Source organism: Sinomicrobium oceani (assembly GCF_900119185.1).
In the GTDB taxonomy this organism is placed as follows: Bacteria; Bacteroidota; Bacteroidia; order Flavobacteriales; family Flavobacteriaceae; genus Sinomicrobium; species Sinomicrobium oceani.
The window spans coordinates 57,672-115,342 of record NZ_FPJE01000010.1; the positions used below are offsets into that span (position 1 = coordinate 57,672).

Annotated in this window: 39 protein-coding genes (2 of these 39 cut by a window edge); 24 read left to right on the plus strand and 15 right to left on the minus strand. The window is 46.1% G+C overall.

All coding sequences use genetic code 11. The features are described from left to right. The 14 genes from BT112_RS10325 to BT112_RS10385 all read left to right on the plus strand — a co-directional run. A protein-coding gene (locus tag BT112_RS10325; protein WP_072317297.1) for a hypothetical protein crosses the window boundary here: on the plus strand, positions 1–488 show its 3' portion. 46 nt of this gene lie to the left of the window's left edge; 488 of the gene's 534 nt are visible here — the last part of the coding sequence; its start codon lies beyond the left edge, outside the window; its stop codon occupies positions 486–488. A gap of 266 nt (positions 489–754) precedes the next feature. Next, positions 755–1,318 (plus strand): RNA polymerase sigma factor, encoded by a 564-nt coding sequence (locus BT112_RS10330; protein ID WP_072317298.1) that lies wholly within the window; start codon positions 755–757, stop codon positions 1,316–1,318. A gap of 168 nt (positions 1,319–1,486) precedes the next feature. Beyond that, positions 1,487–2,599: a FecR family protein gene (locus tag BT112_RS10335; protein WP_072317299.1), complete on the plus strand. Its 1,113-nt coding sequence runs from the start codon at positions 1,487–1,489 to the stop codon at positions 2,597–2,599. A gap of 104 nt (positions 2,600–2,703) precedes the next feature. Further along, on the plus strand, positions 2,704–6,315 hold the full coding sequence (locus tag BT112_RS10340; protein WP_072317300.1) for a SusC/RagA family TonB-linked outer membrane protein: 3,612 nt from the start codon (positions 2,704–2,706) through the stop codon (positions 6,313–6,315). Positions 6,316–6,326: 11 nt separating this feature from the next. Continuing rightward, positions 6,327–7,673 carry a RagB/SusD family nutrient uptake outer membrane protein gene (locus tag BT112_RS10345; protein ID WP_072317301.1) on the plus strand — a complete coding sequence of 449 codons (1,347 nt, stop codon included), beginning with the start codon at positions 6,327–6,329 and terminating at the stop codon, positions 7,671–7,673. A gap of 10 nt (positions 7,674–7,683) precedes the next feature. After that, positions 7,684–10,032 carry a zinc-dependent metalloprotease gene (locus BT112_RS10350; protein ID WP_083564869.1) on the plus strand — a complete coding sequence of 783 codons (2,349 nt, stop codon included), beginning with the start codon at positions 7,684–7,686 and terminating at the stop codon, positions 10,030–10,032. 22 nt (positions 10,033–10,054) lie between these two features. After that, a complete protein-coding gene (locus tag BT112_RS21835) occupies positions 10,055–10,201 on the plus strand; it encodes a hypothetical protein (protein WP_175545778.1) in 147 nt (48 codons plus the stop codon). 370 nt (positions 10,202–10,571) lie between these two features. After that, positions 10,572–11,150, plus strand: coding sequence for an RNA polymerase sigma factor (locus BT112_RS10355; protein WP_083564870.1), 579 nt, complete (start codon positions 10,572–10,574; stop codon positions 11,148–11,150). Positions 11,151–11,250: 100 nt separating this feature from the next. Continuing rightward, positions 11,251–12,468, plus strand: a complete 1,218-nt coding sequence (locus BT112_RS10360) for a FecR family protein (protein WP_072317303.1) — start codon at positions 11,251–11,253, stop codon at positions 12,466–12,468. A gap of 167 nt (positions 12,469–12,635) precedes the next feature. After that, positions 12,636–16,196 carry a SusC/RagA family TonB-linked outer membrane protein gene (locus BT112_RS10365; RefSeq protein ID WP_072317304.1) on the plus strand — a complete coding sequence of 1,187 codons (3,561 nt, stop codon included), beginning with the start codon at positions 12,636–12,638 and terminating at the stop codon, positions 16,194–16,196. A gap of 11 nt (positions 16,197–16,207) precedes the next feature. Next, positions 16,208–17,725, plus strand: coding sequence for a RagB/SusD family nutrient uptake outer membrane protein (locus BT112_RS10370; RefSeq protein ID WP_072317305.1), 1,518 nt, complete (start codon positions 16,208–16,210; stop codon positions 17,723–17,725). An 18-nt stretch (positions 17,726–17,743) separates the two neighbouring features. After that, complete coding sequence (locus BT112_RS10375; RefSeq protein ID WP_072317306.1) at positions 17,744–18,631, plus strand: substrate import-associated zinc metallohydrolase lipoprotein; 888 nt, start codon at positions 17,744–17,746, stop codon at positions 18,629–18,631. Between the two features lie 29 nt (positions 18,632–18,660). Further along, the gene (locus BT112_RS10380; protein ID WP_072317307.1) at positions 18,661–19,989 is read left to right on the plus strand and encodes a DUF4302 domain-containing protein; all 1,329 of its coding nucleotides are present in this window, start codon (positions 18,661–18,663) and stop codon (positions 19,987–19,989) included. 226 nt (positions 19,990–20,215) lie between these two features. After that, positions 20,216–21,319 (plus strand): MBL fold metallo-hydrolase, encoded by a 1,104-nt coding sequence (locus BT112_RS10385; protein WP_175545779.1) that lies wholly within the window; start codon positions 20,216–20,218, stop codon positions 21,317–21,319. A 73-nt stretch (positions 21,320–21,392) separates the two neighbouring features. Here BT112_RS10385 and BT112_RS10390 read toward each other — a convergent pair whose 3' ends face one another. Continuing rightward, the gene (locus BT112_RS10390; protein WP_072317308.1) at positions 21,393–23,087 is read right to left on the minus strand and encodes a ribonucleoside-diphosphate reductase subunit alpha; all 1,695 of its coding nucleotides are present in this window, start codon (positions 23,085–23,087) and stop codon (positions 21,393–21,395) included. Positions 23,088–23,107: 20 nt separating this feature from the next. Beyond that, positions 23,108–24,082 carry a ribonucleotide-diphosphate reductase subunit beta gene (locus BT112_RS10395; protein ID WP_072317309.1) on the minus strand — a complete coding sequence of 325 codons (975 nt, stop codon included), beginning with the start codon at positions 24,080–24,082 and terminating at the stop codon, positions 23,108–23,110. Between the two features lie 390 nt (positions 24,083–24,472). Here BT112_RS10395 and BT112_RS10400 point away from each other — a divergent pair, with 390 nt between their 5' ends. Further along, entirely contained in the window at positions 24,473–25,402 is a 930-nt protein-coding gene (locus BT112_RS10400) for an NAD(P)/FAD-dependent oxidoreductase (RefSeq protein ID WP_072317310.1), read from the plus strand. 149 nt (positions 25,403–25,551) lie between these two features. Here BT112_RS10400 and BT112_RS10405 read toward each other — a convergent pair whose 3' ends face one another. From BT112_RS10405 to BT112_RS10465, 13 genes are all read right to left on the minus strand, one after another. Next, positions 25,552–26,535, minus strand: a complete 984-nt coding sequence (locus tag BT112_RS10405; RefSeq protein WP_072317311.1) for an alpha/beta hydrolase — start codon at positions 26,533–26,535, stop codon at positions 25,552–25,554. A 53-nt stretch (positions 26,536–26,588) separates the two neighbouring features. Then, positions 26,589–27,002 carry an OsmC family peroxiredoxin gene (locus tag BT112_RS10410; RefSeq protein ID WP_072317312.1) on the minus strand — a complete coding sequence of 138 codons (414 nt, stop codon included), beginning with the start codon at positions 27,000–27,002 and terminating at the stop codon, positions 26,589–26,591. A gap of 145 nt (positions 27,003–27,147) precedes the next feature. Further along, complete coding sequence (locus tag BT112_RS10415; protein WP_072317313.1) at positions 27,148–28,014, minus strand: helix-turn-helix domain-containing protein; 867 nt, start codon at positions 28,012–28,014, stop codon at positions 27,148–27,150. 247 nt (positions 28,015–28,261) lie between these two features. After that, entirely contained in the window at positions 28,262–29,554 is a 1,293-nt protein-coding gene (locus tag BT112_RS10420; protein WP_072317314.1) for a cryptochrome/photolyase family protein, read from the minus strand. Next, the gene (locus BT112_RS10425; RefSeq protein ID WP_072317315.1) at positions 29,547–30,245 is read right to left on the minus strand and encodes a lycopene cyclase domain-containing protein; all 699 of its coding nucleotides are present in this window, start codon (positions 30,243–30,245) and stop codon (positions 29,547–29,549) included. The genes BT112_RS10420 and BT112_RS10425 overlap by 8 nt, the downstream gene beginning before the upstream one ends. A 1-nt stretch (position 30,246) precedes the next feature. Beyond that, positions 30,247–30,699: a sterol desaturase family protein gene (locus BT112_RS10430; protein WP_072317316.1), complete on the minus strand. Its 453-nt coding sequence runs from the start codon at positions 30,697–30,699 to the stop codon at positions 30,247–30,249. Continuing rightward, a complete protein-coding gene (locus tag BT112_RS10435) occupies positions 30,696–31,175 on the minus strand; it encodes an SRPBCC family protein (RefSeq protein ID WP_072317317.1) in 480 nt (159 codons plus the stop codon). The genes BT112_RS10430 and BT112_RS10435 overlap by 4 nt, the downstream gene beginning before the upstream one ends. After that, positions 31,172–31,669 (minus strand): hypothetical protein, encoded by a 498-nt coding sequence (locus BT112_RS10440; RefSeq protein WP_072317318.1) that lies wholly within the window; start codon positions 31,667–31,669, stop codon positions 31,172–31,174. Before BT112_RS10440 ends, BT112_RS10435 begins: the two co-directional genes overlap by 4 nt. Then, positions 31,666–32,502, minus strand: a complete 837-nt coding sequence (locus BT112_RS10445; protein ID WP_072317319.1) for a phytoene/squalene synthase family protein — start codon at positions 32,500–32,502, stop codon at positions 31,666–31,668. The genes BT112_RS10440 and BT112_RS10445 overlap by 4 nt, the downstream gene beginning before the upstream one ends. After that, entirely contained in the window at positions 32,499–33,980 is a 1,482-nt protein-coding gene (locus tag BT112_RS10450) for a phytoene desaturase family protein (RefSeq protein ID WP_072317320.1), read from the minus strand. The genes BT112_RS10445 and BT112_RS10450 overlap by 4 nt, the downstream gene beginning before the upstream one ends. A 3-nt stretch (positions 33,981–33,983) precedes the next feature. Then, the gene (locus tag BT112_RS21645; protein WP_072317321.1) at positions 33,984–34,649 is read right to left on the minus strand and encodes a MarR family winged helix-turn-helix transcriptional regulator; all 666 of its coding nucleotides are present in this window, start codon (positions 34,647–34,649) and stop codon (positions 33,984–33,986) included. A gap of 214 nt (positions 34,650–34,863) precedes the next feature. Continuing rightward, positions 34,864–37,518 carry a beta-1,3-glucanase family protein gene (locus tag BT112_RS22000; RefSeq protein ID WP_217652366.1) on the minus strand — a complete coding sequence of 885 codons (2,655 nt, stop codon included), beginning with the start codon at positions 37,516–37,518 and terminating at the stop codon, positions 34,864–34,866. 35 nt (positions 37,519–37,553) lie between these two features. Further along, positions 37,554–40,985, minus strand: coding sequence for a glycosyl hydrolase family 18 protein (locus BT112_RS10465; RefSeq protein ID WP_083564871.1), 3,432 nt, complete (start codon positions 40,983–40,985; stop codon positions 37,554–37,556). Between the two features lie 476 nt (positions 40,986–41,461). On the opposite strand from BT112_RS10465, the gene BT112_RS10470 reads away from it, so the two are divergent. The 9 genes from BT112_RS10470 to BT112_RS10510 form a co-directional block, all read left to right on the plus strand. Continuing rightward, positions 41,462–44,449 (plus strand): SusC/RagA family TonB-linked outer membrane protein, encoded by a 2,988-nt coding sequence (locus BT112_RS10470; protein WP_217652367.1) that lies wholly within the window; start codon positions 41,462–41,464, stop codon positions 44,447–44,449. 17 nt (positions 44,450–44,466) lie between these two features. After that, a complete protein-coding gene (locus tag BT112_RS10475) occupies positions 44,467–46,095 on the plus strand; it encodes a RagB/SusD family nutrient uptake outer membrane protein (protein ID WP_083564872.1) in 1,629 nt (542 codons plus the stop codon). Between the two features lie 129 nt (positions 46,096–46,224). Continuing rightward, complete coding sequence (locus BT112_RS10480) at positions 46,225–48,105, plus strand: right-handed parallel beta-helix repeat-containing protein (protein ID WP_072317325.1); 1,881 nt, start codon at positions 46,225–46,227, stop codon at positions 48,103–48,105. Between the two features lie 110 nt (positions 48,106–48,215). Then, a complete protein-coding gene (locus BT112_RS10485) occupies positions 48,216–49,292 on the plus strand; it encodes a Gfo/Idh/MocA family protein (protein ID WP_072317326.1) in 1,077 nt (358 codons plus the stop codon). A 53-nt stretch (positions 49,293–49,345) separates the two neighbouring features. Further along, positions 49,346–50,926, plus strand: a complete 1,581-nt coding sequence (locus BT112_RS10490; RefSeq protein WP_072317327.1) for a sodium:solute symporter family transporter — start codon at positions 49,346–49,348, stop codon at positions 50,924–50,926. Positions 50,927–50,960: 34 nt separating this feature from the next. Next, positions 50,961–53,165 (plus strand): alpha-L-rhamnosidase-related protein, encoded by a 2,205-nt coding sequence (locus tag BT112_RS10495; protein WP_245777021.1) that lies wholly within the window; start codon positions 50,961–50,963, stop codon positions 53,163–53,165. A gap of 9 nt (positions 53,166–53,174) precedes the next feature. After that, positions 53,175–56,021: a glycoside hydrolase family 2 TIM barrel-domain containing protein gene (locus BT112_RS10500; RefSeq protein ID WP_072317328.1), complete on the plus strand. Its 2,847-nt coding sequence runs from the start codon at positions 53,175–53,177 to the stop codon at positions 56,019–56,021. 43 nt (positions 56,022–56,064) lie between these two features. Further along, complete coding sequence (locus tag BT112_RS10505) at positions 56,065–57,174, plus strand: glycoside hydrolase family protein (RefSeq protein ID WP_072317329.1); 1,110 nt, start codon at positions 56,065–56,067, stop codon at positions 57,172–57,174. Continuing rightward, positions 57,164–57,671, plus strand: partial view of a glycoside hydrolase family 2 TIM barrel-domain containing protein gene (locus BT112_RS10510; RefSeq protein ID WP_072317330.1) — the 5' portion only. 2,792 nt of this gene lie beyond the right edge of the window; the window shows 508 of its 3,300 coding nt (coding positions 1–508); its start codon is at positions 57,164–57,166; the stop codon falls past the right edge of the window. The genes BT112_RS10505 and BT112_RS10510 overlap by 11 nt, the downstream gene beginning before the upstream one ends.

A 57,671-nucleotide genomic window follows, 5' to 3' on the forward strand; every position in this document is an offset into this window, starting at 1 on the left:
CTTATAACCTGGAAGACACCCTGGAGTCACTCGACTTTGCGTTGTCCTATGATGAGAACAATACGATGGTATTGTGCCTGTACGGAAGAATGCATGCCGAACAGCTGCAACAGTACGAAGAAGCTAAAGCCTGTTTTCAGAAAGCCCTGAGCATCAATGTAAATGCCGTTGAGATCTATCCGTATTATATCGAAACCCTGTTGTTTAACGAGGATTTTGAAGAAGCGGAAAAACTGATCGCCTTTGCACTTTCCATAAAGGGGATACGTAAGATAGATATTAAACTTCGCGAGGTTTTGCTGTATGAAATGCGGATGGACATTGAAAAGGCCATGGAACTGGCAAAACAATTAAAATTGTACACTTTCGATTCCGAATGGAACAGTACCATCCGGGATACCGTGAAACGATTAAAAAAGAAAATCAGAATCCTTCACGGAAAACCGGAGAAACCCGGCAAGAGACCGTCCGAAGATGAGCAGTCATAATTTCGGGTAGAATATTCGGAAAGTACGCCGTACATACCGGGAATACCATAGATATGGCCATTCCCGGTTTTTTTATGACAATTACCTATGAATCTTCGTAAAGGGGGGATCATATTTTCCGGGAATTGTGTTTTTGTTATAAAGAAGAACCGGAGAGCTTATAATGTTTCTTTTTTAACCGTATAAATGTCATATCGGTAATAAAAGTATCGACGCGGTAATTTGTTTCCGTTTTTTTATAGTTTTGTCGCATCAGTTCGAATACTTTGGAAACCAACTTGCTCTTACATCAGATCCGGGAAGGGAAAACATCAGCTTATCAAAAGTTGTTTGACCACTTTTATGAAGATTTGGTTAATACGGCTTACAGGTACCTCTATGATGAAGCGGAAAGCGAAGACCTGGTCCAGGAAGTATTTATCTACCTTTGGGAGTATGCCGCCGATATCGAAATTCACACGACATTAAAAGGTTATCTCTTTCGTATGGTAAAGAACAGGTGCCTCAATAAACTCAAGGCTGTAAAAGTCATAGATAGCACCAACACCATCGCTATTCAGCAGTTGTTTGAAGATATTCCGGGAGAAGAAGAAGTACATGATACCGTGCAGAACGAACGCTATAACCAGCTGATGCGGGCCATCGAAGCGCTTCCGGATAAGATGAAGGAGATCCTCATGCTCAAAGTTCGTCATAACTACAAATATGAGGAGATCGCAGATCAGCTTGGAATTTCGGTCAACACCGTAAAAACCCAGCTAAAGAATGCCAGAAAACGAATTAATAAGATCATGCCCGTTGTCTTCCTGCTATGGTGGTTTTCCCGGTAATGTACGGCCTTTAATCTTATTCCATACTGCACAACCAAAAAAAGAACTGCTTTTGTTTTTCCTTTTTAGAGTGCATATTTTCAATCTTTTTGAAAAAACTTTTCTTTTTTATCACCCTTTTCCGGAAATATGTTGTCTTATAGTTAAACCAATGTACCCAAATTGTTAATGGATTTTAAGCTCATAGTAAAAAAAATAGAGAACACCCTGACTTCGGAAGAAGAAAAGGAGTTTCTGGACTGGTACCAGGCTTCTGCCCGGCACCGTCAGTATTTTGATAAGGTGGAAGAAAACCTATATCACGGCCGGATTAAGGTAAATAAGGAAAAAGCCTGGAAAACGATAAACCGCCGTCCGGAGTACAACAGTAAAAAACGCAGGGGATATCTCCGGTATGTATCTGCCGCAGCTGTAGTACTACTGGTCGCGCTCGGAATTATAACATACCGGAGTACCGGAGAACGTGCTGAAGTAAAAGTTGCCGATATCCGTCCCGGTACTTCCAGGGCTATTCTTACGCTGGAAAACGGTAATGAGGTAGCACTTCGTGAAGGCGAAGTATTTGCAACCGGAAAGGCAACGAGTAACGGCCGGCAGCTCGTTTATACCGCAGATACGGGAAGCCGGGACCAGTATAATGCACTGGAGGTACCCCGCGGCGGAGAATTTGTATTGCGGCTGCCTGACAGTTCCAGAATATGGATCAATGCGGGATCTAAAATAAAATATCCGGTGGCATTTTTACCGGGAGAGACAAGGACTGTGGAGTTGTTGTACGGAGAAGCCTATTTTCAGATAACCCCGGCAGCAAAGCATGAAGGAAGTGCTTTTGTCGTCAAGACCGGAAGCCAGGAAATCGAAGTGTTAGGTACGGAGTTCAACATCCGGGCTTATCCCGAAGATGAGGATATTACCAGTACACTGGTAGAAGGGAAGGTAGCATTGTCCGGAAGAACAAGCCGTGAACTTCTTATTCCCGGGGAACAGGTAGTATACACGGAACAGGACGGAACAATGAAAAAAAAGCGGGTAAATACCGAAGATTATACCTCCTGGAGGGCAGGGGTATTCCGGTTCCGGGATATCACGCTCGAAGAAATGGCCCTGACACTGTCCCGTTGGTATGATGTTAAGGTAAGCTTTACCGATGATGCGCTGCGGACAATGAAATTCAACGGTAGTTTCAGCAGGGAACTCGGACTCCGTAAAATACTGGATGTCCTGTCGGCTTCAAGTAATGTAACGTATAAAATAGATGAGAATGAAGTAAAACTGAAATAAATAAAAAAGGGAATAAAGTTAAGATCTCTCACCATACAAAACTTTATCCCTTTGACGCAATCGATTCATTAACTGAGTAACAAACCAATTAACATTACAAATTTATGGAAATTAATTTTACCACTTACCCATTATTTGGGGGTAAACGGGTATTGCTGTCCATTATGAGAGCACTTATTTGTTTGTGTTGTACGGTAGCCTTCGGATTTACGGTAAAAACCACCAAGGCACAAAATGCTGAAATATCGGTTCCGGAAACCGGTAATTTTGAAGTAGAAGAAGTATTCAGCCTGATCAAGGATCAGACCGACTATACTTTTATTTACCCGTCTTCTATGTTTTCCGGAGCACCTTCCGTAGCTTTAAAAAAGGGAAAAATAAAGGCGTATGACCTGTTGAACAAAAGCCTGGGAGCTACTTTCAGGTATGTGTATTCCAATGAGTCCAGAACTATAATTATCAAGGAAAATAAGGCTTTGCAACGTCTTACCGACATGCAGCAACAACAAGGGGTTTCCGGTTATATTTCCGATGAAGAGGGGAGGCCTATTATGGGAGTTTCCGTTTGGGTTGTCGGTACGGGACGCGGGATTTCCAGTGACGAAGAAGGACATTACTGGATCAAAGCCGCTCCCGGTGAAGTACTGAAATTTATGTATCTCGGTTTCCGGTCACAGGAGATCGAGGTAAAGGATGACAAGGTAATCAATGTCGTTCTGAAAGAGATGGTGAGTGAACTCAATGAGATTGTCCTGGTGTCCAACGGATATCAGACAATAGAAAAGGCAGTGGCTACAGGTTCGTATAGCTCCCTGGGAACCGAACAAATCTCCTTTAATCCTTCTATTGATCCGTTGAGCAGACTGGAAGGAATGACCCCGGGTTTGCAGGTAGATCCCAAAACCAAACAGATCACCATCCGGAGTACCAATACTTTTTTTAACAGTCAGGCCAGTACACCACTGATCGTTATCGATGGTTTTCCTGCGATGGACCAGAGCCTGGTGAATACTACCGGAACCTCTGTTCAGGGCATTTACGGAGATACCAACGATAATGTGCTCAGTAACTTCAACCTGAACGATATTGAGAGTATCACAGTGCTCAAAGATGCTGCGGCCACCTCTATCTGGGGGTCCCGTGCTGCTAACGGTGTGATTGTTATCGAGACGAAAAAAGGTCGCTCGAATGCCAAACCGGAATTCAGTTTTCAGGCTATTACCAGTATCTCATCTCCTGCGGACCTGGGAGATCTCAACGTCATGAACAGCCGGGAATATATAGATTTCGAAAAAGAACTTTTCGATTACGGATATTTTCCGGATCCGTATTCTTACTGGAGATACCAGAACCAGAGCCAGGCCGTGAATTATATGTTTGCTGCGCAGCGCGGAGAAATCTCCGGTCAGGAACTCGATCAGCAACTCGAAAGATTGGGCGGAACCAGTAATCACAAACAGATCAAGGATAATCTGTTGCGTTCGCAGGTGACACAACAGTACAATATGTCCGTTCGTGGTGGCGGAGAAAAAACAGGGTACTATATTTCCGGGAATTATTCCAATAATCAGCCTGTTTTTCAGAGTAACGGCTCCGAGCAATACGGGGTGACAGCAAATTTTGACACCAAACTTTTGAATGACCGGATCTCATTACAAACCGGGATCAACCATACTTTTTTCAGAGATAAGGTAAACAATGCCGCAATACAGGCTCTTTCCGGAGGAACATACGGTCTTCGTCCTTATGACATGCTGCTGGATGAAAACGGGGCATCCATAGACCGTTATCTGAAATTTACACCGGATGTTATCGATGACCTGGATGCCCGGGGCTATATGCCATGGACGTATAATACTATGGACGAACTGGGCCTGTCATACACGAAATATAACAAGAGTAAAACCCGTATTAATGCCAGGCTCAGCGGAGAGATAACTCCATGGGCAGAACTGGCCGTGTCCGGAATGCTGCAACGTGGCACGAACGATATGACGCAATACAAGGATCAGGACAGTTATGAAATGAGAGACCTGATCAATACCGGGACCACGGTGTCTGCGACCAACGGACAGCTTGTATACGGTGTTCCGGTAGGAGGAAGGTACAGAGCCGGAAACACCAGTAATGAAGATTATACCTTACGTGCCCAGCTTAATATAAACAAGGATTGGAACCGGCTACATCACATTAATTTGATGGGAGGCAGCGAGATCAGGCAGGCTTCATCCTCCGGGTATCAGGTTACCAAATTCGGTTTTAACAGGGATGCCCTTACTGCTGTTGTTGTAAACCCTACCGTGCCGTACAACACCATATACGGATATTCGACTACACTCGGAATTAACGATGGCGGGGTCATTAAAACCAGGTTCAGGTATTTGTCTTATTTCGGAAATGCTAACTATTCTTATCGGAATACGTATTTTCTTTCCGGAAGTATACGCTTTGACGACTCCAATATTATAGGTGTGTCTCGAAGAGACCGGGCCATACCATTATGGTCTGTCGGGGGGAAATGGAACATAAAAGGAGAACAGTTCATGCAGGGATGGCGCTGGTTGAGTGCTCTTAATGTAAGGACTACCTACGGTAGCGGAGGATCTGTTCCTTCATCCGGATCTGCGCTCACTACGGTATCCATAGGAGGAACGGATTTTTATACCGGCAAGACTTATGGTAGTATTATGTCTCCCGGAAACCAGCAACTCGGATGGGAAATTACCAAAACCCTCAATTTCGGGATAGATTTTGGCCTGTTCAGTTCCAGGGTTAATGTAAATCTTGATATCTTCAGAAAATGGTCTGACGGTATTCTTACCAATGTCGATTACAACGCTACGTACGGATGGAGTAGCTTATCGTACAACACCGGGGATTTGACGAGCAGAGGATATGAGATTGGGGTTACGGCGTATCCTTTACGCGGAACGGATTGGACATGGCAGAGTAATTTGAATTTTTCGTATAACAAGAACGAAGTTACCGACAGCCGTTTTCCGGGATCCGCGACGAACCCGCTAACCGGGGGGAATACCGTTATCACAGGATACCCTACCGATTATTTATTTGCTTACCAGTGGGCAGGTCTGGACGAAAACGGCCAGTCTCAGATTTACGGAGCGGATGGCAACATTATTCCATCCACCGAGTTTTTGTCCGAATTAACCCCGGCTGACCTGAAATATATGGGGCGGACCACGCCGACCACTTATGGAGGGTTTATGAATAGTATAAGGTATAAAAACCTGACATTAAATGTAAAGGCGACTTATGCTTTCGGACATAAATTGTTTAAAAACGATATTCAGACCTCTTTTTATCCTACCAGCGGTTATTACGAAGGATTCCTGGCATCGAGTAAAGCCCTGGTAGATCGGTGGAGAAATCCGGGAGATGAGGCTACTACGAATGTTCCGGGGGTACGATATACCAATTCCAACAGTATTACCCGTTATATCAACTCGGACATCAATGTAATCAGCGGGGACAATATACGTCTCGATCAGGTTACGCTGAATTATAATATGCCCTCTGAAATGCTGGAGAAGCTGGGCTTTATAAGGCGGATGAATATCGGGGCTTCCGTAACCAATCTCGGACCGATATGGGTAAAAAATGATGAAGGACTGGATCCGAATTATGTATTCCAGGGAAATTATCAGAGCCTGGCGCCACCCGTTACCTACACATTAAGTCTTAATGTATCATTCTAAAGTTGAAGTCCATGAAAAAGATTACATACGTTTTATTGATGACAGCAATGGTATTTTCTTCGTGCAGGGACTATGTAGAAGTAGACCAGCCGGGGAAAAGGACCTTGAAATATACCAGTGATTTTCAGTATATACTGAACAATACGACCAATCTGGAAAGTACGTTTTATTATCCGGAACTCGCTTCGGATGATATTGAGATCGTGGATGAGGAATTTATTTCCCGTATGTCCGATGTGGATAAATATGCCTATGCCTGGGCCGATTATATATTTATCGATGAGGAAGACCGGGACTGGGCCCGGTTATACAAGCAGGTTTATATCTGCAATGAGGTGATCACCAATGTAATGTCCAGTGCAGAAGGAACAGAAAGCGAAAAGAACAACATTATGGGGCAGGCCAAGGTACACCGGGCTTATGCTTATTATTGCCTGGTAAATATCTATGCCCGGCAATACGATGTTGCCACGGCATCTTCGGATCCCGGGGTTCCGCTGCTGACCACTCCCGACCTTTTTGCCTCACTCAAACGTGCTTCCGTCCGCGAAGTCTATGATCTCATTCTTCAGGACCTGGAAGATGCTACAGGGCTGTTACCGGATTTTCAGGATAACTCGTTTATGCCATCACTTGCAGGGACATACGGCTTCCTGGCCCGGGTCAGTCTTCAGATCGGCGATTACGATAATGCACTTTTGAACGCTGAGGACGCTTTGGGGCTCCGGAATACACTGAATAACCTCGAAGATTATGCGAACGGAAGTGCATATCCGGTAAAGTATGAAGATCCGGAAATATTAATGGCAAAAGGATTGGGGAGTACTGTACTCGACTACAGGCTTAGCGATGAGCTGACCGGTCTTTTTGACGAGAATGATTTGAGATATGAACTTTTTACCAGACCGGGAACCGATATTACGTGGAATCCTTTCAGCGGAAGGGTATACTGGAAACCCAAATTGGTATACCAGGGCATTTACAGTGGGCCAACCGTACCCGAAATGTTGCTGATTAAGGCCGAATGTCTCGCGCGGTCAGGAGATGCTGCCGCTGCGACCGAGGTACTGAATACGTTGAGGATCGCACGGTTTCGGGCCGGGGATTACGAGCCGCTTTCTGTCGTAGACGATGTTTTACCTACAGTACTGGACGAACGAAGAAGGGAACTGTTCGGTACCGGTATACGCTGGTTCGATCTGAAGCGCCTTAACAAAGAAGATCGCTTTGCAAAAACCATAAGCAGAGAGTTTCAGGGAGCAACGTATACCCTGGAACCCAATGCTAATAAATACGTATTCCCCATTGCGAATATTTACATCTCTCAAAATCCTGAAATAGAACAAAATCCGAGATAATATCATAAACATGTCAAACACTAAAATGCTATGGATGCTGGCTCTTTTGCTATGTATCCACACCGGATCCTATGCCCAGAAAAAAGGGAATAAGGACAAAGAGAAAGAAGAAAAGACGGAGAAAAAAGACTCTGTAGACAACAAGGAAAAGAATAAACTGAAAAAGTATGAGGATGTCATAAAAAAAGAAATGCAAAGTCAGAAAGGCTTTATTACTACTTTTTATGACAAAAAAGAAGACAAGTACTTTTTTGAGATTCCCAAAACCATTTACGGAAAGGATATTCTCGTGGTCAACAGGATATCGAAAGCCTCTGCTGATATGCGAAACGGTTCTTTCGGACTGGTAGGGGACGAAATAGGACAGGCGGTTTATCGCTTTGAAGAAGGACCGAGAAACAAGTTGTTTCTCCGTCGTATTTCCTTCACCGAATACCAGCCCGATACTACCGCAGCGATGTATAAGGGAATCCAGATGAACAATGTTCAGGCTATAGCCAAGGCTTTCGACGTATCGGCAATAAATAAGGACTCCACTGCCGTGGTTGTGGATGTCACCGAATTTCTGAACAGTGACAGTGATGTACTGTACTTTGCCAATCAGAAACTTAAGGAGCGTGCCGGAATGGGAGGACAGCAGAATGACCGGAGTTATGTGAAATTCGTACATGCTTACGATACCAATCTCGAAGTACGCGCGGTAAAAACTTATGACAAGGGGCTGAATCCTACCTGGAATAATTATACGATAGAACTCAATTCTTCTTTTGTATTGTTACCCGAAGAACCGATGCGCCCGAGACTGGCCGATAGAAGGGTAGGATACTTTGCGGTGGGCCATCGCGATTTCGATGTGAATCCCCAGGGTGTAGAGCCTCGTTTTTATGTAAAGCGCTGGCGTCTCGAACCCAAGCCCGGAGAGGAACAGAAATACCTGGACGGAGAGTTGGTAGAACCGCAGAAACCTATTGTATTTTACATCGATCCCGCAACACCTAAAAAATGGGTTCCATACCTTATAAAGGGTGTAAATGACTGGCAGAAGGCCTTTGAAAAAGTAGGATTTAAGAATGCCATATATGCCAGAGAAGCTCCTTCAAAAGAAGAAGACAGTACATGGAGTCTCGATAATGCAAAGTATTCTGCAATTATCTACCGCCCTTCGGAAATCGCCAATGCCATGGGACCGAGTACTTCGGATCCGCGTAGCGGAGAAATTATAGAAAGCCATATTTTCTGGTATCACAATGTGATGAAAACACTCCGTTACTGGTATATGGTACAGGCAGGTGCCATTGATGAAAGAGCCAGGAAACCTGTATTTGACGATGAACTGATGGGCGATCTTATCCGTTTCGTATCATCCCATGAAGTAGGTCATGCGCTCGGATTGATGCACAATTTCGGAGCCAGCCATGCTACACCGGTAGAGAAACTGAGAGATAAGGAATGGCTCACAAAGCATGGGCATACCGCTTCTATTATGGACTATGCCCGGTTCAATTATGTAGCACAGCCCGAAGATGGTATCGGAAAAGAAGGAATATATCCCCGTATCAATGATTACGACGAGTGGGCGCTGAGCTGGGGATATCGTTGGTTGCCACAGTATAAAGATGAATATGAAGAAGAAAAGGCCCTTATCCAGGTAGTTACCGATAGTGTGGCCAACAACAGGAGGTTGTGGTTTGGCAGCGAAGTGGAATATCAGGATCCGAGAAGCCAGAACGAAGACCTTGGAGACGATGCCATGCTGGCCGGTGAATACGGTATTAAAAACCTGAAGCGTATAGTGCCCGAGCTCCTCAAGTGGAATACCCAGCCACATAAAAGTTTCGAGGAGACCCAGGAAGCCTATGGCGCATTACTCGGACAATTCGGAATGTATATGGGGCACGCCCTCAAAAATATAGGAGGTGTTTATCATGAGGTAAGAATAGGCGCTACGGTAGGGCCACAGTACGAACCGGTGCCGTATGATAAGCAGAAAAGAGCTATGGCTTTTATCAGTAAGGAACTTTTCAAAACTCCCGAATGGTTGAATGAAACTACAGTGTATGATAAAATTCTTTACTCATTCGGTATAGAGATCGGTAAAGTACAGCGCAATATTATAGATGGTATCATCCGGAGATCACGTATGAGCACACTTTTAAACAGCGAGTACGAAAGTGATATCAAGGCTTATACCTTAACAGAAATGTTGGATGATATGGATAAAGCCATACTTACGGAACTCTATGAGAAGGAAAACATAGATTTTTACAGGAGAAACCTGCAGAAAATATATGTGAACAGGTTGTTGCAACAGACCACTATGGAGGATAAGCCGGGCCTTATTACCGGGCCATACGAATAAATATCCTTATTACCTGTCTGATATGCAAACTTTACTGAGGCGCCATCTCATAGAACAGAAAACATTGTTTGAAAAAGCAGCCAGACGCTCCGGAATAAATGAAGAAACCAAAATACATCTTAAAGATATAGCAGCCAAAATATCAAGACTTCTGGATCTTGAAGATTAATATTTGAATTAGCTTTTCGAAAAATAAAGATCCTTCAGTCCCCGCCCGGAACATTCCGGGCGGGTTTTTTATCGTTACAGATTGTTAATCATTCCATGGGTTATCGTTGGGTACACTCCGTGAGCGGATAAGTTGATTACGTCCGGGCTGTTTTAAAAAAGCAGATTCTTGTAGACGATGAAACACCAATAAGAATTCCTATTCCCTTTGCTGAAGATGCTGTTTTACCAGGACAGACGCCGTTGAAATTGCGGAAGAAATCCGCGACTGACAAACAGATTAAGGTAAAATCTTACGAAAATCGAAAACTGTGAGTTTCCGTACTTCGGTTAGTTTATTATATGTGGATTTAGACTATATTTGAGCACTTTTGAACTCTTTTAAAGGCCGAATTATTATTAATCCCGAAGATAAAAACACCACCCTTTCCCAACATTCTTTCAGGGAAATCTTTTATGAACTGTATCCGAGACTATATTCAAATAGCCTGAAACTTGTCCGGGATGAATTTGTAGCGGAGGAGATCGTAGAAGATGCTATGCTGGCCCTATGGGAAAGACGGGATAAGATCGGGGAAATTCAGGACATCAAATCTTATTTATATATCGTCGTTCGGAATGGGGCACTGGCTCATCTCCGCAAGCACAGGAAAGAGTCTTCTCAGGATATTACCGGCATCGATATCGAAGACCACGATATTTACGAGACCTATATCATAGAAGAAGAATTACATGCCCGCTTATTCGGTGCGCTAAAAGAACTGCCTGAAAAGTGCCGGGAAGTTTTTTTGTTATCCTGTATCTACCGGATGCCTTATAAAGAGATCGGTAAAGAGTTGAATATTTCGGTAAACACCGTAAAATCACAGCGCAGCCGGGCTATTGAGATCCTGAGGGGTAAACTCGGAAATTCCAGTGTTATCCTGTTTTTCTTGAATAATCTATGTTAAAATTAAGATAAATACAGTTTTTTTTCTATAATATTCCACCCATATATACAAAATCCTACTCTTTATAAGTGAAGGGAGATCTCAAATCCTCCCCATCACTATGAAAACATCAAATAGTAAAAACAAATTCGGGATTGCCGATTTGATCTATAAATCGGTAACGGAACAACTTCGTCCGGAAGAACGCGAAGCTTTGGATTTGTGGCTGCAAAAGTCGGAGAACAGGTTGCTTTACCGGGAACTTCTGAGTAAGGAAAAATTTCAGCGAAGTATGTCCGTATACGAATCGGTAAACCTGGACCGGATGTATACTCTTTTTCAGAAAAGACTAATGAAAAGGGGACGCGTAAAAAAGAGAGCGGTCCGGTCAATGATATACAAATACGCTGCTGTTTTTGCGATCGGTCTGCTCGCCACCGGATATTACCTGTGGAACAGGGGAAGTGAAGTATTCAAAGGAGAAGAATCCGGTGTGGAAATAGTGAACACCATTCAGCCGGGATATGAAAAGGCTACGTTAGTCCTGGCCGATGGCAGTGAGATCAACCTGGAGAAAAGCAAGGATAGTTTTGTAATGACCAATGCGGTGGTCGAAGTGGAAAATAAGGATAATCTTCTGGTTTATAAAAATAAGGAAGGAAAACAGAACCAGGAAATCCGCACTCCCGAATACAACACCTTACATGTTCCGGTAGGCGGAATATACAGTGTGGTATTACCCGATGGTTCGACGGTGTATCTCAACTCGGCCTCCTCCCTGAAATTTCCTGAATATTTTGCAGGGGGAGAAAGAGTGGTTGAGCTGGAAGGGGAAGGGTATTTTGATATCGTAAAAAATCCATCAAAACCTTTTACCGTAAAAACCCGGGTGAGAAATATCAAGGTGCTGGGAACCAGGTTTAATGTCAGTGCCTATACCGAAGATGAATTATTTTCAACAACACTTGTCGAAGGGAAGGTAATACTTGGTGATGAAGTTGTTCTCAGCCCCGGCGAGCAGGCTGTGATACCAAAATCCACAGGTGTTGCTATGGTACAGAAAGTGGAAACCGAACTCTATACCGTATGGAAGGACGGAAAGTTCTACTTTGACCAGGAACCGTTAGATAAAATACTCACTAAAGCCGGGAGGTGGTACGGGTTCGAATGTACTTTTGCCGATCCGGATTTAAAAGACAGGTTGTTTACAGGAGTAGCAAAGAAAACCTATTCCCTCAGCCAGTTACTCGATATGATCGCCCGGACCTCTAAAATAAATTATCAAATCAAGTATCACAAAAATGAAAATGCCTATGAAGTATTAATCACCACAAATTAGGCTGAAAAAATCGGGGAATGTTGGAGCATCCCCCGAAGAATATTTAGCCGTCAACCGTATGCCTAAATACAAAATTAACTAACTAAAGATGTAAAAGTATGGAAAAAAATATATCCACAAAAGTGTGTGGATTTTTGCGACGTCATAAGCTACTAATCTTTCGAATTATGAAAAGGTCTCAGTTTATCTTACTGATTCTGTTTAGCATTTCAACTTTTGGATTTTCCCAGAAGGTGACGATCAAAATGGGAAAAGTTACACTCTCCAATGCCCTGAAAAAAATCAGTAACCAGACCAATCTGGATTTCTTCTACAATGCAGAGATGTTCGATATGAAACGTGTGGTCGATGTAGATTTTGAAGATGTGGATGTCATAACTGTTGTCAGGCGTATTGTGGGTAACAAATATGTCGTGGAATTTCAGGGAGACGATGTCCTGCTTATTATCCCTAAAGAAGAAGCCGGGCAGCAGAAAATTGTGGTCCGGGGAGAAGTTGTGGATGAAAACGGGGTGGGATTACCCGGGGTAACTGTTGTTGAAGAACAGGCCAGAACAGGAGCCACGACAGATTTTGACGGAAATTACCAGATCCGGGTCTCTCCCGATGCCGTATTGACTTTCAGTTATATGGGATATATCACGCAGAAAATTCCTGTAGCGGGGAAAAGCGATATTTCCGTACAGATGAAGCCCGATATCTCCGAACTTTCGGAGGTTGTTGTTACGGGATATCAGAATATTCAGAAAAAACTGTTTACCGGGGCTTCTTCAACGGTAAAACCGGTAGATATTCAGCAGGCAGGAGTGCCTGAAGTTTCCCGGATGCTCGAAGGTAAAGTAGCGGGTGTTTCCGTACAAAACGTTTCCGGAACTTTCGGTACCGGTCCTAAAATTACCATTCGTGGGGCCTCTTCGATCTACGGAGAAACCCGGCCGCTATGGGTGGTAGACGGAGTGGTACTGGAAAACGTAGTTAATATTACAGCAGACCAGCTTTCTTCCGGAAATGCCAATACGGTGATAGCCTCCTCGATTGCAGGACTTAATGCAGAAGACATTGCATCGATAGAAGTGCTCAAAGATGCATCGGCCACTTCACTCTACGGTGCAAGGGCAATGAACGGGGTCGTTGTGGTAACGACAAAAAGCGGTAAAAGAGGAAAGCTTTCCGTTAATTATTCCGGACAGTTTGCTTTAAATCTAAAACCTACCTATAACAGCTATAATATCATGAACTCCCAGGATCAGGTCGCGGTGTTCAGAGAAATGGATACCAAGGGGAACCTGAATATAACCGATGTCGCCAACCGACGAAACGGGGGTATTTATAACCTGTATTACAATGCGCTCGGAACCTTGAACAGTGACGGATCTTTTGTCTATGAGAATACCCCGGAAGGGAAGGCTAAATTTTTACAGAAATACGAGTTGATCAATACCGACTGGTTCGATGAGCTTTTCAACCTTTCCCAGACACAGACCCATTCCCTCAGCCTCTCCAGTGGTAACGAGAAATCACAGGTGTATGCATCGACGAGTTATTACCATGACCCGGGCTGGAGTAAGGCGAACAATACGAGAAGGGTAACGGCAAATATCAATACCAATTTCAAGCTCAGTGATAAAGTCCAGTTCGGGGCACTTTCGAACCTCTCTCTCAGAAAGCAAAAGTTACCGGGAACATTTTCACGTACGACCGATGTCGTCAACGGCCAGTTCGAAAGGGATTTTGATATCAACCCTTTCAGTTACGCACTCAATACCAGCCGGGCATCGAGACCTTATAACGACCATGGGGAATATGAGAATTACAGGATGAACTGGACCGATTTTAATATTCTCAGGGAGCTGGATAACAACTACATCGATATGGATGTACTTGATGCCAAGTTACAGCTCAAATTTAATTACAAAATCATGGACGGCCTGGAGTGGACCTCTATAGGTAACATGCGGTATGTAAAAACTTCACAGAAGCATATTATCACTGAAGATTCCAATGCGGCCAATGCTTATCGGGCTGCTGATAATGCTACGGTAAGAGAGGCTAATGTATTCCTTTTTGACGATCCGGATTATCCCAATCAGATGCCTAAGGTCGTACTGCCTTACGGGGGCTTTTACAACAGGAACGATATCGATCTCGAAAGCTATTATTTCCGGAACACCCTCAATTACGAAAAGACTTTTGATAATATTCACGATCTGAATGTTTTCGGAGGGCAGGAACTGCGTTTCATTAATCGCGATTTCTCGGGTTTCGAAGGCGTGGGCATACAATACAACAAGGGTAACTCCGTATATGTTGATCCCGATTTTTATAAATTCCGTTCCCTGACCAGCTCCAAACCTTTCAGTGTCAGTGAAGAAAGGGAACGTTTTCTCTCATATTTCGCGAGGGTAAACTATGCTTACCACAGTAAATATATCGTAACACTTACCGGGCGGTACGATGGAAGTAACAAGCTGGGAAATTCGAGGGATGCCCGTTGGCTTCCTACCTGGAATGTTGGTGGTGCATGGGACCTTAAACAGGAAAATTTTCTTTCGGAAGCCGATTTTCTTTCCCGTTTAAAACTCAGGGCTACTTACGGTCTTACCGCCAACCTGGGAGTTGCGGAAAATGCACTGGCTATTTACATGTCCAGTACAACAACAAGGAGAGATGCCAACCGGGTAGAAAACCAGATCTATATAGATGCGCTCGAAAACAGTGAACTGACATGGGAAAAACAACATGAACTGAACCTCGGTCTCGATCTGGGCTTCCTCGATAATAAGATCACGCTTAATACCGATGTGTATTTCCGGAAAGGTTTTGATCTTATCGACTACGTACAAACTTCTGGGATAGGAGGACAATTTACAAAGGCGGCAAACTTTGCCGATATGTCTACGAAAGGTGTAGAACTCACCTTGAACTCCCAGAATATTTATACACAGGATTTTAAATGGACTACCAATTTTACACTGGGGTACTACGACCAGGAAATCACACGTCTGGAAAATTCTCCAAGGGTGGTAGACCTCGTACTCAGCGGAGGAGGTGCATACATAGGAGGACCCCAGAGAGGATTATATTCTATCCCTTTTGCCGGACTCAGCGAAGAGGGGATACCTACTTTCTATGATGAGAAAGGAGAAGTGACCAGTAGTGTTAATTTTCAGTCTACAGATGTGGATTTTCTTAAATATGAAGGGCGGGTAGATCCGAACCTTACTATGGGACTGACCAACCGTTTTCGCTACAAGAATTTCGAACTGGATTTTTTCCTGTCTTACCAGGGAGGTAACGTAATCCGTCTGGATCCTGCATTTTCGGCTTCCTACAGCGATCTGAGCGTATTTACCGAAGAGTTTAAGAACAGGTGGCTTATTCCCGGTGACGAAAACAAGACCAATGTTCCGGTAATCCTGTCACAAAGGCAACTAAATGAAGATTCCGGCCTTGGGGTAACCTACAACAACTATAACTATTCGACAGAACGGGTGGCCAAAGGGGATTTCCTTCGTTTAAAAACGGTAGGATTTACCTATTATTTCGAGGATAACCTTCTTAGTAATCTTGGGCTGTCCAACCTCTCCATGCAACTGCAGTCCGTGAATCCCTGGCTGATCTTTTCCGATAAAAAATTGCACGGACAGGATCCGGAATTCTTTCGTGCCGGTGGGGTAGCATACCCTATTACCAAGATAATTACGTATACCCTCAGAGTAGGATTTTAAAACTGGAAACGATGATGAAAAAAATATATAAAGTATTAAGTCTTTCGATAGTGCTGTCGGTATTCGGATGTGACGGCTATCTGGATGAAGTGCCCGATAACAGGACCACACTTGATTCTACGGAGAAAGTAAAGGAACTACTTGTCAATGCTTATCCGAGAGCCATGTATGTGTTCTTTACCGAATACATGAGCGATAATGCGGGAGACAAGGGAATAGTGCGTCCGGATGCCGTACAGATGTCACTGGACTCTTATTTCTGGGAAGAAAATTTTAATTATATCAACCAGGATAGTCCGCAGTATTTCTGGAACGGATGCTATTCGAACATTGCCGTAGCCAACCAGGCTCTGGAGGCGCTCGATGGGATCGAAGCAGACGAAGAAGAGGAGAAAGTTCTCCGCGCCGAGGCCAGACTTACAAGGGCTTATGCCCATTTTATGCTGGTTAGTTTATGGGGAAAAACCTATGATCCGGCTACATCCGGTTCCGATCCGGGAGTACCTCTTGTTACCGAACCCGAAACGGTAGTTTTTGCAGATTACGAACGTGCTTCTGTCCGGGAAATCTATGATTTCATAGAGAAGGAGATCGAGGAGTCAATTCCGGAAATCCGCGATGAAGCTTATGTGCCCGAGGCTATCAAATATCATTTCAATAAAGAGGCGGCAAATGCCTTTGCATGTAGGTTTTACCTCTTTAAAGGTGATTGGGAAAATGCGGAGAAATATGCCGGAAATATTATCGGGGCCAACGTAGCATCACGTCTCCGGGACTGGAACGGATATAAAGTGAACAGTACGTTCGAAGAATTAAAGGCAGATTACACCGATCCTTCCAACCGGACCAATCTACTGGTCACCGAGTCTTTGTCCTGGTGGGGCAGACGCTACACCAATCAACGTTACGGCATTACTATTGACATCCGTGATAATGTGCTTCAACGTCACAACCCTACCGGTGGTTCATGGGCTTACCGGGTATTCGGTTCGGTCGGTTATTACAACGTTCCGAAATTTGAGGAAAATTTCGTACCCAACACCCCCGGGGGGAGTACCGGGAGAGGTTGGCTCGAATTCCCGCTTTTTTCTATGGAAGAAGTACTGCTCAACAGAGCTGAAGCCCGGTTGATGCAGGGTAAGAACGATGAAGCCATAGCAGATCTCAACACCTTCTATTCCAAACGTATCCTGAACTATAACGACACTCATATTGTCGATGCTCAAGGCATTATTGACTACTACAGCGGAAATCCGGCCATTGTGGAAGAACTCGATCCGTACTACGACCTTCCTGCAGATACGAAGTATATTTTACAGGCCATTGTCGACGCCAGGCGTATAGAGTTTATCGAAGAAGGATTGCGATGGTTCGATATCAGACGTTTTCACATTCCGATCACACACCGGTACGGAGACTCCGAATACCTGCTGGAACAAACCCCGATGGAAATGCCTGGAGATTCTCCGATGCACCAGTTGCAGATCCCGCAAACGGCCATGTCCGTATTGGAAAAAAATCCGAGATAAACCGTAATCCCATTAATTATGAAAAACAAGACAGCTATATACAAGATCACCCTGATAATGCTCAGCCTGTTCCTGTGGAGCGCCTGTGGTAATGACGATGAGATCAAAGAAAGCAGGATAGATACCAGTACGCCCGAACTGACCGCGATGGACGTATGGATCCGGGAAAACCTCACGACACCATACAACATCAGTATCAATTATACTTTCGACGATAACGAACTGGATAACAGCAGATATCTCACTCCTCCGAAACTCCGGGAGGTAGAACCTTTCCTGGACGCCTTTCTGGAAGTCATGATCCGGCCTTTCGAGGAAGAAGTCGGAACCGATTTTGTCAAAGAATACTTCCCGAAATTATTCGTCCTGGTAGGGAGTTATAATTATAACAGCGACGGGTCACGACGTTTGGGAGTTGCCGAAGGCGGAAAGAAAGTGGTATTGTATGAACTCAACTATTTTACGGAGCGTACCTCGGAAGCTTCAACTTCGGAGTTGGCCCGGGAAAGGTTTGCCCGTTATTTCCATACCATAGAGCATGAGTTCGGACATATTCTGCAACAGACAAAGGCTTATGATGCTGAAAAATTCGGATCCATTACACCACAGTACAGGAGTACGTGGAACAATCTTGACGAGCAGGAAGCACTTAACCTCGGGTATATAACACCGTATTCTGCAAAAAATATGGACGAGGATTTTGTAGAAATTCTGGCTATGATGCTTACCAACACCGCCGAAGATTTTGAGGCCATTCTCAACTTGCCCGAAAATGACGAAGCCAGAGAGGCCCTGAGGGCTAAACTGGAGATCATAGTAGATTATTACCGGGAGTCCTGGAATATAGATCTTTATGAGCTTCAGGAGATTATTGCCAAGAAGCGACAGGCCTATTTTGAAAAGTAGTATCAACTCAAATTAAAGAATGAAATTCTATGAAAAAATATAATTTTTATCCATTATTGTTTTTGTTGCTCATCCTCTGTTCGTGCAGCAATGATGATGATACCGAAATATTTGATCTCCCGGCCGATGAGCGGATGAATACCCTCCTTCTGGAATACCGGAATACCCTGGCTGCATCACAGGACGGGTGGAAAACCACCTTCTATCCGGATACCACATATACCGGGGGGTGGAGTTTTGTTATGAAATTCGATGAGCATTACGGTGTGGAAATGATAGGCGATGTGGTAAAAAATCCGGAAGTAGAGGAGGGGACTTATGCACTGTTAGGTTCACAGGGACCTGTACTGAGCTTTAAGTCTTACCTGCCGATTACCGAATTGTCCAATCCTTCTGCTTCACATCCGCAGGCCCGGTACGGATCTAACGAATTTGTGATTGTTGAAGAACGGGACAACGGAGATCTGGTGATGAAAAGCAAGAGAAACGATTCCCGCTTTGTTCTGAAAAAAGCTGGCGAAGAAGATTGGAAGAATATCGGGTTACACAGCGAGACTGAAAACAATTTTATAGGATCTCCTCTGAATTCCGTGTATCGTTTTTTTACGATAGGTAACCAAACAGATTCTATTGTTTATGAAATGGTTTACGATGAGTATTTCCGCCAGATGACCCTGACCAATGCCGATGATGCGGTGGTACAGTCAAAAGATAAAGGTGTGGCGTTTACCAAAGACAGTGTGTACGTGGAACCTCCTATCATGTACGACGGGGTTGCGATAGCTGCACTGTTCTATGATAAAGATCAATCGCTTTTTATAGGTCGTAACGGGGATGTTACCGCAAAACTTTATTACAGTCCGGTACCGTATAATCTCGGTAATGATATAGCCGATATCAATCTCACCAAAAATATGTTCAGTTACCGCGACGATACACTCGAAGATACCCCTTATACCTCACCGGGCTTTGTTCACTTATACGATGAGGTGAATGACCTGATGCTTGGCGGGCGTATTTTATGGCGTATAGAAGTTCACTTTATGACGGAAACCGAGGGAAGAGTGAGGTATCGTTACAGCTCGGGTGATACCAACTATTCGGCTTATCACTACTTCCGGTATCAAGCCGAAGACAACCGTATGGTCCTGACCGAGACCGGTGATGGCTGGAGTACGACAAACCAGGGGGTAATCAATGCCCTTTCCAATCTCGATGATATATTTTTCAGTTCCAAAGGATTTTATATTAAGAAATTATCCGAAAGGTACACGTACACTAATGTTGTTTATACATTCACCAGTGCCGAAGATCCGTCCGTGCGTTTTCCGACGTATTCGGCACTGACTACTTTCTGAGAATAATTGTCATTGTTTTCAGAGCTGAAAAGGTCTGCTGTTCTCCGGGCCTTTTCTTTTATCCCTTATCATTACGGAATTTGCAAAAAGACCTCCCGGAAAATTCATAGCAAAGAAAAATTGATATAAAAATAAGACCGGATATGAATAAAAGAGGATACCGTCGTATATTGTGTCGTACAATGCAGACCAGGTGAAACCATTTTTTAAGCTTTTCCGACGTATTATGCTCATTTTTATTTCTGTAGTGATCCTACTTGCAGCTTTTGTATTTATCTACATACAGCATCCTAAATTTGGTAAGGCACCCTCGGGAGCAAGACTCGAACGGATGAAACAATCCCCCAATTATAAAGACGGGGTTTTTGAAAACCGGACATTTACCCCCACACTTACGGAGGGATATTCCTTTGCAGGAGTGCTGTACGATTTTCTGTTCGGAAAAAAGCCGGGTGGTACACCGGAGGATAGTATTCCTTCCGTAAAAACCGATCTGAAAGCCTTGCCGTCTGATCGTAACGTACTGGTCTGGTTCGGACATTCGTCCTATTTTTTACAGGCAGATGGTTTGAAAATACTGGTCGATCCGGTGTTCAGTGGGAATGCGTCTCCTGTCCCCGGGTCTACAAAGGCTTTTAAAGGATCGGATGCCTATACCGTATCCGATATGCCCGAACTGGACTATCTGCTCATCACACACGACCATTACGATCATCTCGACTACGAAACCATAAGCCTACTGAAATCCAAAGTAAAAAAAGTGATATGTGGTCTCGGTGTGGGATCGCACTTCGATCACTGGGGGTATGATAGCGGTATCGTGAAGGAAATGGATTGGGACGAGAGCTCGGAGCTTGCTCCAGGAATCCGGTTGCATACCCTGACGGCAAGACACTTTTCCGGCCGTAGCTTTAAGAGGAACACGACCTTATGGCTATCGTATATGCTCGAGACTCCGAAAAGAAAAATATTTATGGGAGGAGACAGCGGTTACGATACACATTTTGCGGCTATAGGGGAACGCTTCGGGCCAATAGACCTGGCTATACTCGAAAACGGGCAGTACAATATAGCCTGGCATGCCATACATTGTCTGCCCGAAGAAACGATAAAGGCAGCAGCCGAACTGAAAACCAAAAGGCTGATGCCTGTACATTCGTCCAAGTTTTCCCTGGCACTTCATCCCTGGGACGAACCACTGGAGGAAGTTTCGGAGCTTAACCGCAAAGCTCCGCACCATGTTTCTATGGTAACCCCGATGATTGGTGAAATTGTGGAACTGGATGACGAAAACCAGGTGTTCCGGGAGTGGTGGAAAGATATTAGGTAGGATATAAAAAACCTCCGGATGCGTTAAGATATCCGGAGGTTTTTGTTTTTTATTATTAGACCGTAAAAAGCTGCTACGATTCGCAGCTACTGCAATTGACCAGGTTATTTACCATTTCTTTGGATACGCTTTGACTCCTCTGGTAATACAAGGTTTTAACACCCAGTTTCCAGGCTTCGATAAGAAGATTGTTTACTTCTTTGATCGGTACGGCAGAAGGAATATTGATGTTAAGACTTTGAGACTGATCCACATATTTTTGTCGTATGGATGCCTGTTGTATGATTTCGAGCTGGCTGATCTCCTTAAATGTTTTAAAGACCGCTTTTTCTCTTTCGTCCAGGCCATCCAGTTTCTGTACACTTCCGCTGTCGAGCATGATATTTCTCCAGGTATCCTCGTTGTCGATCCCTTTTTCCTGAAGCATTTTTTTCAGGTATTTATTCTTCCGGATAAAGTTTCCTTTAGACAGACCAGCTTTGTAATAATTGCTGCTGAAGGGTTCTATACCGGGAGATGTCTGCCCGAGTATGGCCGAAGACGAAGTGGTCGGTGCAATGGCGAGTGTGGTCGTATTACGTCTTCCGTAGCCCCGTAAAACCTCGGGTTCGCCGTATATTCTGGCGAGCTCTTCCGTCGCTTTGTCGGCTTTGTCGCGGATGTGCTTGAAGATTTCGGTAGTTTTCATTTTGGCTTCCATCCCTTCAAACGGTATCATGTTTTTCTGGAGGTAAGAATGCCAGCCCAATACGCCCAGCCCGAGTGCCCGGTGGCGTTTGGCAAAACGATTGGCAGCCTCGAGATAATAGTTTCCTTCCGTTTTTACAATAAACTCCTGTAGTACGGCATCGAGGAAGAAAATGGCCAGTTTTACCGCTTCGGTGTTTTTCCACTCGTCATACAGTTCGAGATTCATGGAAGACAGGCAGCAGATAAACGACTCGTCCCCGGAAGAAGGCAACATGATCTCCGAACACAGGTTGCTGGCGTTGATGCGCATATCGAGGTCTTTATAGACCTGCGGTTTATTGCGGTTTACATTGTCGCTGAAAAAGATATACGGAAGCCCTTTTTGCTGTCTGCTTTCGAGCACTTTGGCCCATACCTTACGTTTGTCCATGTCCCCGTCTATCATTTCCTGCATCCAGTAGTCCGGTACGCAGACTCCGTAAAACAGGTTCTGAATAGGGTTTCCTATATCCTTTATTTTGAGGAATTCCTCTATATCCGGATGATCTATATCGAGATAGGTAGCGAAAGCCCCGCGGCGTACACCTCCCTGGGAGATAGTGTCCATAGCCGTATCGAAAAGCTTCATAAAACTTACGGCTCCGCTACTTTTTCCGTTGTCGGTTACCGCACTTCCTCGGGCGCGTAGCGACCCGAAGTAACCGGAAGTCCCGCCCCCGATCTTGGTCTGCATGATCACCTCACCCAGCTTGTGGGTAATCCCTTCGATATGATCAGGAATATGTACGTTGAAGCATGAGATGGGTAAGCCTCTTTCCGTTCCCATATTGGCCCATATCGGCGAACTCAGGCTCATCCACCCCCGTTCTATCATTTCCTGAAAAGACTCTTTGAGTTCCGGTTTGTAAAGGCGTTTGGCCGCTGCGGTCGTAATACGGTCAATAGCCCCTTCCACGGTTTCTCCCTTCAGTAAATATCCCCGGTTGAGTATCTGTTCACTTTCTTCGTTTTTCCACCAAAGTTTTTCGTTCAGCGTAACATCGTTTTCATTGGTCAGCGGTAATTCTTTTGTGATCATTCGTACCTTTCTTTTAGTGTTTAGAATAAATCGTCTGCAGTAATACTTTTGTCGTGTTTGGTATAATCTACCGGTCTTTTAGCGAAGAAATCGTCCAGGCTGTTGGCAAAGACTTCTTCTTCAAACCATCGCATCGGGGCATACTCGGCGGCAGTAATACCATAGATCTTACCCAGACCTATCTTTTCCATACTGTCGTCAATACGGAATTTCATAAAGTTCAGGAGATCTCCTCTTTTTATGGTTTCCAGTTCTCCTTCTTCAAAGATCCAATCCAGTATCTTTCCTTCGATCTCCAGAGAGTTTACTACGGTTTGTTTGATATGGGCTACGGTTTCTTCATCGAAAAAATCGGGGTATTCTTCCCTGATCTTATTAACGAGATAGATCCCCGCATTGGCATGTATTTGTTCATCGACCGAAGTCCATGCGATAATATTACTCACGTTCTTCATCAGCCCCTTGAAACGGGTAAACGACAATATAATGGCAAACTGACTGAAGAGCGAAACGTTTTCTATAAGTATGGAAAACAGGATCAATGATACCACATATTGTTTTTTATCTTCGGAATTGGCATTTTTGAGCGCACCCGAAAGATAGGCCACACGGTCGCGAATCACCGGAACTTCCAGAAGGTCCCGGAACTCATTGTTATAACCGAGTACTTCCAGAAGACGCGAGTACGCTTCCGAATGGCGGAATTCGCATTCGGCAAATGTACTTCCCAAACCGTTGAATTCCGGTTTCGGGAAATGGATATAAATATTTCCCCAAAAGGTTTTCACTGCTACTTCGATCTGGGCAATAGCCAGCAAACTGTTTTTTATCGCCCGCCGTTCGGCAGGATTCAGATACGAATGGAAGTCTTGCGTATCTGCCGTGAAATCTACTTCGCTGTGTACCCAAAAGGATTTGTTTATAGCCTCGGTAAATTGTAGGACATCCGGGTATTCAAACGGTTTATAGTTCACTCTTCTGTCAAAAATTCCCATAATACTCGTGTTTAGTATTGCTTAGATTAAGTAATAAATTCGAAATCAGGTTTCTGGAAAAACAAAGGTGGGACCCCTTATTTTTTTCTTTGAGATCACTAAATTAAGTCAAGAAAAGCAATGTTCTCCCTGGGGTTTCAAAAAGATTTGAAAAGGTTATTAACACTTGGTTAATGTTTTGGTAATTAATTGTTTATGTTTGTTTTTGGAGTAGCCGGTAAACGCAGTGTAAAGATAACTTGCTGGGTATTACAATGGTGGCCTAAAGAAAACAAATAGAGGTTTCATAAATAGTTATTAATGCTACTATGTTGCGTTTGATTTAAATTTATTAATTTTGTAGCACGGTCATCCGGGATGCTCCTGTATGAGTGTATAACATGTATATCTATGGAAAATCAAGATCAGTTTGATGTCGCCGTTATCGGAGGAAGTTATGCCGGCTTATCAGCAGCCATGGCGCTTGGCAGATCACTGCGGAAAACATTAATTATCGATAGCGGAATGCCCTGTAACCGACAGACTCCGCACTCTCATAATTTTATTACGCAGGATGGAGAACCTCCGCATCGTATCGCACAAAAGGCCAGGGCACAGGTTCTGGAATATCCTACGGTGACGTTTACCGAGGGCAAGGTTACGGAAGTATCCCGGGAAAATAACGGATTCCGGGTAGCACTCAGCGAAGGGTCGGCTTACAGCGTACGAAAAGTACTTTTTGCCACAGGTATCCGGGATCTTATGCCGGATTTATCTGGATTTGAGGAATGCTGGGGGATCAGCCTCATCCATTGTCCGTATTGCCACGGTTATGAAGTGCGTCATAAAAAGACAGGGATACTGGCCAATGGAGAAAGGGCTTTTGAATTCTGTACGTTCATTCGTAACTGGACCGATGATCTCACCTTGTTTACGAACGGAGAGGCCTTGCTTTCCGCGGAGCAGAAAGCATTATTGCACGAGATGGGGATTCCTGTTGTAGAGAAGGAAATAACAGGTCTTACCCATCAACAGGGAACATTGAAGCATATCGATTTTACAGATGGCAGTACGGCAGAACTCTGTGCACTGTATTATCATGCCGGTTTTGAGCAGCATTGCAAAATTCCGGAAGCTCTGGGATGTGCAATGACGGAACAGGGGCATATCGAAGTAGATTTCTTCGGGAAGACCAGCGTACCCGGGATTTTTGCGGCAGGAGATAATACAACACCTATGCGTACGGTGTCTGTAGCTGTGGCAGCAGGAACGAAAGCCGGGGCTTTTATCAACAGGGAACTTATCGATGAGGGACTAAAAGCATTGCAGGATAGTTTGTAAACGGTTCTTCGGGAAGACTTCCTTTCCGTTTTCCTGTCCGATTAAGAAACAGCTCCCCTTTTATATTCTTTTATTATACAAAAGGGGAGCTGTTACCACATCACATGGGCGGACGCGTATTTCTCCCGGTGTTATGCCATATCAACGGGCTATTTCAGCGCCGTTCGCAGTGCCGTAGCCGCCTGTAATATGGCCGTTTTTACGGCGGGAACTTCAGCCAGCGGGTTCAACAGTCCGTAATCGTGGATCATTCCGTTGTATCTGGTGAGCGTTACGGGAACACCTGCTTCATCCAGCTTACGGGCATAAGCTTCGCCTTCGTCCCGCAATACATCATTCTCGGCGGTTTGTACCAATGCCGGGGGCAGTCCTTTGAGTTCTTCGGTATCGGCCTGTAGCGGTGATGCGTAAAGATCCTTTCGTCTCTTTTTGTCAGGCAGATAATGATCCCAGAACCAGAGCATCATATTCCGGGTAAGGAATCGCTCTTCGGCGTAAAGTTGATACGATTCGGTATCGAAATCAGCATCGGTAACCGGCCAGAGCAACACCTGGAACTTGATGTCCGGGCCGTTTTCTTTTTTGGCCCTGAGCGCAGTGACGGCCGACATGTTGCCCCCGACACTGTTCCCTGCGACAGCCAGTTTTTTGCCGTTTACCCCGATCTCTTTTCCGTTTTCCGCTACCCATTGGGTCACGGCATAGATCTCATTGATCGCGGTCGGATAACGGGCTTCAGGAGATGGGGTATAGTCCGGGAAAACCGCTACGGCACCACTGTGCACTACCAGATCGCGAACCAGTCTGCGGTGGGTGGGATAATCGCCCAGAACCCATCCGCCACCGTGAATGAAAATAAAGACCGGAGCATCTTTTGAAGCTCCTTTGGGTTTGGTAATATGGATATTAACCTCATAACCGTCCTGGGATATTTTCCGTTCGGATTCTTCGATACCCGAATAATCTACGGTGACAGATTGCTGTGCCCCCTCGAGTACCTCGCGTGCATCTTCGGGGCTCATCTCTTCCATGGGTTTTCCGTCGCCGGAATTCGCATCTTTGAGGAAGTTGCGGACGTCCTTGAAGATATTCGGATCTTTATGCCCTTGGTACGGGCGTTTCGCTGTTGTCATAATTTTGTTTTTTAAGTTGTTTTGAGATAAGAGGGCATCACCGTAAAATCGGCCTACGAAACCAGTTTGGCTTCCAGGGCAATTTCAAAGCTGAAGGCCTGGCTTACCGGACAGGTTTCTTCGGCATTTTTGGCAATTTTCTGAAATTCCTCATCGCTTATGCCGGGCACATCGGCTTCGAGTTGCAGTAACGATTTACTGATCTTTCCGTCATCCAGGGTTACGGTAGACGAAGTGCGCAGTTCTTTAACCTCGTAACCTGCATCGGTAAGATCCAGGCTGAGTTTCATCGTGAAACATCCGGCATGAGCGGCGGCAAGTAATTCTTCCGGATTGGTACCTTTACCTTCGGCAAAACGGCTGTTGAACGAATATTGTGTTTTATCCAGAACCGTACTGGCTGTAGTAAGATGACCTTTACCTTCTTTGATACTGCCGTTCCATACGGCTTGTGCTTTACGTTTCATAGTATTATTGTTTTAAAGATTAGACATGATGTTCTTTATTGCAAAGAACTTTTTATTACACCCGGTAATGTATCCGGGTCTTATTTTTTTGATATGACAAAGTTATGAACGGCGATGTGGCGGGAAAATGGATAAATGGCTACTATTATTGTACTTTTTTCCCGGAAAGATACTTTTGTCGGAATACGGCCGGACTATAACCAGCCTTATTCGTAAAAAGCCGGTTGAAATAAGCCGGATCGTCGTACCCGAGATCATAAGCGATCTGTTTTACGCTCCACCCGGTGTGGTGTAGCAATCTTTTAGCTTCCAGTACAATACGTTCTTTTATGACCTCGTTAGGTGAGATGAGACCGTGACGCTTGAATTTATTGGATAATGTTTTGGCAGCGACTCCAAGCATTGCTGCATAATCGGACACCTTGTGTTTTTGCCGGAAATGAATTTCTACAAGGCGGCTGAAATCGCGGTAAAACTCGATTTCACCGGGAGGTTCCTCGAGGAGTTTTCCCAGGTTTTGCCGTTTCCAAAGTCGGGTGGCACGGATGATCAGTTGTTTGAGGTACGTTCGGAGCATTTCCTCCTGTCCCGAAGCTTCTGAGCTGAACTCTTCCCGGATCTGTTCATAGATTCGGGATACGATGAGGTCTTCTTCTTCCGGGATCTCCGTTACGGGTAACTGATAGATATTATTAAAAAGCAAACCGTCACAGGCCACTTCGGCATCGTGGATCTGTATGCAATAAAAATCACGGTTGTAATACAGGAAATATCCATGAGATTCTCCTCCCTTGTCCATACGTAAAAACTGATCGGATCCGATGAAGAACAGTGAAGCCCCCCGTGTTTTATAGGTCGTAAAATCTACAGTGAGTTCGTAATTCTCCGGCAGATACAGGATTTTGATGTACGAAGTATACCGGGTATCGTTAATCTCTTCGAGAGCAAGCCCGGAAACAGGAAAAAAACCTATTTTCTGATAGTGATTCGTATATTCCTGTTTCAATAGCATATATCGGATACTTCTTGTAGGTCAAATGGTCACGTATAAAAACAACCCGTTGTACATTATTCAATAAAAGATGCGTCAATGTCACTCTGAGCTTGTGGAAGAGCGACATGTCTATCGTTCGACAGGCTCAGGATAGCTTGATAATACTCGACAAATAAAAATACATAATTAATGCGACTTGTGGAAAGCATTATTCCGGTTTGGGAAGGAATTAACGGTATTCGTTAAGACCTTTTAAGATAAAAAATTAGTCCAGTGCTTTTTTATAGGTATCCAGGGCACGCTGCCGTGCATTTCGGTGTTCTACGATCCGGGATTCGTAGGAGCCCCGATCGTAATCCGGTATCCATTGCCGGATATACTCCAGGTTTTTGTCAAATTTCTCGGTTTGGGCTTCCGGGTTGAATATCCGGAAATAAGGGGCGGCATCGCAACCACATCCGGCAGCCCATTGCCAGTTACCGTTATTGGCGGCCAGGTCGTAATCCAGTAATTTTTGTGCAAAATATGCTTCGCCCCAGCGCCAGTCGATCAGCAGGTGTTTGGTCAGAAAACTGGCTACGATCATCCGTACGCGGTTGTGCATACGTCCCGTTTGGTTCAGTTGTCGCATTCCGGCATCTACGATAGGATATCCGGTTTTACCATCGCACCATTTACGGAATTCATCCTCATTATTACGCCAGGGAATATTCTCGTATTTTTCCTTAAAGCAATGCGCTGTTACTTTTGGAAAGTTATAGAGGATCTGCATAAAAAACTCCCGCCATATCAGTTCGTCCAGCCAGGTTTTGTTATGTTCCAAAGCAAACTGCACACATTTCCGGATAGAGATTGTACCGAAACGCAGGGCTATACCCAGGTCGGTCGTATGCGCTTTTGCCGGATAATCCCGGTATTTGTCATAGGTGTCAATGATGCGGGCATCCAGCCGGGGTTCGGTAAAAGTGAAGTCCGTCTCTTCGTACCCTATAGCTTTCAACGAATGAAATTCCCGGTCCTTACCCGGCAGGAAGTTTGTTTTTTGCATCCGGAAGGTATCATAATCTGTTTTGTCGAGGGTGTCTTTCCAGGTCCTGGAGTAGGGCGTATATACGGTATACGGATCGCCGTCTTTTTTTACAATTTCTTTCTGTTCAAAGATTACCTGGTCTTTAAAATCCAGGAACCCGATGTCCTTTTTTTCCAGCAGTTCCCGGATTTTACGATCGCGCGATATTGCCGAAGGTTCATAATCCCGGTTACAATAGACATTGGCTATATCGTAGCGTTCTGACAGGGTTTGGAAAACTTCTTCGGGAGTACCGTGACAGGTAAGCAGGGAAGAATCATAATCTTTCAGTTCTTTGTTGATATGCTCCAGAGCCTGGTGGATATAATGTACTCTCCGGTCTTTCGTATCGGTAAAACGCTCGAGTATGGTCTTGTCAAAAGCAAATACGGGTAATACGTTGTGGTCGGACCGCAATGCGTGATAAAGTCCGGCATTATCCTGCAGACGAAGATCGCGGCGAAACCAGAATATGTTGATTTTATCCATGGTTTTTGTGGTTTTCGGAAAATTTAAAAAAGAGGAAGACATTCCACAAGATCATTTCGTATCCATACACAGCATCTTCTATAGGAATAGTCAGTATCCGTATTCCCATAAATGCATCGGGATTGTAATTGACGATGGCTTCTTCGATCCCTGTACCGGTAAGCACGCCGTTGACGATAAGAAAGGGGAGAAGCAGTATCATATACACCAGGGATACCTTGGTGATCCCGTCGAATTTCAGAACAAATTTCAGCAGGGCCAGAGAGAGTCCCGTAGTCAGAAAAGTCAAAAGGGTATAATCCTTATCGCTGTGGATAACGGCGATGGCCAGACATAGCAAAATCGCGAAGAAAATGCCGTAACGGGCAGCGGGTCTGTCTTTTTTGAGATTCAGGAACTTGTCCAGGTAGTAATAGGTGAATACACAGGAAAACGGTATACAGATAAAAAAGAGCCATTCTTCCACAGGGAGTCCCAGCATACGCCACCCGGCGAGGTAACGGTCATTGAACCACCATATTCCTTCTGCAGTAAACCAGGCATCCCACAGAATAAACGGTATGGCTACACTGACACCTGCTTTCAGAAAGGGGACAAAATACCTGTCGAACCTGATTTTAGGATGAAAAGAATAGATAAAACAGATGATAATGGTAAAGAAATTAACGGCAAAATACAGGTACTTCTCCATATTATACCTTTTTCATGTACATCCGGAAATACTTGACGGGCACCCAGAGAAAACCAAAACATTCACCCTCTTCTTTCCCGGTATGCTTGTGATGTTGCTTATGTGCACGTCGGATACCCAGCAGGTAAGGGCTTTTGGTATTGCGAAATATCCGTATGCGCTGATGTATAAAGATATCGTGTACCAGAAAATAAGCCAGTCCGTAAAGCGTGATCCCCAGACCTATGTAAAACCAGTAATTAAAGCCGTGTAAAGAACCGTAAAACATCATACCTATGGCCGGTATGGCAAAGATCAGGAAAAAATAATCGTTCCGCTCCATGGTTCCGGTATGACTTTTATCGTGATGATCCCTATGGAGGGTCCACAAGAATCCGTGCATGACATACTTGTGGGTGAGCCATGTGATCCCTTCCATTAAAAAAAATGTAACAAGTACGATCAGTACATTCATAACGCAGTATTTTTTGAACTCTTTTTATTAAAACGGTCTTCCAGGATTTGTTGCCTGTAGTCGAATATACGATTTAGTTTGCGTTTTACCACGAGACGGTGCATCCATCGGCCAAGTATCCCGAAAGGGAGTTTGTACTGCACCGTGTCCCTGGCCAGCACGCCTTTTTCGTTCGGAATAAATTCGTGAAAGTGATTCCAAATCGCATAGGGCCCCTTTTTCTGAAAATCCGTAAAGCTATGTCCTTCGTTCACCTGTGTAATCTCCGTTTGCCAGTGGAGTTTTATACCGAGCAGGGGAGATACCTTATAGTCGATAAGCATCCCTTCAAACATTTCGGACTGAGGTTCGGAAATGATGGTAAAACCCATATCGTCCGGAGTGATATCCGGGAGGTTCCCGGGGTCGGAGAAAAATCTCCAGGCTGTTTCCCGGTCGCAATACAACTGTTGTTCTCTGTGCAATACATATATCATGGTACCATCGTATTTTTTTCTTCCCGAGTCAGCAGCGCTGCATTTTCCATGTAACTTATGATAAAATGCCGTAATTCCGGGTCGGAGATACGGTGAAAATAGCTCAGAATAAATTCCTTGTCCGCTGCTATATCCGATTTATATTGAAGAATGCCCGGAATTTCCTGTTGAACGGACATACGTATAAATCGGATTTCCACAATATCGGGAGCCCGCCTTACGGCTTCTTCAAGGTTGTTTTTTCCCTCCGAAAAAGTTTTCAGTTTTTTGAAGGGGTTAAAAAAGTGTTTGGCCCTGATGATCTGAAAAGCTCCGAGATAAGCCAATGCAAGGTTATTGTCCGGGATATTACTCAGGATATCGAGGGTTTCCAGGCAAACGTTTTTGTCAAAAGGAGCCATGGTGTAACGTTCGCGTATATCATGGGGTAACAGGGGGCTCTCTGCGGATAATCCTTTGGTTAGTATAAAACATACGATAAACATTAATTTCATATCATAGCCATTTTGAATTGCAGGTAACTGCTCATCATCAGGGACAGTTTTCTTCCGTTGTGAATACGCACACGTTGGGCTACGATCTTCTGCGCCGGTGTTTGTTGTATTTTACGAAAGAGGGAAATATAGTAGGTATAGGCGAGATACACCCCGAACTTAGCCGTATGGGGGAGCATTTTTATACCTTCCAGAGCTTCCCGGAATTCCTGTTCGATCTCGTTTTCGATCTTCGATTTAACCTCACTGTTAAAGGCCTCCATGTTTACATCGGGAAAATACGTCCTTCCGAGGATGTTGTAATCGTGTTTCAGGTCGCGCAGAAAGTTTACCTTCTGAAAGGCAGAACCGAGCTTCATGGCATAGGGCTTCAGTTTTTCGTACTCTTTCTTATCGCCTTTGACGAATACCTGCAGGCACATCAATCCTATGACTTCTGCCGAACCGAGAATATACCTGTCATACAGTTGTGTATTATAGGCTACCTGTTGCAAATCCATTTGCATGCTTTGCAGGAAGGTGTCGATGAGTTCCCGGTCTATACTATATCTGTTTACGGTTTGCTGGAAAGCATTGATAATGGGGTTCAGCGCAATGTGCTCGTCAAGGGCATAATAGGTTTCCCGGGTTAGTTGTTCCAGAAGTCCTTTCTTGTCGTGATCGTGAAAGCTGTCTACGATTTCATCGGCAAGGCGTGCATAGCCATAGATGGCATATATTGCAGGACGTATATCACTTCCAAGAGCAAGGATCCCGAGCGAAAAACTCGTGCTGTATTTCTTTGTCGTTTCCTGGCATATACGGAAGGATAGCTCATCGAATAATATTTTCATACCGGTACATGTTTTAGTTGATTAATTTCTGCAGCCACTATTTTTCCGGAAATAATGGAAGGCGGAACCCCCGGGCCCGGAACGGTGAGCTGACCGGTGTAATAGAGGTTTTTTATTTTACGGTTGCGTATGGAAGGTTTCAGAACGGCGGTTTGTTTGAGCGTATTGGCCAGTCCGTAAGCATTGCCCTGATAGGCATTGTAGTCTGCGATGAAATCTTTAATACAGTAACTTCTCTTATAGTCGATCCGCGAGGCCATGGCCGTCATTCCGGTATGCCTTTCCAACCTGGATATCATCTCTTCAAAATACTGTTCCCGGAGTGTTTCGTTATCCGCTATACCCGTTGCCAAAGGCATGAGGAGGAAGAGGTTTTCATGTCCTTCCGGGGCGACACCGGGATCGGTTTTTGAAGGACAACAAGCGTAAAAAAGTGGTTTGGAGGGCCATTTCTTATCACGATAGATCTCATGGGCATGCAGATCGAGATCGTTCTCGAAAAACAGCGTGTGATGTTTCAGTCCGGGAATGCGGGTGTTAAAACCGAGATAATAGATGAGGCAGGAGGGCGCAAATACCCTATTCTGCCAATAGTTCTCCGTATAATTGCGATATTTTTTGTCGAGTAAGGTTTCCGTATGATGATAGTCGGATGATGCTATGACCGTATCAAAACAGATCTCGTTTCCGTTAACAGTCAGCGAAACGGCTTTATCATCCCTGATATTGATTTCGGATACGTGGGCACGGAGATGGAGTTGTGCTCCCTGTTTTTGAGCTACAGCAATCATAGCTTCCGATACTTTATAAAAACCTCCCATAGGATACCAGGTACCCAGTCCGTATCCTCCGTAGTTCATCAGGCTGTACATCGCGGGAATGTCGGCAGGTGCAGCCCCGAGAAACAGTACGGGAAACTCCATGAGCGCTACCAGTTTCGGATGTTTGAAATAATGACGCACATGATTCCGGAAACTGGTGAGCAGATCGAGTTTTAAAGCATTTCTGGCGATTTTCGGCGAAAAAAATTCCAGCCACGACAAACAGGGTTTATTTACAAAATCGCGCATGCCGACCTCGTATTTTATACGGGCCTCCTCCATAAATTTGTCCAGTTTCGGACCTGCACCTTCTTCCAGGTCTTCAAAAACCCTGCGCATATCCTCATATTTCTCCGGAATAGCCATAAGCCCGTCATTGAAGATCATTTCAAATTGGGGGTCTAAAGAAACGAGTTTGTAAAAGTGTTCCGGAGAAGTGCCGAAGTCCCTGAAAAAATCTTCGATAATGTCCGGCATCCAGTACCAGCTCGGCCCCATATCGAACGTATAGCCGTTGGCGGTTGTAAATTGACGGGCACGCCCTCCCGCAATATCATTTTTTTCGAAGATATGTACTTCATGGCCGGCTGCTGCCGTATATGCTGCGGAGGAAATACCCGAAAACCCCGAACCGATTATGGCAATTTTCTTTTTCATATATTAATTTTTCCCCGGCAAATATTTATCTTCAACCGTATTCAGCAATTCCTGTGCAGAAAGATTTTCACTGTATATGGGATGATGAAATTTATCAAGCTTATCCAGTAACCTTATCAGTTCCATCTTTTCCGGATGTGAAAGGTTGCCGGTAACGATATTGGTAGCTGTCCGTATCTTGTTCATCTGTTGTTCAAGTGTGTCTTTCCCCTTGGAAGTCAGTGTTATAACACGACTTCTTTTGTCGTCTGCGGATTTTTTCTGTTCCACCCAGCCGTATTTCAACAAACGCCGGATAATCTGCATTCCGGCCGATTTGTCCTGAATATTCTTCTTGATCAGTTGCATCTTGGTCATAGGACCGAACGCCATGAGATTGATGAGGTAGATAAATTCTTCCTGAGTGGAGAAATCGGAATCGTAGATAGCAGATTTCGAATAGGTTTTTGCATAGCGGTTGAGGTGGACCAGCAAAGTATTGATGACACTTTCCGCGCTACGTCCGTTTTCTTTTCCTTCCCAATAGGGCTCCGGTTCTTCCGCAGATTTCTCTGTGAGGTAAATCCATTTTTTAAATCCTGCTACTCCCGGGCCGTAGCGGTTATACTCCGGAGACTTTTCATAGCTTTCTGCCAGAGAAATTATATGTCGTATAAAAGTGTAGCCCATAACGCTGTAAAAATAATTTAGTATAAAAATATACTTTTATTTTTACAAATTGGTTTGTTTTTATTCTTTTTTGATGTGTACTACACTTTAGTGTACAAATAGCTGTCCGAATCAGATTTCGGGTATGGCCTCCGATTAGTCGGTAAAAAGCCTGTAAAATTCTTTTTTCCGGAACTTTACAGGCTTCTTGTTTAATGGTATTGCTATGTTGATTTTACTTGCGGATAAACCTTCGGGTTTTCTCCGTGCCGCCGGCATTCATTTTAAGAATATAAATCCCGCTTTTGAGATGAGATACATCGATATCCTCCCCGGGTGTGATATTCCGGAAGGGAATGACCAGCCGCCCGTTGATATCAAAAACACCTATAGCTGCTTTCTCTCCGTCAAACTCCACTTGCAAATGTCCGGGGGTGGGGTTAGGGTAGAGAATACTTTCCGTTTCGGGGGAGGCTTGCTGTTGTGCCACGGTTGAGCCGGAAGCCTGCGATATGATCCGCCACCAGTTTATGTTCCATCCGCCGCTTTGTGCGTAGATCCCGAAGTTATAGGTGCCGGCGTTGATATACACGTTATGGGAGACGGTGGTCCAGTTTTGCCATCCTCCTGTGGAGGGGATGCCTACATTACCCAGTACGGTAGCCCCGGCATTGACATCGAGTGATAGCTGTCCGCCTCCGTTTTCGCTTGCTACCCGGTATTGAATGGTATAGTTGCCGGACGCGGGGATATTGATATTGTTATAAGCCATCCAGTCGCCCGTGTCTATATAACCCACATTGAGTCCGCCACCGGAATCTGTGGTGTTTTCGGTTTGCACGCCGCTCATAGTACTGTAATCTTCTGCTTCTATGTGCTGAGAAATGCCGGGGTTACCCCCACCACCGCCATTGCGCTGATAAACCCTTACATAATCTACGTATAGTCTGGCCGGAAGTGCACTGTTGTCTACCTGGAAACCCGGCCAGTTTCCGCCTATGGCCATATTGAGCAGAATGAAAAAATTCTCATGAAATTCGTGGGTACCGTTGACGCCGTTACTGATATCTGCTTCATGATATTGCTGTCCGTCCATAAACCAGCGGATATAGTTAGCGTCCCACTCCACGCTATACACGTGGTATGCCGTAACATTGGCGGGCGTATCGCCGCCATAGCTCGCGTAATTTCCGTTGTGATCTTCCCAGTGTATGGTGCCGTGTATTTCGGGGGCAGTATTGATGTGCTCCATGATGTCTATTTCCCCGCATTTGGGCCATCCTACGGACGAAATGCTGTTACCGAGCATCCAGAAAGCAGGCCAGGTACCCAGTGCGGAGGGCATGGCTATACGGGCTTCTATTTTTCCGTATTTAAATGATTTCTTTCCCTGTGTTTTCATGCGGGCCGAAGTGTAATTATATCCGCCGAAGCTCTCCTGCTTTGCCGTAATGACCAGGGCACCGTTTTCTACGGTAGCATTTTGCGAACGATAGTACTGGAGTTCGTTATTACCCCAGCCATTACTGCCGTTACCGGTCTCGAAAACCCAGTCCGGACCGATACCGCCCGTAAATTCGTCCTGCCATACCAGTTGCCAGTCGTCATTGGCAGCATTGTCCGGTGTGGTATGATCCCCGAAACCTATCACTACTTTTTGCGGGTTTGGTGTGTGTACGGAAGAGGAATAATCCCATACGTCGTCATAGGGAAAGCCGTAGGAAAGATCGTCTATGCTGATCCCCTGCTGATGCCAGAACTTGGCATAATGGTTGCACGGCGACTGGAGGTAGTATTGCGAATCGTCGGACCAGTCCTGTTGTCCGACATTGGGAGTGGAAATATCGATAACATGCCTGTTCAGGGCGGCACAGATCTGAGCCTGTACGAGTTTGTCCGTGGTTCCGTCCTGTACGTCCATATCAAGAACTCCTTTTCCTTCAAACACCTCCTGTGTGGTAGGCCGCCTTGTGATTATGGCCTGCCGTCCCTGGAAACCTCCGGTAACAGCGGTCATGACCAGTTGTTCCCCTTGTACACGTCCCTGCCATATACCCGCATCACCGGAATCAAAGATCAGGTCTTCTGTGGCATATTTTGCCCAGACCGCGTCTACATAAGGTTTCATATAGTTTACATAAGGTCCCGGATTGGGCATGGTTCCTACGCTTCCGTCTGCAAAATCCTCGATCTTCCCGGGGGCTGTAATCTCTTCCGTGGTCGTATCCAGGCATCCCTGGAACTCCGTGGGGACGCTCGAAGGAAATGCAGCGAGAATATCCGTGTGCGAAGCCTGTTCGCCGACTTTTTTGTAATAACCGTCATTGCCGAACAATTCCATGGTCAGTGGATATTGATAGGAATCGACCCGGGTTGGATTTCCGAAAAAGCCGTATTGATTATTGGTCAGTTCAATAATCTCATACTTTATTCCGATGTTGGGGTCCGTAGGATTGGTATAGCTGGGCGATGTGTACCCGCGCTGGGCCCCCGAAGCTCCGAAAAAATAGAGATAAAGCGGGCTGCCTATGGCGATAAAGACCCGACATCCCTGTATGGGAGGCAGCATAATGGTCTTGTTGGGAATATCGCTCAGGCGTGTAAAACAGTCGGCGTATTTACCGTCACCTCCCGGGCCGGCATTGCCTCCTACAACAGGGCCTTGTATGGTGTTATAGGATGGCGCCATCGGAAATACGGTACTGGTTGCCGTATTTACCCATACATGCTGGCTGGGAACGGCAAGATCTTCGCCCACGACAGCGACATAGAGCTCACTGTCAGGGTAGGGCGAATTATTGTTGATCGTAAAGGGAACGGTTGTCTGCGCTTTTACCGGGACGCCGGTGAGCATCAGTAAAAGCAGAATGGGGTACAGTATTGTTTTCATAAGTAGGATTTTTGGGTTTTAAGATTTTTTAATCGTTAGTTTTTAATGACGGGGATACTCACAGGTTGTCGTCCCGGACTAAAGACCTTGAGGTAATACACGCCCCGGGGCAGGGCCATACCTTCAATGACGATTTCGTTATGCCCTTTATGCAGTTTACCTTTCTGTATGTTTTTGATCAGTCTTCCGGTCCTGTCGAAGAGCTGTATACTGGTAGGTCCACTTTCTTTCAGGTTCAGAAGCAATGTTGCCGATCCGGAAAAAGGGTTGGGATAAAGCGTTGCCGGGGCCTGTTCTTTGGCAGACAAAGCCGCATTACAGGGTCCGAGATATTCCCAGACATCCCAGGGGCCGGAATGTGTATCGGGATTTTCGTTTTGCGTCCACCATTTGGCCCGGTAGCGTCCGCCGTTATGCGAGACCTCGTCGTCAGCTACGTATATGGCTCCGGAACTCCAGGCAGGAGCCGTACATCCCGAGACCGAAGCAGCGGTAATCGTAACCTGCGCAGAAGCCGTATTTCCGTCATTATCCGTAACGGTAGCGGTAATGGTATAGGTGCCGTCAGCAGGTGGCGTCCAGGATGCGGTATACGTACCTCCCTGTGTTCCCGAAGCCGTAATGGTTTGATTATTTACCTGGAATACTACGGCAGTTATACTCCCGTCATCACTGGCATTGGCCGTAAGGGTCAGCGGGGACCCCGTGGTTACCGTACTGCCGTTAGCAGGAGCGGTAAAGTAGATGCCGGGATCACCTCCGTTACCCTGGCAATTATCCGGCGCTTCGTCGTGAATGGCGTTGAGCAGCGAAGTGGTTATATTATCATTGGTGTCCTGTGAGAGTTCCCAGATCATAATACCCGATGCCCGCTGTGCGGCCAGTTGGGTCTTCTGGCGGATGGTATTCAGACCGTTATAATAGTCGCCATTATACGTGTCGTTATTCGGGTTGGCCCCGTTAGCAACCAGGTTTCGGTAAGAGCTCCAGGAAGGACGGGCATAAAAGGGTACACCAAGTACGGCTTTTGAGGCCGGAAGCCCCCGGCCAAGCCAATAATCGAGGGTTTGCACCGCATAGCTGTAGGGCGAATGGGTAGCGCCGCTCCCGCCGTCATAAGCCATGAGGTTCAGAAAATCGACATGGGGAAATACACTGTCCAGTATACCGTCGGCATAATAGCCTACGGCAGCAACAGCAGCTGTAAGAAGCTTGCCGTTATTGTGCATAACCTCGGCGAGTTTCTGCATCATGGCGGCATAATTCTGGGGTTCGTTACCTTCCCGGGGATATTCCCAGTCGATATCCACACCGTCGAGATTGTATTGATTGACCAGGCTCAGCAGGTTGTCCGCAAAATTCTGGCGGGAAGTTGCGCTGGCAGCTAAAGTCTCGAATCCGGGATTGTTGAGGTCCGTCCAGCCTCCCACAGCGATCATGACTTTTACACCGCTGGCATGTGCATTCGATACGATCTGCTGTAGTTTGGAAGGGTTCTCGATGGCCGTAAGACTACCGTCGCCCGAAGCTTGCGGATTTATAAAAGCATAGATGATGTGGGTGAGCTTATCGTATTGAATTTCTGCAGCGGTCCCTGACCAGGAAGGCATATAGCCCACGATACGGAATTCGTCCGGACAATTCGATTCAGAGCTTACCGTAACAGTTACCGTTTCGGATGTGGTTGTCGTTCCGTCATCGGCAGTAGCCACAATACGGAGCGTATGACTTCCGGAAGGAATATCATTCCAGTCAAAACCATAAGGAGCTTCCGTATCTTCTCCCAGCTTATCATCGCCGTTAAAGAATTCTATTTTGGAGACCGGCCCTCCGGAGACCGAAGCTTCTATGCGAATATTTTCCCCGGCCTGAAGTGTTGTGCCGTTTTGCGGTGCGGTAATTTGCACGGTGGGAGCAACCGGACCGTCACCGGCAAAAGTTTCGTTGACTGTATTGATCAGTGGAGAGGACACCGAAGACCACCGTTTCAGTTTATTTCCGTATTGTTGTGCGGTTCCGCCGAATTTAAGGTCACCATATACTGTCCAGACAATAGCGCCCGCCAGTTGGTTGTCCATTATAAATTGCGATTTATAGGAAACAGACTCTTCATCGTCATAACTAAGGAAGTAATTATCTTTGGTGAGATAAGGTACTTTGGCCTGATCGTCCCAATGGCGGGTCCATCCTCCCGAACTCATGGTCTGTTCGATAAAGAAATGGTTAGGGGTACCGTCGTAGACATCTCTCGGCCAGTTGACAAAATCGGCACAGGTTACTATAGGGCCATCCGGCTGTACGGTCTCATTTCGTTTTTGAGTGGTAACATTCAATCCGGCAGGTCCGTCTGTAACCACACCACGGCCGTAAAACGGCATCCCGAAGTTTATTTTGCTTTTGGGTACACCGAGTGAATTCAGGGCGGTGAATGTAGATTGCCAGTTAAAATCGGGAGCTTCGGCACCGTCGTAGGGAAATAAAGGAGAATTGTGCCCTGCAATATCAGACCATCCGCCATTAAAGTCGTACGTCATAAAATTGAAATAATCCATCACCGCCGATAAGCCGGACCAGTTGAAACCCTGTATTTTTACAGGGTCGGCCGAGAAAGCAGCAGTAATCAGTTTATCCGGGCCTATGGCTGCACGAAGCTCCTGTACGAGGGTAAGAAAATTGGCATAATCGGCCTGACTTCCGGTAAAATTCATTCCCGCATAAGGCCCGGGATATTCCCAGTCAAGGTCGATACCGTCAAAACCAGTAGCGATAAGTTTCTGGCAGTCGGCAATAAAGACTGCTCTTTTTTGCGGGTCTGCAGCCATTTCCGGAAAATGTTTGCACATACTCCAGCCTCCTATGGAAGCCATCACTTTAACGCCGTTTTGGTGGGCGAGGTCGAGTACACCGGGAGCACCGTCTTCTTTGTGAAGCGGAAGGGGTAGCGAACCGCTAAGCCCCCATGAAGGATGTTGCCAGGTAGTACCGTTGACTTCCACGACGAAACCCTGTGCTTCCGCCCTGGTTTTTATTGCTTCACTGATGTAATGTACCGGTTCTGTTTCTCCGAATAGCAGGAGCATATCCCAACTGTCGTAGATACTGGTAAAGAAAATATCCGCAGGTTGCTGTACCTGGCCGTCCTGGTGAATATTCTTGTTACGCAGATCCCCGCTGTGTAACGACCCGTCCACAGCTACACCGAAAAAAGAATAATTGAGAATAGTGTATTTGGAATAGTCGATGTTGAGATGAGTCAGGGCTCCTGCGGACGGAAGTCCGGCTGCCGAACTCTTCCAGGCATCCCAGTTGGTGATGTAACCGATAATCTCTTTCTGATGATCTGCCGTGGTGGCGTTTCCGCCAGTACTTACCTGGGCACGGACATAAAGGACATTGACGAATGCAAAGCATACGATTAGGGGCATCATCCTTTTCCAATCAAAGGATGGTAGTAGGTGTAGGTTCATAATTTAGGGTATTTGTGTTTCGATAAAATAAATTTAAGTAGCAATTTCTTACTTGTTCAGACATTTAAAAATTACAAAAAAAATAGGTGTATGTGCAATTTTTTTAGCTAAGTAACATTATTTTATAGCTAAACAGACGGAATTTACTTACAAACATTTCTTACGATCCGAAACAATAATATCCTGAAAACTAATTGTGTTCTTAGCACATTTAAGCATCTTAATTACCGTCTGTAATAAAAGAGGAGTGGAAAGTCCCGCACGTTCAATAGTCCGGTAATGGTGAACAGGACAGAACAGGACACATTTTTTTGGAAATAATGATATTTTTGACCTGTAACTTTCAAGGAGACAAAAAAATTGTGATCACCGACATGGGATTGTTCTGCTGCCCTGATAAAGACTCTGTCTTTTTACATGAAATAGGATACCCGAAATTTATGCATGGTGTAACCAATAAAACCAAAACTATTTTTATGATGTTAAAAAAACTGCATGTAATAGTATGCCTTATGGCCTCTACCGTACTGCTGGCACAGGAAAAAGAACGTACCGGAACGGTAGTCGACGGACAGGGTATTCCCGTTCCCGGGGCTAATGTTCTTGTAAAGGGCACCAATAGAGGTACACAGACAGATTTTGACGGAAATTTTCAACTTCTGGCTTCCGAAGGGGAAACACTTATATTTTCATATATCGGTATGAAATCCGTAGAAAAAGTAATAGGCACGGAGACCACTCTGCATATAAGTCTTGAGGAGAATACCGAAAATCTCGATGAGGTCGTGGTTATCGGGTACGGAACCCAAAGCAAACGAAAGGTAACGGGGTCGGTAAGTTCGGTAGAAGTAGAGCAGATGGAATCACAGCCCAATACCAATGTGGCACAGGCCATGAGAGGACGTGTGGCAGGGGTACAGTTCAACGATAACGGCAGACCGGGACAAAGCGGTAACCTGCTTATCAGGGGACAATCGTCTCTCACCGCGAGCAATGATCCGCTGATCATACTGGACGGGGCTTTTTTCTACGGTGAACTCTCCGATATCAACCCGGCCGATGTGGCTTCTATGGAGGTGCTCAAAGACGCCAGTGCTACCGCTATTTACGGGGCAAGAGCGGCAAATGGGGTTATTCTTATTACGTCCAAAGGAGGAACTTCCGAAAAACCGCTTATACGTTTCAATACCTATGCGGGGTTTTCGGAATATGCCAATACTGTGCCGTTATATGACGCGGAGGGATACCTGAAACGCCGGAGGGACTATAATATTCAGAATGCAGGAGCAGGTGAAACACCCATACTGGACGTAGAAAATATACTCGATTCCCGGACGGAGTTATTACAATACCAGAACGGTGAAACCGTAGATCCCTGGAAATATGTTAAACAGGGAGCAGTACAGAGTTCGTATAATCTGAGCGTTTCCGGACGTACCGAAAAAACCAATTATTTTATCTCCGGAGGATATGTAGATGAAAAGGGACTGATCTATGGTGATAAAGCCAGCAGGTTATCACTGCGGATGAATATGGAAAACAAAATTACCCCCTGGCTTACCGTCGGGGTGAACAGCATGTATTCCCAGCGTAATCTTTCCGGTGTTAATGCCGATATCGAAGGGGTCTACTGGTTATCTCCCTATGCCCGTGTGCGTGACGAGAACGGGGAAATCCTTCCGTATCCGACCAACGACCAGCTATTGCTCAATCCGCTGTTCAATGCTACACAACGGAAAAATGAAGAGATATACAATAACCTGATGGCCAGTGCCTTCCTTAAAATAGATTTCCCTTTCCTGGAAGGACTTTCATACCGGTTCAATTATAACCCCAATATTCAATGGGGGCACAATTATACCTTTATTCCCATCTACAGACAACATGGGATTAACAATCTCGGTGCGGCCAATAAGACCAACGAAAACCGCTTCAACTGGCAGATGGAGCATATCGTTAAATTCGAAAAAAGGATAAAGGACCACAATTTCGATCTGACACTGCTATACGGAGCCAATAGCCTCTATATGGAGACTACCACGGCAGAAGGGAGAAACTTCTTTACCGATGTCAACGGGTGGGATAACCTGGAAATAGCCGATGTACAGCGCAACTATTCATCAGGAGAAGATCGTACGGGAGTATCGGCAATGGCACGGCTCAATTACCAGTTCAAGGACCGGTATCTCTTTACGTTTACGATGCGTAGAGACGGTTCTTCGGTGTTCGGGGCCAATAATAAGTATGGTAATTTTCCCTCTGCGGCGTTGGGGTGGATTGTTACCGAGGAGCCATTTATGGACGCAAGCCGGGAAAAGATCAATCTTCTGAAATTGCGTTTATCCTACGGGAAGATCGGTAACCAGGCGGTGTCCCCGTATTCTTCCCTGGATAAATCCATGTTCGACCAGTATGTTTTCGGGGATGGGAGCGATACCTATACCGGATCGTTCCCCGTATCGGATAATATGCCCAACCCCAACCTGAAATGGGAGACTTCCGTTTCTTTCAACGCTGCCATCGATTTCGGATTATTCAATAACCGCATAGACGGTACGCTGGAATATTACAACACCAAAACGACAGATCTCCTGACTGGGCGAAGTATCCCTACAGCCAATGGCTTTTCCAATGTGCTGACCAATATCGGGGAAATCAATAACAGGGGGGTGGAGATCACCCTGAACACCGTCAATGTCAATAAGAATGATTTCCGGTGGACATCTTCTGCGGTCTTTTCGTCCAATAAAAACGAGATCATACATCTCTACGGAAGTGATGCCGATGGCGACGGAAGAGAAGACGATGATCTTAATAACCGTTGGTTTATAGGACAGCCTATCGGTGTAAATTTCGATTATGCTTTTGACGGTATTTACCAGGAAGGCGATGAATTGCCGGACGGATACCGTCCGGGATGGGTACGGGTAAAAGATATTAACGGTGACGGACAGATTACCCCGGAAGACCGGACCGTACTCAGCCAGAGACAGCCGAAATACCGTATAGGGTTCGGTAATGATTTCCGGTATAAGGGCGTATCCCTTTCTTTCTTCCTGAATGCGGCGGCAGGCTGGAAAGCCCCGTTGCCTTTACTGGACCCGAGTCCGTATTCCGGAACCAATTACGCAGGAAGGTCTGTTAACATGATCGACGCAGGGTACTGGACACCCGAAAACCGTTCCGCCACCAGGCCATCCCTGAACTGGACCAACCCCCTGGGAATGTCTTTCTACCAAAGCCGTGACTTTATCCGTTTACAGGATATTACCATTGCCTATAATTTTACCGATGACCTGGTAAAGAAACTGGGGTTAAACGCACTTAAGGTATACGTCAGCGGACGGAATATATATACCTGGACAGACTGGATGGGCCCGGATCCCGAAAGCGGATACTCCACCATCAGGGACCTTTATCCTTCGGCCAGAACTATCGTAGGAGGACTCGATATCAGTTTCTAACCCATAAAATGCAAGAGATGAAAAACAATATAAATAATACCGTCTGTATAGTATTGATAGGGATTGCATCCGTATTGTCATCCTGTCAGAAAGATTTTTTAAAGGAAGAACCTATAGGAATTCCCAATTCCGGGAACCTGCTGGTGGATAAGGAAGGGTTTGAAAGTGCCATAACCGGTTTGCATATTGCAGCCAGGGAATTATTCTTTTACCCGGATGGCTCCAGGATGAGCTCTTTATGGTTGGGAACCGATGTAGCCTGTACGGGAGACCGTGGACTGGCTGATTTCGAAAACTATACCACCTGGCTTACCCCGACGCAATGGAGTGCCGAATTTTACTGGAACTGGGCTTACCTCGATCTTATTCCGCGGGCTAATAATATTATCGAATACATAGACAACCCCGATATCGAATGGAGCAGTGAAGCAGAAAAGAATGCGATTATTGCCGAGGCAAGGTTTTTCCGTGGGTATGCGTATAACCTTCTGGCCAACCTTTACGGAGGCGTACCGATAGTGAACAAGATCTCCGATAGCCCAAAGACGGATTTCGTAAGAAATACGCGAACGGAAGTCTATGAGTTTGTAAAGGAAGACCTGGAATACGCCAGCGAATGGTTACCTGTGGAAGCCCCGGAAGACGGCAGGATCGAGCAGGGGGCGGCCAATCATCTCCTGGCGGAAGTGTACATCAGTCTGGAAGATTATGAAGCAGCCATTGCCAGTGCTACGGCAGTGATCGGTTCACCCCGTTACCAACTGATGACCGAGCGGTTCGGGAATTATACCGATACCCCCGGCGATGTATATGCCGATCTGTTTAAAGACGAAAACCAGAACCGCTCTACGACAACCAATACCGAGACCATTTGGGCATTGCAGTTCGAATTTCAGACCCCGGGAGGTACTGCCGGAGGTCAAAAATGGTATGCCAACGGATGGTTGCGGGCGTGGGGACCAAAATGGTGGGACCTGAGAGATCCGGATGGTAATACCGGAATGGAACTTACAACGGATAGTCTGGGAAGAGGCGTAGCCTGGGTGAGACCCACCCCTTATTTTTATGATGAAGTATGGAAAGAAGATCCGAATGATATGCGAAACTCAAAGTATAATATCAAACGGAAATACTATTACAACAATCCGTCGTCTGCCTATTTCGGACAGGAGGTAAATCCGGCGACAATTCAGGCAGATACCATGGTCAACTATTATCCGATGATTATGAAAATAGAGCCGCAGTTGTTTCCCGAAGGCGAATCTTTCGGAAGGGCTTTTAAAGATACCTATATCATGCGTGTTGCCGAGACGTACCTGTTACGCGCAGAAGCGTATTGGCGTATGGGAAATTCCGAAATGGCCGCTGCGGATATCAACAAACTCAGAAACCGTGCTCATGCCGAAGAAGTGGAAGCCGCGGAAGTAGACCTGGATTATATTCTCGATGAAAGGGCAAGGGAGCTCATTATAGAAGAGCCGAGGAGACTTACGCTGAACAGGGTAGGGAAACTTGCGGAAAGAGTGAGAAAATACAATCCCGAAAGCGGAAGTTCCGTCCAGGATTATCACAATCTTTTTCCTATTCCGCTTTCCGCGATCGATGCCAATATAGACGTAGAGCTGGGACAGAATTTTGGATATTAACACAACAACACGTAAGTACAGGACAGTTGAACCCAAAGGAAGTTCTAAATTTGAAAAAACCTGCAACTTGTAACTTACAACCTGTAACCTGCAACTACATACATATCGTAGTATACAAAACATATTGGTATGAAATATTTTATAGTATTGGTTTCTTTATTATGTATCATTTTACCCGCAGATTACGGTTATGCTTCGGAAATATGGGTGTCAGGTAAAGGAAGCGATGAAAACCCCGGAACCAGAGAAAAGCCCCTGGCTTCCGTGGCTATGGCCATACGAAAAGCACGGGAATTGCGAAGGCTGGACGATCCGTCCGTAAAAGAGGGTATAGATATCATCATAGCTGACGGGACCTATGTATTGGACAGTCCTGTTCTGTTGAGGCCGGAAGATTCCGGTACGCCGGATAGCCCTACGATAATAAGGGCTGCCGAAGGGGCACATCCGGTGCTTTCGGGCGGACGTGCTATTGGCGGCTGGGAAAAGCTGCGGCAACCCGTAACAGGGCTCCCGAAAAATGCGGAAGGAAAGGTGTGGGTCACCGATATTCCTTTTGAGAAAGGAGGCTGGCTGCAGTTCCGGCAACTCTGGGTGAACGGAAAAAAGGCAGTACTGGCCAATACCCTGAACGATGGTACCCTGGACCGTATCCTGTCGGTAAACAAGAAAGAAGAAGCATTGTGGATCCCCACACCAAATATTACGTTTGGCAATGGTTCCCACCCGGAATTTATCATTCATCAGTGGTGGGCCATAGCCAATCTCAGGGTTAGAAATATAGAGAAAGAAGGCCGTAAAACCAGGCTTACCTTTGAGCAACCGGAAAGTACAATAGAATTCGAACATCCCTGGCCGGCTCCTTTTATCGATGAAAAGAAAGAATACAACGGCAATTCGGCGTTCTTTTTCAGCAATGCCATAGAATTGCTCAACAGTCCAGGGGAATGGTTTGCCGATTATAAAACCGGGAAAATATATTACTGGCCGGAAGAAGGGCAAGACATGCAAAATGCCGAAGTTATTGTTCCGTTTCTGCAATCGATTACTTTAATTAAGGGTACAAAAGACCGCCCCGTTTCCCATATCGGGTTTAAGGGGATAACTTTTGCGCATACCACCTGGCTGCGTCCGTCACATCAAGGACATGTGCCTTTGCAGGCCGGGTTTTATATTCTCGATGCTTATAAGCTGGAAGAACCGGGCACGCCGGATAAGGCCGCCCTCGAAAACCAGGCATGGATAGGACGGCAACCCGCTGCCCTGGAGGCCAGGTATGCCAGTGAGATAACTATAGAACGCTGCCGGTTTATTCATACGGCAGCAACCGCAGTCGATTTTGTGGAAGGGGTTTCGCACAGCCGGTTGGAAGGCAATGTGTTTTCCGATATCGGGGGTACCGGGATACAGGCCGGTTTTTTTGGCGATGCCGCTTTCGAAGCACATTTGCCATACGATCCTTCCGATCCGCGCGAACTGGTTCGCGATATAAGAATAGCGAACAACCTGGTTTCCGATGCGACTAATGAAGACTGGGGATGTGCCGGGGTCAGTGTGGGATACGCCCGGAATATAGCCATAGTACACAACGAAATAACCGATGTCAATTATTCCGGGATCTGTGTCGGATGGGGATGGACGAAGACTGTAAATGCTTCCCGGGACAACCTGGTGCACGCCAACAGGATACACCGGTTCGCCAAACAGATGTACGACGTGGGAGGGGTGTACACCCTCTCTGCCCAGCCCAATACCGAGATCAGCGAAAATGCCATCTATGACCTGCAAAAAGCGCCTTATGCCCATATTCCCGAACACTACCAGTATGTATACCTGGACGAAGGGTCTTCCTATATACGCATTATAAATAACTGGACCGAAAAAGATAAGTTCTTTTCCAATACGCCCGGTCCCGGGAATACCTGGGAAAACAACGGTCCTGACGTAGCTGAAGAAATCAAGGAAAAGGCAGGAATTCAACCGGAATACAGGGATATTTTAAAAAAATAGGTGCCGTATGATGTGGAAAAGGTCACCTTGTTACCGGTGAAGGTACGTTTGCCGGAAAGTTTACAGAAGTAGGGAGAGAAAGAAAAGTATGGGTTAATCGTGAAAACACCATGAAAGACAATAAAAAACTAAGACTTGGAATACTGGGGCTCGGAGAAGGGAGAAGCACTATGCATGCCGCTTTGTCCGGATCCGGGATAGAACTCGTACAGGTATGTGACCGGAATGAGGATTTGTGCCGCCACCGGGCAGAAGAGATGGGCTTCGGAAATTATACCACCGATTATGAGGATATGCTGAAAAACCCGGATATAGAAGCTATAGCGATCTATACCCCGGATCATTTGCATGCTACACACATCCGTGCAGCTTTGGAAGCCGGAAAGCACGTGGTATGTACCAAACCCCTGCTCGATGACCTTAAAGATGCACCGGGGTTACTGAAACTGCAACGGGAAAAGGGGTTAAAACTGTTTGTCGGCCAGAGTAGTCGTTTTTTCGAACCGATGAAACGGCAACGTAAAGATTACGAAGCCGGGCTTATCGGCGAATTGATTACCGTAGAAGCTTATTACCATGCCGATCATCGTTGGTTTCTGTCCAAACCCTGGTCGCTCGAATCCTCGTTTCAATGGTTGTACGGCGGACTCAGTCACCCCGTAGATTTTATCCGTTGGTATCTGCCCGATATCGAAGAAGTCATGGGGTATGGAATGCTGAGTGCCAACGGTAAAAAAGGAGGACTGAAAAACCCGGATACCATGCATTTTATCTTTAAGGCTTCGGACGGAAAGGTAGCCCGTGTTTCCGGGGCTTATACGGGGCCTGTACAGCCCGTAAACCGCGACAGTGAAATGAGCTGTGTACTCCGTGGTACCGAAGGCTGCAGCCAGGGCGATTATATGGACCTCCGTTATGCGATCACCGATAAAACCGGGGAGGAGCGTATGGTAACATGGGAGCATAAACTCAAATACTATTTTCCGTTTGAAGGGAAAAGCCACCATGCGGGAGAATACCGGAATTACCTCGAATATTTTGCCGCGAGCATACGAAATAATGAGACCGCCTATCCCGACCTGGAGGAAGGTATAGGGACCGTTGCACTTTTAAAAGCTATGGAACGGTCCCTGCAATCGGGAAAACCGGAGAAGGTAAAAGAAGTACTTCGGGAATACGGACTTTGATGAAGAAGTTTTCCGGATAAAGAACTTGGAGGTATAAGATTTAAGATGGAGAAATGAATATATACGATAAGCTGCAACCACTCGATTTTATTGTAGTAGGGCTTTACCTTGCTATAGTGATCGGTATCGGGGCCTGGGTGAGTTTCCGGAACAGAACTGCGGTTGGGGAGAACCCTTTTCTTGCAGGAAATTCGCTTCGGTGGCCTGGTATTGGTTTTACCATGTGGGGGACCAATGTTGGTCCCTCCATGCTTATCGCATCGGCCAGTATCGGGTTTACTACAGGTATAGTAGCGGGAAATTTTGCATGGTACGCCTTTATTTTCATATTTCTGCTTGCCGCCGTTTTTGCCCCGCGGTATCTTGGAGCCGGAACGGCTACATTGCCGGGATATATGGGAAACAGGTTCGGAGATACTACCCGCAACATACTCGCCTGGTACACCCTGATCACTATTCTGGTCAGCTGGTTATCGCTTACCCTGTTCGCCGGGGGAATTCTGATCCGGCAAATACTGGGACTCCCCATGTGGCTATCCGTTATGGTACTCCTGGCCATAGCCGCTTTTTTTACCATTGCAGGCGGACTTAAAACCATCGCGTATACCAATGTATTCCAGATGATCCTGCTTATCATAGTATCCCTCGCGCTTACACTTGTAGGCCTGGACAGGGCAGGAGGAACAGCTGCTTTGGCAACCGCCACACCGTCCGGTTTCTGGAACCTTTTTCTTCCCGCCGACAATCCCGATTATCCCTGGCCGGCCATTATACTGGGCTACCCGGTCATGGGCGTATGGTTCTGGTGTACCGATCAATCCATGGTACAATCGGTTCTGGGAGCAAAAAGTTTAAAACAGGGACAATTGGGAGCGAACTTTACAGGATGGTTAAAAATACTTGATGTTCCGTTGTTTATCCTGCCCGGAATATTGTGTTACGTACTTTTTCCGGACCTGGACGATCCGGATAAGGCGTATATGACTATGGTTACCGAACTTTTTCCTCCCGGTATGCAGGGACTGGTCATGGCAGTGCTTATCGCCGCGTTGGTCAGTACGGTAGATTCCGCATTAAACGCCCTGAGTACGGTGTTTACCATGGACATTTATGTGAAAAAATACAAACCGGAAGCAGGTTCCGCGGAAATCAGGAGAACCGGACACCTGGTAACTCTTGCAGGGGCGGCTATAGCTGTGTGTATCACGCTGGCTATAGACAGTATAAAAGGACTGAACCTGTTTGATGTATTTCAGTCCGTACTCGGATTTATCGCACCACCGATGACAACGGTATTCCTTTTCGGCGTATTGTGGAAACGGACGACCACAAAGGCGGTAAACAGTATACTCACTTTCGGAACACTGTTGAGTATGGGGACCGGGATATGCTATTTGTGGATCTTTCCGGCGGATACGTATGATTTCTGGCCACATTTTTTGCTTTTGTCCTTCTATCTTTTTCTGTTGCTGTCGGTTTTGATGGTACTGATCTCCCTGACGGACAAATCAGGTTCCGCAGAAGTATCTCCCGAAGAAAGAAAAGCTGCAGGGATGTCGGGTAAAGTACGCTGGCTATGGGGAGCCCTGGCGGTAGTTATGATCGTGTTGTATGTCCTTTTTAACGGGCGTTAGTAAAATATAAAAAGAGAGACCAACTATACTACGAATGAAAATGATTACTGAAAAATACAGGTATTGCTTAATACTGGCCATGGCGGTTCTATTGGGTTCAGGCAGTATACCGGCGGCGGCACAGGAACGCAGCACAGATGCCACCTGGATATGGTACCCGGGGGACTACGAAATATGGCTGAGTAATAAAATGCAGGCGCGGCGAACGGAACGCGGAGCGTTTTTCCCTCCCTTGTGGCGGTATTACAGTCCGTATGCCCTGGTCACTTTCCAGAAGCATTTTACACTTCCCGAAGAAGATGTGGTAGAGATTGTGGCAGAAGGCCAGTGCAAGATACAACTGGACGGGGCCATGTATTACGGCGATCCTTCCCGGGTACATATTCCGGCCGGGGCACACCATATTACTGTTAAAGTATATAACCAGGAAAAAACACCGGCGTTATTTGTCCGCGGAAAACACCTCGGGAGCGATGCTTCCTGGGAGGTCACGTACGAGGATAAAGAATGGATCGATGAAACCGGCCGAGCTTCCGGTCAGTCCGGAACCGAGTGGCAGCAGGCAGGGAGCTGGAATTTTGATAAGAAAGAAAACAAACCTTCGGAATTCCGTTTGTCTGTCACGCCGCAATATGCCACGAATGTCACACACGAAAATCACGGCTTTATAGCCGATTTCGGAAAGGAGACTTTCGGATATGTCCGCCTGCACGGATTGCGGGGTTCGGGTAAAGTATATTTGTACTACGGGGAATCCGAAGAAGAAGCCCGTTCCGTAGAAGCCTGTGAAACACTGGATGAAATTACCGTTGGCCCGGACATGAAAAAGGAGTACACGTTGAAGGATTCCAAGGCATTCCGTTATGTCCAGGTACGCACCGAAGGAACCGCTCAGCTCGATTCGGTCTCCATGCTCTACGAATACCTTCCGTTGGAATACAGGGGAAGTTTCAGGAGTTCGGACGAGCTGCTGAACAAAATATGGGACGTATCGGCCTATACGATGCACCTTACCACACGCGAGTTCTTTATAGATGGTATCAAGCGGGACCGCTGGATATGGTCGGGCGATGCCTACCAGAGTTACCTGATGAATTACTACCTGTTTTTTGACAACCCTTCGGTAAAACGGACCCTTTTTGCATTGCGGGGCAAAGACCCGGTAAAGAGTCATATCAATACCATAATGGACTATTCCTTTTACTGGTTTCTCGGGGTGTACGATTATTACCTGTATTCCGGCGATGAAGATTTTATAAAGCAGATCTATCCCGGGATGGTATCCCTGATGGATTTCTGCCTGCAACGCCGCAATGAAAATAATATGATGCAGGGACTGCCCGGGGATTGGGTATTTATAGACTGGGCAGACGGATTGAGCAAGGAAGGCGAAGTGAGTTTCGAGCAATTGCTCCTGGCGAGAAGCCTGGAAGCCATGTCTTTATGTGCAGGTATCGTAGAAGACAGTGAGGCCGCCGATTATTATAAAAAACAGGCAGGATCTTTAAAAGAACAGATATTTGATGCCTTCTGGTCTGCGGACCGGCAGGCATTCCTGCATCACAGGGTGAAAGGGAAAACGACTGATAAAATAACGCGGTACACCAATATGTTTGCCATTTTCTTCGATTACCTGGATGCCGCACAAAAACAAGGCGTGAAACAAGAGGTATTGCTGAACGATGAGGTACAGCAGATCACCACGCCGTATATGCGTTTTTATGAGCTCGAAGCACTTTGTGCGCTGGGCGAACAGGAATATGTTCTCGAAGAAATACGCGATTACTGGGGTGGCATGCTCGATCTCGGCGCTACTTCGTTCTGGGAAAAATATGATCCGTCGGAAAAGGGGGATGAACAACTGGCCATGTACGGCCGGCCTTTCGGGAAAAGCCTTTGCCATGCCTGGGGGGCAAGCCCGGTATATCTTTTCGGTAAATATTACCTCGGGGTACAGCCGACGGCTCCCGGGTATGCGACGTATACCATAAACCCGGTCCTCGGCGGACTAAAATGGATAGAGGGTAAAGTGCCTACGCCCGGCGGAGAGATCGAGGTGTATTGCAGCACCGGGAAAATACGTGTCCGCAGTACGGAAGGCAACGGTATATTGACTTTTAAAAGCAAGACCCGGCCGGTATGCAAAGAAGGAAAAATAACCCGGACCGAAAAGGATACCTACCAATTACAGCTCAGCCCCGGAACCACCTATAACATTCAGTATAAATATCAAAAGTAACCGTTAACCATGAGGAGACTATTTCTCTTACACCTTGTTTTTTGCATCGCCATACAGTTTCCGTTGTACGCTCAGCAGGAAAAGACCACCCAAAGACTTTATCTTTCCGGTAAAGGCTACCAGGATACCGAAACCTGGGAGTTTAAAATATCCGACGGAAGAAACGGCGGAACGTGGAGTACCATAGAAGTTCCCTCCGTATGGGAACAGCAGGGATTCGGTAAATACCAGTACGGAATTAAATTTTACGGCAAGCCACACCCCGAAGGTATAGCCGATGAAGTAGGAGAATACAAATACAAGTTTACTGTCCCCAAGGGATGGGAAAACCAAAGAGTGAAAATAGTATTCGACGGTTCCATGACCGATACCGAAGTCCGGATCAACGGACGTAAGGCAGGAGACAAACACCAGGGCGCATTTTACCGTTTTCAGTACGATATCAGCGGCTTGCTGAAATACGGAAAAGAGAACCTACTCGAAGTTACCGTAAGTAAAGAATCGGAGAACGGCAGTGTAAACCTCGCGGAACGAAGAGCGGATTACTGGAATTTCGGCGGTATCTTCCGCCCGGTTTTCCTGGAAGCCCGTCCCGCATATCATATAGACCGTACCGCTGTAAAAGCGGAAGCCGACGGAAGTTTCGAAGCCGATGTTTTTCTCGGCGAAGGGGCAACCGGACTTCGTGCGGAGGCGGTGGTTACAGACGTGGCCGGAAAAAAGAAAGGAGTACTGAAAGGTGAAGCGGTCCCGGGAAGCGATCGTATCCGTCTCTCCGGTACCTTCGAAGACATAGCACTATGGACCGCCGAGACACCAAACCTTTATCACGTGGATTTTTTACTGTACCGGGGAGATGAGCTTCTGCACAAAGTGTCTGACAGATTTGGTTTCCGGACGATAGAAATCCATAAGGGAGATGGTATTTATGTCAACGGACAGCGGGTATTGATGAAAGGGGTAAACCGCCACAGTTTCTGGCCCGAATCGGGACGTACGCTGAATAAGGAGCTCAATTATGCCGATGTACGACTCATTAAAGAAATGAATATGAATGCCGTACGCCTGTCGCATTACCCCCCAGATCCCGAATTTCTGGATGCCTGCGACGAACTCGGCTTGTATGTGATGGACGAACTCGGAGGCTGGCACGGACATTATGATGATGCCGTCGGGAAAAAACTGGTACGGGAAATGGTGACACGCGACCTTAATCACCCGTGCATTATTTTCTGGTCTAACGGAAACGAAGGAGGGTGGAATACCAACCTGGACAATCAGTTTGAAATATGGGATCTGCAAAAACGGCCCGTACTGCACCCGCAACAGGAACTCAGCGGGGTAGAGACCATGCATTACCGCTCTTACGGGGAAACCCTCGAATATTTCCGCGGAGAAGAGATCTTTATGCCCACCGAATTTTTGCACGGCCTGTATGACGGCGGACACGGGGCCGGCCTGTTCGATTATTGGGAGGTGATGAGAAAGCATCCGCGAAGCGGCGGCGGATATTTATGGGTGTATGCCGACGAAGGGATCGCCCGTACCGACCAGGGCGGTCGTATAGACAACCAGGGAAATTACGCCGCCGACGGTATCGTAGGGCCTCATCACGAAAAGGAAGGCAGTTTTTATACCATAAAAGAAGTGTGGTCGCCCGTAGTGGTCCTGCAGGACGAAAAATTACCGGAAGATTTCGACGGTGTATTTACGCTCGAAAACAGGTACGACTTCACCAATACCAATCAATGTACGATAGCATGGGAACTGGCAGCGTTTCCGGCACCCGGGGATAAAAGTGCCGGACATAAAACCATCACCGGGAAAACCATCAAGGGCCCCGATATAGCCCCGCATGCTGCGGGAGAATTACAGCTAAAACTGCCGTCGGACTGGAAAAAGGCCGATGTACTGTATCTTAAGGCTCAGGACCCGGAGGGAAAAGAACTCTGGACATGGAGCTATACCTGGGATAAAGTGAAAAAACCGGTAATGACGGAGCAGAAAAAAGAAGCCGCTGTCACAGAGACCGCCGCGTATTACGAAGTTTCCGCATCCGGAACACAGATAAGGATAGACCGTAAGACCGGGAAGTTGTTACAGGTATGGCAGTCCGGTAAGAAAATAGCATTCGGTAACGGCCCCCGTTTTATCGCAGCCCGCAGGGGAGACCGTACGCTCGACGGTACCGTAGACAAGGAAGCGGCAAAAGGAGAGGACCGTATATATAAAGAAATTGCTTACGAGGAAAAACTACGGCATATTGCTGTTGAAGAAAAAAACGGGGAGGTCACTGTGACCGCCGGGTATTTCGGTCCCTTACAGCAAGTCAGATGGACGGTAAAAAAGGATGGCACCGTACAACTGGATTACGATTATGAATATCACGGGATCGTGGAACTGGTAGGTGTATCGTTCGATTATCCCGAAGACCACATGGAGCAGATCAGGTGGCTGGGAAAAGGACCGTACCGGGTCTGGCAGAACCGCTTGCACGGTACGACCCTCGATGTCTGGGAAAACGAATATAACGACCCTGTTCCCGGGGAATCTTTTGTATATCCCGAATTTAAAGGGTATTTTGACCAATGGCGATGGGCGGTTTTCCGTACGTCAGAAGGAGAGATCCGGTTGCGGAACGGGAACCCGGGCAGTTATCTCGGAGTGTACACCCCGAGAGACGGAAGAGATGCGCTGCTCTATACCTTACCGCAAACCGGAATTGCCGTGTTTGATGTTATTCCCGCGGTACGTAACAAGGTAAATGCGACCGATCTGGTAGGCCCTTCATCCCAACCGCAATGGATAGAAGGACGTAAAAAGCATACCTTATACCTGGAATTCAAAACTGACTAAGCAGACTGCGAAGGTGTACTTCGCCGGTGAAAATCGTAATGATATGAACAAAAACAAAATATATATCCCCGTAATCCTGGTCTTTTTGGTCCTTTCTGCGGCATGTGTCCGAAAGGAACAGAAAAGAGAGATCACCGATACCGTCATGCAGGAGATCTACGAGGAGATAAAAACCCCGTACAAATACGGACTGGTCATGGTCCCGCCGAATGATTCCCTGAAGATGGACTGCCCCAGCATTTTTCGCCGGGACGGCAAATGGTATATGACGTATTTGATGTACGATGGTCGCGGTTACGAAACCTGGCTGGGAGAGAGTGACGACCTGTTGCACTGGGAGACAAAAGGAAAGATCATGTCGTTTTCCGATACCACCGACTGGGATGTGAACCAGAAAGCCGGGTATATAGCCTTACAGGATTATACCTGGGGAGGTAGTTATGCCTGGGAAACTTATGACGACAAATACTGGATGAGTTATTTCGGAGGGGATAGCAGGGGCTACGAGGCCGGAATTTTATCCATAGGTATGGCTTATACGGAAGAAAACCCCGCTGAAGTTCACGAATGGAAAAGGCTATCCGGGCCCGTACTGACGCCGAAAGATGATGATGTGAGCTGGTGGGACAACAGTACCATGTACAAAAATTCGGTGATACGGGATAAGAACCGCGAAACCGGTCACGATTTTGTAATGTATTACAATGCCCGGGGAGACAGTATTAATCCCGCACGGGGTGCAGAACGTATAGGGATGGCCGTATCCGACGATATGAAACACTGGAAACGCTTCGGTAAAGCCCCTGTGATCAATCATCATAAAGGAATCTCCGGGGATGCCTATATTCAGCGCATAAACGATGTCTGGGTGATGTTCTACTTCGGTGCCTTCTGGAAGGAGGGAGCATTTAACCGTTTTGCAGTATCCAACGACTTAATAAACTGGAAAGACTGGGAAGGCGATGACCTTATCCGTTCTTCCGAAGATTACGACAACCGCTTTGCACACAAGTCCTTTGTCGTAAAACACGATGGTGTGGTATACCATTTCTACTGTGCCGTAAACGATAAGGATCAGCGGGGCATTGCCGTAGCCACCTCAAGAGACCTCGGAAAAAGTGAAATGTATTTTGTACGGGAGCATGATAACTAACAGGGCGCTATATAGTATATGGATGTTTTTCACCGGCTGCTGTATGGTTACGGGGCAGACGGTGACCGGGGAGCCTGCCGGAATTCCCCGGCCACCGGGGGTCTATACGGATACGCCCTGGGAAGAACCTTTGGTAACCGGTATACACCGGGATGCGGCCCGTACTACGGCGTATTCGTATACCACGGTAGAAGATGCCCTGGAAGGAGACCGGGAAAAAAGCCGGATACAAATGCTCAATGGCATGTGGAGTTTCCGGTATAGTACAAACTTTCAACAAGCCCCCAAAGATTTTTATACCCGAAAAGCAGAAGGATGGGATGCTATAGAAGTGCCGTCCAACTGGGAGATGAAAGGCTATGACATTCCCATATACAAGAGTGCGGTATACCCCTTTCGTCCGGTGAATCCGCCTTTTGTCCCTTCAGATTATAACGGGGTCGGGTCCTATCAGCGTACATTCACCATACCCGCAGACTGGGATGGGAAAAATATCA

Excerpts from the sequence above, each read along its gene's own strand:
- BT112_RS10335 (WP_072317299.1), top strand. The coding sequence starts at position 1,487 with ATGGATTTTAAGCTCATAGTAAAAAAAATAGAGAACACCCTGACTTCG.
- BT112_RS10340 (WP_072317300.1), top strand. The coding sequence starts at position 2,704 with ATGGAAATTAATTTTACCACTTACCCATTATTTGGGGGTAAACGGGTA.
- BT112_RS10345 (WP_072317301.1), top strand. The coding sequence starts at position 6,327 with ATGAAAAAGATTACATACGTTTTATTGATGACAGCAATGGTATTTTCT.
- BT112_RS10350 (WP_083564869.1), top strand. The coding sequence starts at position 7,684 with ATGTCAAACACTAAAATGCTATGGATGCTGGCTCTTTTGCTATGTATC.
- BT112_RS21835 (WP_175545778.1), top strand. The coding sequence starts at position 10,055 with ATGCAAACTTTACTGAGGCGCCATCTCATAGAACAGAAAACATTGTTT.
- BT112_RS10360 (WP_072317303.1), top strand. The coding sequence starts at position 11,251 with ATGAAAACATCAAATAGTAAAAACAAATTCGGGATTGCCGATTTGATC.
- BT112_RS10365 (WP_072317304.1), top strand. The coding sequence starts at position 12,636 with ATGAAAAGGTCTCAGTTTATCTTACTGATTCTGTTTAGCATTTCAACT.
- BT112_RS10370 (WP_072317305.1), top strand. The coding sequence starts at position 16,208 with ATGATGAAAAAAATATATAAAGTATTAAGTCTTTCGATAGTGCTGTCG.
- BT112_RS10375 (WP_072317306.1), top strand. The coding sequence starts at position 17,744 with ATGAAAAACAAGACAGCTATATACAAGATCACCCTGATAATGCTCAGC.
- BT112_RS10380 (WP_072317307.1), top strand. The coding sequence starts at position 18,661 with ATGAAAAAATATAATTTTTATCCATTATTGTTTTTGTTGCTCATCCTC.
- BT112_RS10385 (WP_175545779.1), top strand. The coding sequence starts at position 20,216 with ATGCTCATTTTTATTTCTGTAGTGATCCTACTTGCAGCTTTTGTATTT.
- BT112_RS10390 (WP_072317308.1), bottom strand. The coding sequence starts at position 23,087 with ATGATCACAAAAGAATTACCGCTGACCAATGAAAACGATGTTACGCTG.
- BT112_RS10395 (WP_072317309.1), bottom strand. The coding sequence starts at position 24,082 with ATGGGAATTTTTGACAGAAGAGTGAACTATAAACCGTTTGAATACCCG.
- BT112_RS10400 (WP_072317310.1), top strand. The coding sequence starts at position 24,473 with ATGGAAAATCAAGATCAGTTTGATGTCGCCGTTATCGGAGGAAGTTAT.
- BT112_RS10405 (WP_072317311.1), bottom strand. The coding sequence starts at position 26,535 with ATGACAACAGCGAAACGCCCGTACCAAGGGCATAAAGATCCGAATATC.
- BT112_RS10410 (WP_072317312.1), bottom strand. The coding sequence starts at position 27,002 with ATGAAACGTAAAGCACAAGCCGTATGGAACGGCAGTATCAAAGAAGGT.
- BT112_RS10415 (WP_072317313.1), bottom strand. The coding sequence starts at position 28,014 with ATGCTATTGAAACAGGAATATACGAATCACTATCAGAAAATAGGTTTT.
- BT112_RS10420 (WP_072317314.1), bottom strand. The coding sequence starts at position 29,554 with ATGGATAAAATCAACATATTCTGGTTTCGCCGCGATCTTCGTCTGCAG.
- BT112_RS10425 (WP_072317315.1), bottom strand. The coding sequence starts at position 30,245 with ATGGAGAAGTACCTGTATTTTGCCGTTAATTTCTTTACCATTATCATC.
- BT112_RS10430 (WP_072317316.1), bottom strand. The coding sequence starts at position 30,699 with ATGAATGTACTGATCGTACTTGTTACATTTTTTTTAATGGAAGGGATC.
- BT112_RS10435 (WP_072317317.1), bottom strand. The coding sequence starts at position 31,175 with ATGATATATGTATTGCACAGAGAACAACAGTTGTATTGCGACCGGGAA.
- BT112_RS10440 (WP_072317318.1), bottom strand. The coding sequence starts at position 31,669 with ATGAAATTAATGTTTATCGTATGTTTTATACTAACCAAAGGATTATCC.
- BT112_RS10445 (WP_072317319.1), bottom strand. The coding sequence starts at position 32,502 with ATGAAAATATTATTCGATGAGCTATCCTTCCGTATATGCCAGGAAACG.
- BT112_RS10450 (WP_072317320.1), bottom strand. The coding sequence starts at position 33,980 with ATGAAAAAGAAAATTGCCATAATCGGTTCGGGGTTTTCGGGTATTTCC.
- BT112_RS21645 (WP_072317321.1), bottom strand. The coding sequence starts at position 34,649 with ATGGGCTACACTTTTATACGACATATAATTTCTCTGGCAGAAAGCTAT.
- BT112_RS22000 (WP_217652366.1), bottom strand. The coding sequence starts at position 37,518 with ATGAAAACAATACTGTACCCCATTCTGCTTTTACTGATGCTCACCGGC.
- BT112_RS10465 (WP_083564871.1), bottom strand. The coding sequence starts at position 40,985 with ATGAACCTACACCTACTACCATCCTTTGATTGGAAAAGGATGATGCCC.
- BT112_RS10470 (WP_217652367.1), top strand. The coding sequence starts at position 41,462 with ATGATGTTAAAAAAACTGCATGTAATAGTATGCCTTATGGCCTCTACC.
- BT112_RS10475 (WP_083564872.1), top strand. The coding sequence starts at position 44,467 with ATGAAAAACAATATAAATAATACCGTCTGTATAGTATTGATAGGGATT.
- BT112_RS10480 (WP_072317325.1), top strand. The coding sequence starts at position 46,225 with ATGAAATATTTTATAGTATTGGTTTCTTTATTATGTATCATTTTACCC.
- BT112_RS10485 (WP_072317326.1), top strand. The coding sequence starts at position 48,216 with ATGAAAGACAATAAAAAACTAAGACTTGGAATACTGGGGCTCGGAGAA.
- BT112_RS10490 (WP_072317327.1), top strand. The coding sequence starts at position 49,346 with ATGAATATATACGATAAGCTGCAACCACTCGATTTTATTGTAGTAGGG.
- BT112_RS10495 (WP_245777021.1), top strand. The coding sequence starts at position 50,961 with ATGAAAATGATTACTGAAAAATACAGGTATTGCTTAATACTGGCCATG.
- BT112_RS10500 (WP_072317328.1), top strand. The coding sequence starts at position 53,175 with ATGAGGAGACTATTTCTCTTACACCTTGTTTTTTGCATCGCCATACAG.
- BT112_RS10505 (WP_072317329.1), top strand. The coding sequence starts at position 56,065 with ATGAACAAAAACAAAATATATATCCCCGTAATCCTGGTCTTTTTGGTC.